This is a genomic window from Companilactobacillus halodurans, assembly GCF_009600995.1.
Lineage (GTDB): Bacteria > Bacillota > Bacilli > Lactobacillales > Lactobacillaceae > Companilactobacillus > Companilactobacillus halodurans.
In genome coordinates this window covers 1-42851 of the sequence record NZ_VDFO01000027.1, presented here as the reverse complement: position 1 = coordinate 42851, position 42851 = coordinate 1, and the positions used below count along the sequence as shown (strand labels likewise).

The 42851-nt window shown below is 35.6% G+C and carries 37 protein-coding genes and 2 pseudogenes; 26 read left to right on the top strand and 13 right to left on the bottom strand.

Features of this window, described 5'->3' with window-relative positions; all coding sequences use genetic code 11:
• Positions 1–194 precede the first annotated feature (194 nt).
• Positions 195–914, bottom strand: coding sequence for a CPBP family glutamic-type intramembrane protease (locus FHL05_RS12600; protein WP_153384956.1), 720 nt, complete (start codon positions 912–914; stop codon positions 195–197).
• Positions 915–950: 36 nt separating this feature from the next.
• Positions 951–1562, bottom strand: a complete 612-nt coding sequence (locus tag FHL05_RS08020; protein ID WP_153522428.1) for a hypothetical protein — start codon at positions 1560–1562, stop codon at positions 951–953.
• A 431-nt stretch (positions 1563–1993) separates the two neighbouring features.
• On the opposite strand from FHL05_RS08020, the gene walK reads away from it, so the two are divergent.
• The 7 genes from walK (at position 1994) to FHL05_RS07985 (ending at position 11023) form a co-directional block, all read left to right on the top strand.
• Positions 1994–3889: a cell wall metabolism sensor histidine kinase WalK gene (gene walK / locus FHL05_RS08015; protein WP_153522426.1), complete on the top strand. Its 1896-nt coding sequence runs from the start codon at positions 1994–1996 to the stop codon at positions 3887–3889.
• Positions 3879–5195, top strand: coding sequence for a YycH family regulatory protein (locus FHL05_RS08010; protein WP_153384959.1), 1317 nt, complete (start codon positions 3879–3881; stop codon positions 5193–5195). Before walK ends, FHL05_RS08010 begins: the two co-directional genes overlap by 11 nt.
• A complete protein-coding gene (locus tag FHL05_RS08005) occupies positions 5196–6011 on the top strand; it encodes a two-component system regulatory protein YycI (protein ID WP_153522424.1) in 816 nt (271 codons plus the stop codon).
• Positions 5992–6807 carry an MBL fold metallo-hydrolase gene (locus FHL05_RS08000; RefSeq protein ID WP_337692524.1) on the top strand — a complete coding sequence of 272 codons (816 nt, stop codon included), beginning with the start codon at positions 5992–5994 and terminating at the stop codon, positions 6805–6807. The genes FHL05_RS08005 and FHL05_RS08000 overlap by 20 nt, the downstream gene beginning before the upstream one ends.
• An 89-nt stretch (positions 6808–6896) precedes the next feature.
• Entirely contained in the window at positions 6897–8288 is a 1392-nt protein-coding gene (locus FHL05_RS07995; protein ID WP_153384962.1) for a S1C family serine protease, read from the top strand.
• A gap of 395 nt (positions 8289–8683) precedes the next feature.
• Positions 8684–9163, top strand: coding sequence for a 23S rRNA (pseudouridine(1915)-N(3))-methyltransferase RlmH (gene rlmH / locus FHL05_RS07990; RefSeq protein ID WP_153384963.1), 480 nt, complete (start codon positions 8684–8686; stop codon positions 9161–9163).
• A gap of 522 nt (positions 9164–9685) precedes the next feature.
• Positions 9686–11023 (top strand): SLAP domain-containing protein, encoded by a 1338-nt coding sequence (locus FHL05_RS07985; RefSeq protein ID WP_153522422.1) that lies wholly within the window; start codon positions 9686–9688, stop codon positions 11021–11023.
• 17 nt (positions 11024–11040) lie between these two features.
• Here FHL05_RS07985 and FHL05_RS07980 read toward each other — a convergent pair whose 3' ends face one another.
• Positions 11041–12027, bottom strand: coding sequence for an AraC family transcriptional regulator (locus FHL05_RS07980; protein ID WP_153384965.1), 987 nt, complete (start codon positions 12025–12027; stop codon positions 11041–11043).
• Positions 12028–12169: 142 nt separating this feature from the next.
• Between FHL05_RS07980 and FHL05_RS07975 the strand changes: the two genes are divergently transcribed.
• The 8 genes and pseudogenes from FHL05_RS07975 (at position 12170) to FHL05_RS07940 (ending at position 21258) form a co-directional block, all read left to right on the top strand.
• Positions 12170–13357 carry an MFS transporter gene (locus tag FHL05_RS07975; RefSeq protein WP_238706882.1) on the top strand — a complete coding sequence of 396 codons (1188 nt, stop codon included), beginning with the start codon at positions 12170–12172 and terminating at the stop codon, positions 13355–13357.
• Between the two features lie 2 nt (positions 13358–13359).
• Positions 13360–14946 (top strand): annotated as a pseudogene (locus tag FHL05_RS07970) (alpha-L-rhamnosidase-related protein).
• An 11-nt stretch (positions 14947–14957) separates the two neighbouring features.
• The gene (locus FHL05_RS07965; protein ID WP_153384966.1) at positions 14958–15881 is read left to right on the top strand and encodes an ROK family protein; all 924 of its coding nucleotides are present in this window, start codon (positions 14958–14960) and stop codon (positions 15879–15881) included.
• 310 nt (positions 15882–16191) lie between these two features.
• Entirely contained in the window at positions 16192–16848 is a 657-nt protein-coding gene (locus tag FHL05_RS07960; RefSeq protein WP_153384967.1) for a YczE/YyaS/YitT family protein, read from the top strand.
• Between the two features lie 230 nt (positions 16849–17078).
• On the top strand, positions 17079–18104 hold the full coding sequence (gene argC, locus FHL05_RS07955; protein WP_153522420.1) for an N-acetyl-gamma-glutamyl-phosphate reductase: 1026 nt from the start codon (positions 17079–17081) through the stop codon (positions 18102–18104).
• A gap of 16 nt (positions 18105–18120) precedes the next feature.
• On the top strand, positions 18121–19341 hold the full coding sequence (argJ, locus tag FHL05_RS07950) for a bifunctional glutamate N-acetyltransferase/amino-acid acetyltransferase ArgJ (protein ID WP_153384969.1): 1221 nt from the start codon (positions 18121–18123) through the stop codon (positions 19339–19341).
• A gap of 31 nt (positions 19342–19372) precedes the next feature.
• A complete protein-coding gene (argB, locus tag FHL05_RS07945) occupies positions 19373–20110 on the top strand; it encodes an acetylglutamate kinase (RefSeq protein WP_153384970.1) in 738 nt (245 codons plus the stop codon).
• A gap of 20 nt (positions 20111–20130) precedes the next feature.
• A complete protein-coding gene (locus tag FHL05_RS07940) occupies positions 20131–21258 on the top strand; it encodes an acetylornithine transaminase (protein WP_153384971.1) in 1128 nt (375 codons plus the stop codon).
• 36 nt (positions 21259–21294) lie between these two features.
• Here FHL05_RS07940 and FHL05_RS07935 read toward each other — a convergent pair whose 3' ends face one another.
• The 3 genes from FHL05_RS07935 to FHL05_RS07925 all read right to left on the bottom strand — a co-directional run bounded on the left by FHL05_RS07935 (position 21295) and on the right by FHL05_RS07925 (position 23823).
• On the bottom strand, positions 21295–22206 hold the full coding sequence (locus FHL05_RS07935; protein WP_153522418.1) for a PLP-dependent cysteine synthase family protein: 912 nt from the start codon (positions 22204–22206) through the stop codon (positions 21295–21297).
• Between the two features lie 243 nt (positions 22207–22449).
• Entirely contained in the window at positions 22450–23388 is a 939-nt protein-coding gene (locus tag FHL05_RS07930) for a nucleoside hydrolase (protein ID WP_153386130.1), read from the bottom strand.
• 12 nt (positions 23389–23400) lie between these two features.
• Positions 23401–23823: a MarR family winged helix-turn-helix transcriptional regulator gene (locus FHL05_RS07925; protein ID WP_153386132.1), complete on the bottom strand. Its 423-nt coding sequence runs from the start codon at positions 23821–23823 to the stop codon at positions 23401–23403.
• Positions 23824–24042: 219 nt separating this feature from the next.
• Between FHL05_RS07925 and FHL05_RS07920 the strand changes: the two genes are divergently transcribed.
• The 11 genes from FHL05_RS07920 to FHL05_RS12730 all read left to right on the top strand — a co-directional run bounded on the left by FHL05_RS07920 (position 24043) and on the right by FHL05_RS12730 (position 33369).
• A complete protein-coding gene (locus tag FHL05_RS07920; protein ID WP_153386133.1) occupies positions 24043–24687 on the top strand; it encodes an SDR family oxidoreductase in 645 nt (214 codons plus the stop codon).
• A 71-nt stretch (positions 24688–24758) separates the two neighbouring features.
• Positions 24759–25688, top strand: coding sequence for a DUF7916 family protein (locus FHL05_RS07915; RefSeq protein ID WP_153386136.1), 930 nt, complete (start codon positions 24759–24761; stop codon positions 25686–25688).
• A 277-nt stretch (positions 25689–25965) separates the two neighbouring features.
• Entirely contained in the window at positions 25966–27048 is a 1083-nt protein-coding gene (locus FHL05_RS07910) for an ABC transporter substrate-binding protein (RefSeq protein WP_153522416.1), read from the top strand.
• A gap of 87 nt (positions 27049–27135) precedes the next feature.
• Positions 27136–27891: an ABC transporter permease gene (locus FHL05_RS07905; protein WP_238706881.1), complete on the top strand. Its 756-nt coding sequence runs from the start codon at positions 27136–27138 to the stop codon at positions 27889–27891.
• Positions 27892–27899: 8 nt separating this feature from the next.
• Positions 27900–28676, top strand: coding sequence for an ABC transporter permease (locus FHL05_RS07900; protein ID WP_153386141.1), 777 nt, complete (start codon positions 27900–27902; stop codon positions 28674–28676).
• Positions 28677–28680: 4 nt separating this feature from the next.
• A complete protein-coding gene (locus tag FHL05_RS07895) occupies positions 28681–29688 on the top strand; it encodes an ABC transporter ATP-binding protein (protein WP_153386143.1) in 1008 nt (335 codons plus the stop codon).
• Positions 29688–30152, top strand: a complete 465-nt coding sequence (hisJ, locus tag FHL05_RS12595; protein WP_238334008.1) for a histidinol-phosphatase HisJ — start codon at positions 29688–29690, stop codon at positions 30150–30152. The genes FHL05_RS07895 and hisJ overlap by 1 nt, the downstream gene beginning before the upstream one ends.
• Entirely contained in the window at positions 30121–30534 is a 414-nt protein-coding gene (locus FHL05_RS12590; protein WP_238334009.1) for a PHP domain-containing protein, read from the top strand. The genes hisJ and FHL05_RS12590 overlap by 32 nt, the downstream gene beginning before the upstream one ends.
• 49 nt (positions 30535–30583) lie before the next feature.
• A complete protein-coding gene (locus tag FHL05_RS07885; protein ID WP_272950463.1) occupies positions 30584–31396 on the top strand; it encodes a metallophosphoesterase family protein in 813 nt (270 codons plus the stop codon).
• Positions 31397–31564: 168 nt separating this feature from the next.
• Positions 31565–33034, top strand: a complete 1470-nt coding sequence (locus FHL05_RS07880) for an MFS transporter (RefSeq protein WP_153386145.1) — start codon at positions 31565–31567, stop codon at positions 33032–33034.
• Between the two features lie 200 nt (positions 33035–33234).
• Entirely contained in the window at positions 33235–33369 is a 135-nt protein-coding gene (locus FHL05_RS12730) for a hypothetical protein (protein ID WP_272950462.1), read from the top strand.
• 61 nt (positions 33370–33430) lie between these two features.
• Here the strand turns inward: FHL05_RS12730 and FHL05_RS07875 are convergent.
• From FHL05_RS07875 to FHL05_RS12585, 7 genes and pseudogenes are all read right to left on the bottom strand, one after another.
• A pseudogene (locus FHL05_RS07875) lies at positions 33431–34806 on the bottom strand (MDR family MFS transporter).
• Positions 34807–35212: 406 nt separating this feature from the next.
• Positions 35213–35617, bottom strand: a complete 405-nt coding sequence (locus tag FHL05_RS07870; protein WP_153386147.1) for a YxeA family protein — start codon at positions 35615–35617, stop codon at positions 35213–35215.
• Positions 35618–35854: 237 nt separating this feature from the next.
• Positions 35855–36979, bottom strand: a complete 1125-nt coding sequence (locus FHL05_RS07865; protein ID WP_153386149.1) for a 5-methyltetrahydropteroyltriglutamate--homocysteine S-methyltransferase — start codon at positions 36977–36979, stop codon at positions 35855–35857.
• A gap of 558 nt (positions 36980–37537) precedes the next feature.
• On the bottom strand, positions 37538–39958 hold the full coding sequence (locus FHL05_RS07860) for a hypothetical protein (RefSeq protein ID WP_153386151.1): 2421 nt from the start codon (positions 39956–39958) through the stop codon (positions 37538–37540).
• 247 nt (positions 39959–40205) lie between these two features.
• A complete protein-coding gene (locus tag FHL05_RS07855) occupies positions 40206–41213 on the bottom strand; it encodes a D-2-hydroxyacid dehydrogenase (protein WP_153522414.1) in 1008 nt (335 codons plus the stop codon).
• A 114-nt stretch (positions 41214–41327) separates the two neighbouring features.
• On the bottom strand, positions 41328–42320 hold the full coding sequence (locus FHL05_RS07850; protein WP_153522412.1) for a ketopantoate reductase family protein: 993 nt from the start codon (positions 42318–42320) through the stop codon (positions 41328–41330).
• A gap of 250 nt (positions 42321–42570) precedes the next feature.
• Positions 42571–42851 (bottom strand): hypothetical protein (locus FHL05_RS12585; RefSeq protein WP_238706880.1); only part of this gene is annotated, 281 nt, incomplete at its 5' end.

Sequence of the window (42851 nt, the reverse complement as noted above, 5' to 3'; positions counted from 1 at the left end):
ACATCTAAAGGGCATGAATGGTGTCCTTTTTTGGTGTTCTTAAATGGTTATTACTAATAAATGGTATACAAAAATAAAGTTGATGGCAAAATACCTATCAACTTTATTTATCGTACAGCCAAAAAAGAATACCAAACCAAAAAGGACTTAACTTGGAGATTTTAAAATTCAAATTAAGTCCTTTTTTCATACGATTATTTCTTTATCAAAATTGGGACCAAAATCACAAAACTAATAAACAAGTAAAAAGCAGAAGGCAACAAAACACTAACCAAAGAAACATTAGTATCCTGTGGCATCCCCTTAGTTATCACAATCAAAAAATCCAATCCAAAATGGCAAAGCATCGGATACAATAGATTCCTAGTTCGCAAAAAAATACTAGCCAAAACAAATCCAGTGGCCGTCGTAGCTATAACTTGTGCAAAAGTCATAATAAAATTTTGTGAGTATAAATTAATAAAATGGTCTAAACCAAATAAAATACTAGAAAAAGCAATTGGCAATAAAATACGGAGATAATTATTTTTTGAATTTTGAAAAATCCTAAGCAATGAAATGAGTACAATGCCTCGCATAAGATATTCTTCAGTTGTACAAGCAATAAGCCCGATTATAAAAGCATCTAAAAAATTTTGAATATTTGTAAGGCCAAGTATAGCTAATATCAAAAAGATAAGGAAGACACATTTTCTCTCATTAATACTCAACTTAATGGAAAAGGGAATTCGCTTTTTAGTAAATTTATTATTTAAAAAAAATAATAAACCTAAAAATAAAACTTTATCGATAACTAAAGTAGGCAAACTGCTGGAAATATTAAAAAGATTCAAAATATTAATAAAAGTAATTTCAAAGGCTAGTTGTATCAGTAATACGTAAAGAAGATTTTTTACTAGGGCCCTAGTTTTCACTGAACATTCATCCTCAATGATTTTGTTTTATAATTTTTAATCTTTACTAGCAGGATTTTTATTAATAATATCCTCATATACATCTTTAAACAACTGTATACATTTTATCTCTCCACTTGAATTATTTTTAATCTTTTGGCCATATATCATATCATTATCGACGGTATAAAAACTATTTCTAGTATTAATGTAGGCTGAAAAATTTTTATCTTTATAAATTTTCTTTTCTTTTGCAGCTTCTCTTACAACGTCTTTAGACACTTTTGGAATAAAATGTGCTAACAAAATGGCAAGATTGCGAGTTTTATCAGGGATGCTTTTACCAGGTATTTCAAAATTAAAGGATACTTTTTCAAAAGGTTTTTGACTTGGGTATGTTACTATAGCTTTTTTTTCTCTTAAGATTTTTTCATAATTAATTTTTGACTTTATAACATTATTACTAAATGTATCTACATTATCGAATGAACCTATTTTGCTGGGTGAATCTGAATCCATTTGAGATCCTTTATGGTCTGGGATATCGTCTAAGTCGGATTCCTCATTGGAAATCAATTTTACTAATTTTTTTATATAACTTTCTATGAATTCATCACTACCCTCAAGTAAAAACGACTTTTCAGATAAATTTACTTCAATCTTACTCATTTTAAATAAACTTCTCCTTCATTTTTGGGTCCTTTCAAAACTTTGGTTAATGTTGCCATCATCTATATCAAAGTAAATTTGATTAGAATATTTTGGGAACGACTCCGAGCTTTTACACGAAACTATTTCAGGTATTGGAAATAGTTTCAAGTTGAGCCAGTATGTTCCAATGTTCACAAAACGTAGAAGACAACAATATGCTGCATTATCCTAATCTAAGGAAGAACCTTCTTCTTGATTGTATTTCTTTTCTTACTTAAGGACCATATTTTTTTCCATATGGCCCATGCTTTTTAACAATAGTTCCATATGGAAAACGAATAATTTATTTTTTAGATGTCGAAACGATTATTATAAAAGCAAGCCAGTTTTTTTGTTATCTTCATAGCTGTATAATGTAACTAAGTCTGTATCAATTAGGTGGAAAAATTTTGAAAAATAGGTTTGTCTTTCTACATTCGATTAATTTCAAAATCGGATTGTCATTTATTTTAATTCTTATTGTCACAATTGAAATCATTGGGGCTTATTTCGTACGTCAACTTGAGGATCAAAACATCTCTAGTTTTGAAAACTCAGTTGTTGTACCACCATATACACTCAATCAAATTTCTGAAAATTTAACTGATAACGATGAACACACGCGTGAAAATATTGGAAATACGATTCAAGATTATACGCGGGTAAGTACAGATATAACTGATGTACAAGTCGTTGATCGAAGTGGCATCATTGTTGGAGCTAAAGATTCAGATGGTTCTAATATAGTAGGAACGCAAACTCTTAAGGATAATATCAAGCAGAGTATCAAGACTGATAAAAGAATTACGCAGATTTATTATGAAAAAGATAGCGGAAGTTCCTATGAGTCGATTGTTCCAGTTAGTTCGCCTGATAACAGCACAGTTGTTGGGGCAATTTATGTCCGCGCCAGCATGGAATCAGTTTATACGGGCATCAATAATATTATTTTGATTTTCCTTACAGCATCCTTGGTAGCCGGTCTCTTGGGGGCTGTGATTGCAATTTTTATTTCACGAGCAATTACCAGACCGATTGATGAAATGAAGCAACAAGCTGTGAGAATGGCTGAGGGAGATTATTCTGGCCAAGTTCGTGTTTATTCACCCGATGAATTAGGACAATTGGCTATGGCCGTCAATGATTTATCGGTCAAAGTTGAAGAAGCGACGGAAAATTCGGAATCAGAACGACGAAGGCTAGACAGCGTTTTGACGCAAATGTCAGATGGGGTCATTGCGACGAATCGATTGGGTAATATCACCGTCATCAATGAAATGGCCCAAGAATTTTTGGAAAAAGACGAAGACGATGCAATTGGACAACCGCTAGTCGATGTCTTAGGCGTCCAAGATCAAACTAGTTTTGACGACCTTTTGGAAAATCCTGATCCAATGGTAATCGAAACGAATGATACCAATGATGATTACGACGAAGAATCTGATAATTCATTGATTCTAAACGCTGATTTCTCACTGATTCAACGTAACAGTGGTTTCATTAGTGGTATGGTCTGCGTCCTACACGATGTTACTGAACAACAAAAAATCGATAGTGAACGTCGTCAATTCGTTTCAAACGTTTCGCACGAATTGCGGACTCCTTTAACAAGTATCAGTAGTTATATTGATGCGTTGAATAATGGAGCTTGGAAAGATCAAAAGCTGGCACCACAATTCTTAGGTGTTACAGCTGAAGAAACTGACCGTATGATTCGTATGATCAAGGACCTTTTGAGTTTGTCACGAATGGATCAAGGTCGTTCTAAATTGGACAAGGAATTAGTTAACTTCAACGAATTCTTCTCCTATATTTTGGATCGATTTGATATGATGTTGAAAAAGGAAAAAGCTGATGCTAAAGAAGATAACAGTAAAATCGTTAAGAATTATCGTATCAAGCGAATCTTCACTAGCAAAGACTTGTGGGTCGAAATCGATACCGATAAGATGACGCAAGTTATGGATAACATCATCAATAATGCCATCAAGTATTCACCAGATGGCGGAGTTATCACTTGTCGGTTGTTGGAAACTAACAAGCACATTATTGTCAGCATTTCTGATGAAGGCTTGGGTATTCCTAGAAAGGATATCAAGAAAGTCTTTGAACGTTTCTATCGAGTTGATAAAGCACGTTCTAGAAAACAAGGCGGTACTGGCTTAGGTCTATCTATTTCTAAGGAAATCGTGGAGCAACATAAGGGTAGAATCTGGGTCAATAGTGCTGAAGGTAAGGGATCAACATTCTACATTTCCTTACCATTTGATCCTAACGAAACAGGAGGAGAATGGGATGAAGTTTAGTCGTTTAATCGTCCAACTACTATTGGTCGTAGCAGTCATTACCAGTGTTGTCCTATCCTTCTTCATTTGGACGAACACTGCTCGCTATCAACGAGGCCGGGATGTCGATGTGACATCTTCGACTGATTCAAATAAGAGCGAGATTCCTATGAACCAAGTTATCAGTCCAACTTCGGTAATTTGGCATGATAAAAATGATCAGCATTTGATTTATAACAGTAATGAAAATATTTCTTTAAGTATTCAAAAGGTAATGGAAGATTGGAAAATCAGTGAGCCTAAGTCTGTCTCTAAAAAAGACGGAGCTTATTATCAAAAGGTGATTCAAGCTAAAAATACGATTCAACTAGTTTATCCAACCGCTATTTCTATCAGTTCATTTGGATATTTATTGAATAATGATGGTTTAAAGAAGAGCAACAGTCATCAATTTAATCGGATTTTGATTAATTTGAAGAACAAAAAAATCAAGAATATTTACTTGGCTAATGATAATAATTATGCGGTTTATCAAGCTAAAGTTAAGAATTCTTCTTCCAATCCAATTTCTAAATTAGTTAAACAAGCTAATATCAATTTAAAGATTAGATTGAATATTATGAAGCATGGGATTTTTACTTTCTATTCCAATCCAATCAAGCTACAAAGCTATTCTTATGTGGTTACTGGAAAAAAGGATAGCGAGTATACTTCAGCCTTGTTTGATTCTAATACTGGTGGTTTGGTAACATCTGAGGATAACAACGTTTATACATATAATTATGGCGAATCGAAACGTTTAGTTTCTGATCATAATACTGAAGAATTGACTTTGGATGATTATACCGATACCTCGGTTCCTAAGTCACAATTAGCTTTCTTACAACGTGGTTATCAAAAAGTCGTCAACTTACAAAACCCAGTTTCTAACCTGCGTTTGTATCGAGCAGATTGGAAGAAAAAGAATCTTACGTTTAGAGAATATGTTGAAGGATTCCCAATCTTTAAGAAGAGTCAATTTGGTTCTGTTAGAATCAACTTTAGCCGTAAAGGCAGTACTGAAAAGTTCTTAAATAAAAACTTGGAAGTACCGGTCCCATCTAATCAAACAGCTACGAAGCTGAAGTCGACAACAGCTATTTTCAAAGGCCTTCAACGGGTTGGTTATTCACCAAATGATGTTCAAGACGTTGAGGTTGGATATCAATGGGAAGAAGAAACTGATAATGAGAAAGTCGTCGATTTGAAACCAACTTATTACATCAGAATCGGTAACCATTGGAAACCATACAATGAATGGACAAATGAATCTGCGGAGGAAGAATAAATGGATTTTAAAAGAATCGAAGTTATATTCTTGATAGTATTTTTCTCATTAGATGTCTTTTTATTCTTGTCTTTTCGCAATAGTCAACAATTAGTCAGCAGTTCTAGTACCAATACGTCGACCGTTTCAGAAATGAAAAAACGTAATATTAGTTTTGGCAGTCTGGATTCTAAGAATGGCTATGCTTATTATTTGGGTTCACAACCAGATGATTCTTTGGCTGAAAATTCTAATAAATTGACGGGTCAAAAAGTTGAATACGATGAAAGTGATCACAGTTTAACAAGTGGTTTGGAAGACCCAATTTCAATTACTTCAACTAATCGTGAAACCGTGATGAATAAATTCATTAAAAAAGAATCCAATGTTTTGTTTGGCAAGAGCTATAAATATGCCCCTCAATTGTCTACTAAGACGCGGATGGTTTACATCTATTCCGGAACTTTGGGCGATATTTATGACAAAACAGCACAGTTAACATTTACCATTAGCGACAATGAAGTGGTAGGTTATACACAGACGTATGTAAGATCACTGATAATTTTGCATGAAAGACAAGTTATCAAGAGTGAAAAAGAAGTCATTACGAGCCTTTATGCCAATTCCGAAATACCTAATAATTCAAAAATTTCCTATGCGAACTTAGCTTATACGAAATTACTCGTAGCTAAGGGAAGTACGATTTATATTCCGGTTTGGTTTGTCACAATTAAAAATAAAGACAGTAAAGTTAATACTACTAAGAAAGTTAATGCCTTTACTGGTAATATTATCAAGAGTTCAACAAATGGAGATAGTGATTATAGTGCCCAATGACGATAGTTTAAAAATTAGTGTTTTGGCCAGCAGCAGTTCTGGCAACGCTACTTATATTGAAACGCCTAAGCATCATGTACTAGTTGATGCTGGGTTATCTGGTAAGAAAATTAAAGAAGCAATGGAAAGCATCGGCAAAGACATCAATACCGTCGATTCTTTGTTCGTGACGCATGAACATACTGACCATATCAAAGGAGTTGGTGTTTTAGCTCGGAGATATGATTTGAATGTTTATGCCAATGAAAAAACTTGGCAAGCTATGATGCCAAAAATTGGTAAAGTTCCAGAAGACGAAATCAATATTTTCAATCACAACAAAGTTTTGAGTTTAGACGATCTTGATATTGAGAGTTTTGCGGTTTCTCATGATGCTGCTGATCCACAATTTTACAAGTTCTACCACAATGGCAAGCAATTTGTGATTTTAACGGATACTGGTTACGTGTCGGATCGAGTTCAAAAGACGATTGAAAATGCGGATGGGTATTTGATGGAATGCAATCATGACGTAGAAATGTTGCGTGATGGGATATACCCATGGCCTCTCAAACAAAGAATTCTCAGTGAAAAGGGGCACTTGTCCAATGAAGATGGCGCACACACTTTAATGGATGTCATCGGCAACAATACCAAGCAGATTTTCTTAGGACATTTGAGTCATGAGAACAATACTAAAACGGTGGCTCGCACAGAGGTTACTCAAGTCTTAGAGGATCACGATTTTGGCGTTGGCCATGATTTTAAAATCAATGATACTGACCCTGCGATTGCGGATCCTTTGATTGCTTTATAAATGTGAACAAATTAATCATAAGTCGTTCATAATTTTTTCATAATTCAACGGTATATTAGACTTAGTAAATATGGGGAAGTGAATGTTAGATGAATAATGACAATAATAATGATAAGTCCGAATCAAGAGTAGAAGAAAAGAAGCGCGGTTCGAATAACAACAATAATTCAAATAAGAATTCATTATGGAAAATTGGAATCGTCGCTTTCATTTCGGCAGCTTTAGGTGTCGTAATTGCTTTTGCAGGATTTACATATTTTGGCAATAACTCTTCTGATACAGCAAGCAGTGGTTCTGCTGGAACTACGCAAGTAGCTAATACAAAAGTGAATACCTCCAGTTCGATGTCAGGAGCTTATAAGAAGGTCAATGGAGCGGTTGTTTCCGTAATCAACCTTCAAAAACAAAAGGAACAGTCAAGTGGCGATGGCAGTTTATCGTCGATTTTTGGCGATTTGTTTGGTGATAGTGGTTCATCGGATAATTCACAATCACAAGACCAAACTGATGGCGATAGCAGTTCTGATTCTGATTCAAATTCAGGCTCTAGTTCAGATTCTTCTAGCTCATCAAGTAACAGCAATTTGCAAGAATACAGTGAAGGTTCAGGCGTTATTTACGCTAAACAAAATGGTAAAGGCTATATCGTAACTAATAACCACGTTGTTTCCGGTTCTGATTCTTTGGAAATCATTTTAGAGGATGGAACTAAAGTTAGTGCCAAATTAGTTGGTACTGATAGTACAACTGACTTAGCTGTTTTGGAAATTCCTGGCAGCAAGGTTCCTGCTACAGCATCATTTGGCAACTCTGATAATGTTTCACCTGGAGATCCAGTTATTGCTATTGGTTCGCCACTAGGTAGCGAATATGCCACAACAGTTACTCAAGGTATCATTTCAGCTACGAATAGAACCGTAACGACACAAGACCAAAATACAGGTCAAGCAACTGGTGAGGCAACCGTTCTTCAAACCGATGCCGCAATTAACCCTGGTAATTCTGGTGGTCCACTAGTTAATGCCGCTGGTCAAGTCATTGGTATCAATTCAATGAAATTAGCCTCGAGTACTGATGGCTCTTCAGTTGAAGGGATGGGCTTTGCTATTCCAAGTAGCGAAGTAGTCAAGATTATCAATCAGTTAGTTGAGAATGGTAAAGTTGAACGTCCATCGCTTGGTATTAGAGTCTTAGACCTTGATCAAATCACAGATGATTCGCAATCAAGCTTGAAACTACCAAGCAGCGTAACTAAGGGTGTTGTAGTTTACAGCACAACTTCAGGTTCAGTTGCTAAGGCCGCTGGCATGAAGAAATATGATGTTATCGTTAAGTTAGGCAACAAGAAGATTACTTCGGTAGCCGACTTGCACACAGCACTTTACTCGCATTCAGTTGGCGATACGGTCAATATTCAATATTATCGTAATGGTAAGCTGAATACCGCACAGGTACATTTAACAAAAGAAAGTTCTAACTAAACAAATAAATTAGGCGTGAAACCAGTTAATACTAGTTTCACGCCTTTTTTTGAACATTAATTTATGATTAAAAGATTTATTTCGACTTTTCAGAAAACTAATGAACAGAATTTATCCACATTTGTTCATAACCTGTGGATAAGTGGCCAAATAATTGACAAAACGCTGTATAAAAGTTTTCCACAGATTTACCCACAGCTGTTAATAAGTTTTTAATGTTAATCGAGAAATCATCTCTAAATCCTAATATATCAGTAATAATTACTGTTACACAAAATTGGACAAACGTTTTTTTTATTGTGCACAGTTGAAATGTCATGATAATTCGTAATTTTAAATAAATTTGGCAATTAAATAATAATTTCGTATCATATTGATTGAGGAGATTTTTACAAATGAATATAAAAGTTGTTACAGTAGGAAAATTAAAAGAGAAGTATTTTAAAGCCGGAATTGCCGAATATGCCAAGCGTTTGGGAGCCTTTTGCAAATTCCAAATCGTCGAATGCCCTGATGAAAAAGCCCCTGAAAGTTTGAGTGAAGCACAAGATGCTAAAGTTAAACAAATTGAGGGAGAACGAATATTAGGAAAAATCAAAGACAAGGAATATGTGATTTTACTAGATTTACGAGGCAAAGAATTAACATCGGAAGAGTTAGCTAAAAAAATCGATGACTTATCCACATATGGGACCTCAGACATTACCTTTGTTATTGGAGGATCATTAGGAGTAAGTCCAGAAGTGACGAAAAGAGCCGATTTCAGTATCTGTTTTGGAAAATTCACCTTACCGCATCAATTGATGAGATTAGTGCTGACAGAACAGATTTATCGGTCATTTATGATTATTAATCATAGGACATATCATAAATAGAGAGTGGAGGCCGGGCGCCCAGCTTCCGGAGCTTAAGACAATTTCACCCATTGCTCGCGAACTATGCGAGTGATGAGTGAAATAGCCTTAGGTGCAGGAAGTTGCCCAGCCGCAACTCGTTTCCGCTATAAAGCAAAGAAGCGTGGTTTTAAGTTTGAATTTGAAAAAGCATCGAATCAATAATGAACCGTTATAAAGCAAAGAAGCGCAGTTTTTAATCTGAATTTAAAAAAGTGTGGATTAATAATTAACCGTTATAAACCAAATAAACTTAGCTTTTTAACTAGATTTCAAAATCGTAACCCAATAATTATCACAACAATCGAAAAAACATCAAATTTTACAATAATATGTCAATAACCAGAAAAATATTTAAAAATTAGCAAATTAATATTCATATTATTGAAAATTTAAACCTTAAGTTTCTTTTATTTTTTTCCAAAATAAGCCCCAAAAACAAAGATTTGTTTAAAATTAAATTTGGATAATGAAAAATTATTTTTAAATTAGGGATGGCTTAAAATGAGAAAAAATAAAATTTTAGTAGCTTCTGCAGTTGCTATTATGATGGCTCCCGCAGCTCTAAATGCATTGCCAACACAAAATGTTGATGCTTCAGCTGTCGGAACAGTTACCAAAGTTACACCGGTTTATGCTTCAACTGGTAAAGCAAATGGGACAACATTGCCAGCAGGTAGTCAATGGAAATTAGGACAACAAATTACTTTAAATGGCGTTGCCCACTATATGGTTGGAACTAACGAGTATATTCCAGCTTCAATGGTTTCAAATGTGACTGGTTCAGCTAACTCGGAAGATGACAGTCAAACAGTTGGTCGTTATGTCGCAGATAATCCAGATGCAGGAAAGACTGTCGTAGCTGATCAAGCGTTGGATATCGTTGATAATTACGGTAATTCAACTGGAAAAGCTGTACCAAGCGGCAGTCAATGGGTAATCGGCCAAGTATTGCATGTTAACAAACAGGTCTATTACCAAGTCGCTACTAACGAGTGGATTTCAGCTCAAGGAGTAACTGTAGTCAATCCAACTACTGACAATACTTCAGGAACTGATAGCACAAGTACTGCAAGTAAAGATGCCAATTATGGTAAAACTGGAACTGTGAAAAATGTCGCCAAAGTCTTTGATGACAAAGGGGTCGATACTGGAGTTGTTTTGCCAACTAACAGCCAATGGATCCTTGGCAATCACATGGAGTTAAACGGCATTGAATACTATCAGGTTGCAACTAATGAATGGGTCACAGCACCAGATATTTCGATTGCTGGAACAACATCGACTAATGATAATACAAGTTCAGGCAATGGTAGTTATATCGTAGCTTCAAAAGTTGCTGGACAAGTTGGGACTTTGAACTCGAATGCTGCTGTCGTTGATGGATCAGGGATTGATACTGGAGCAACTTTGCAAAAGGGTACTTCATGGAAGTTAGGTGGAAACCTCTTGTCATATGACAATCAGGCATTTTACCAAGTAGCAACTAATCAATACGTTTCAGTAGCCTACATGGATGTTCAAACTCCAAGTACAACTACGACTACTAACACAAATACGAATACTAATTCGTCAGTTCCAACACCTGGAAATGGTTTAGTAGGAACAACGAATAAGACTTTGAGAACTTATAACACATCAAAAAATTCATATGATATGACCTTGCCAGCTCAATCAACTTGGAAGATTTCTAAGTTAGTCGTTAACAAGTACGGCTCATATTGGGGTGAAGTAGCCACTAACCAATGGGTTTGGATTACTGATGTTACTTTGAATAGTGGTCTTAATTTGAAAGATAATTCATATTACGAACCTGAATTTGCTACAAGTATTAACAAATAAAAAAAGAGTGAAAATTATTAATTTTCACTCTTTTTTTTATTTATCATACGAATTTGTTTAGGAGTTTTTTTATAGTAATCTTTAAATTTGCTATAAAAATAAGTTCTGTTAGAGATACCAACTCTTTCAATAATTGTTCCTATAGGAAGTTCAGTATTGGTTAATAATTCATAGGCATTTTGCATTCTTTGTTCATTGAGTATGTCAGAAAAAGTTCGACCAGTTTTTTCTTTTATTAAATTGCTAATATAATTTTTACTATAATTTAATTGATTAGCAATTTTTTCTAAAGAGGTATTTGAATAATCATTTTCAATGGCGAACAAGATTGGAACGATTATTTCCTTACTTCCTGTAACTTCTTTTTCAAGTTGAGCATTTACAGCTCTTGCAAGTTCGAAGAATATAATTGGCACATAATGATTGATTATTTGATTTGAAAATCTTTTAGGAAAAAAGTATTCCTCCATTGTTCGTTCGAGAATATGAGGTAAATCTTCTCCAGAATTTTTTATTAACATAAAATTTTTATGACTATTGTCTTTATCACCATTAACTGCATTTAAAACAAAATTTAATGACGGTGAAAATTTGTGGCTCATGTTTGTTAAAAAGCTAAAATTAAGATCAGACCTTTTAAAGAGAAAATTGACTAAAATGTCATTTTCATTTAAAGGGTCTATTTTATGTTTGCTACCAGTATCTAATAAAATAATATCGTGTTTATGCAATATTATTTCATGACCGTTTACTACTTCGCGACATTTTCCGGAATACATATAATTCATTTCCAAAAATTGATGTGAGTGTAAAGGATATGGTGCAAAGCGATGATGCTTGGAAATATAGATTGAATTATTTTTAAAAAATAATTCATTATTTAAACGGTAATCGCCATGTAAAATTCTTTTTTCTATCTGTGGGAAATCCATTACAAAAGCATGATTCTTAAACTGTCTTTCCTCAATTTTATCTTTGTTTCTTAGTAATTGATCTAAATTCATAATTTACTTCACCTGTATATTTGATACTTTTTATGATTATATCTGACATTGTTATGTTAACGCTATCATTGTTTAATAGACTTGTAAACGGTAACAACAACTTGATTTAAGAATTTTAAAAAATATTAGGAGGCATTTTATTATGAAGAAAGGTTGGTTAATGAAGTTTTCACTACTTTCAATTTCTTTAGTGTTGACTTCGGCAGGTGCTATTTCTGGTAACATCCCGGCAATGGCTAAGACATTTTCTAATGAGTCTTTATCATCTGTAGAAATGTTAACAACGATTCCTGCTTTGATGGTAGTTATCTTCGTTTTACTTAGTAGTTTTATTGCAAAATGGATAGGTCAAAAACAGACAGTTATTTTAGGTTTAGTTATTGCATTGATTTCTGGATTGGTTCCAGTATTCAGTAATGATTTTACAGTTATTTTAGTTTCAAGAGCCACTCTAGGTGTAGGATTTGGATTATTTAATTCGTTAGCCGTAAGTATGATTAGTGATTACTTTACTGGCGATGAAAGGGCACAGTTGATTGGATTTCAAAGTGCTTTTCAAGGATTAGGTACGGCAATTATGACTTATGTAGCTGGTCAATTATTAAAAGTTGATTGGCACGTGACATTTTGGATTTATGCAATCATTTTGCCAATTCTAGCTCTATTTATTCTCTTTGTTCCAAGTCCTAAGGCAGATGTTGATAAGAAAAGTGGAAATTCAACTAAGAGCGTTAAACAATCCACAAATTTGCAAGTAATTGGTTATGTACTACTTTTGTTTGTAGTTCTAATCATCTACATGGGTGTTCAAGTTAAATTAGCTTTGTTGTTTACTTCAAATGGTTATGGTACAGCTACTGATGCTGCCAATATTATTAGTATTATGTCAATTGGTAGTATGTTAGCAGGATTTGCCTTTGGTACTATTTTCAAAGTTATTAGACGCTATACTATTCCTGTTGCAATGGTTTTAATGGCTGTCTCGTTCTTTATCTTGTCAGTTTCAAGCAGCGTAGTTCTTTCAGGAGTTGGTGGTGTTCTAACAGGAATTTCATTCTCATTAATAGTTCCATACCTATTCAATCAAGTATCTGTTGTATCTCCTAAGGGTTCAGCAACATTATCAACTTCATTATTACTTGTTGGTTCTAACTTAGGTTCATCATTTTCTCCATATGGATTAGCAATATTAGGAAACTTATCAGGTACTAATTCAGTAAATGGTGTGTTTATGGCCGGCGGCATTGTACTTGCAATTATGGCTGTAATTGGTCTGGTATTTGTTACTAGTCGAAATAAAAATCGTAAAAACGTTGTAAAAGAAGGTTAACTATGGCATTTACATTTCAAATAAATAATGGTGTTAAATTCAATCATAATAAAGAATTGTTAAAAAAGGCTGAAGAAAGTACACCTAAATTAAAGCATGAAAAAATTAATCCTGTAAAAATAGTAGATATCGTTTCTGATAAGAAGGCTATGAATGGTTATAAAGCTGTAGATAGCGAAAAGGACATTAAAAAGCTATCTGAATATTCATTCAAGAAGGGTGAAAAAATTGTTTTAGATTTTGGTAATCATGAAGTGGGACACTTTAATATTGATTTAAATTCGGTTGGATCACCAATGGATGCCCCATTGTATTTACACCTGACATTTGCAGAAACACCAGCAGAAATAGGCGTTGATTCAAGTACCTACGACGGATGGTTAAGTAGTTCATGGATTTCTGAAGAGTACGTTCACTTAGATGTATTACCAACCAAATTAAATATGCCTCGTCGATATTCATTTAGGTACGTTGAATTAGAGGTTATGGATACTTCACCCAAGTGGCAAGTAAGCTTTAGCAATCCATCATTAATCACTGAAAGTGCGGTTTCGGTTAAAGATGTACCAGAAGTTAAAATTGATGATCCTATGTTGAAAAAGATTGATCAAATAAGTATTAAAACACTTCAAGATTGTATGCAAGAAGTATTTGAAGATGGCCCAAAACGTGATCACCGTCTATGGTTAGGTGATTTGAGATTGCAAGCACTAGCCAATTATGCGACATTTAATAATCAGGATTTGGTCAAAAGATGTTTGTACTTATTTGGAGGAATGACTACTGAAGAAGGTAAGATTTCCGCTAATGTATTTACTAAGCCTAATCCTGTACCAGATGATACTTTCATGTATGATTATAGTTTATTCTTTATTGCAGTTTTAAAAGATTATTTTGATAACTTTAAAGACCAAAGCGTTGTTAATGATTTATATCCAATAGCAAAAAAGGAAATTGATTTAGCTCTTAAAGAAGTTGGAAAAGATAACGTTCTAAAGATGAACGAGGATTGGCCTGTATTTGTTGATTAGTCTAATGATATTGATAAACAAGCATCAGGACAAGCAATTCTTATCTATGTATTGAAACAATTTGTATCGTTAGCAGAATTGGAAAAAGATGATGATGTTGATAAGTACAAGTTGGATATTGATAAATTAACAAAAGCCGCAATGGATAATTTCTTCGATAAAAATAAAGGGCTATTTGTTAGCGGACCTGATAAAGAAATTAATATTGCTAGTCAATCATGGATGGTAATTGCTCACGTCATGAACGATGATGAGAATTATGAATTGATGACTAAATCAGTTAAAACACTATTCCCTGTTACTGGAATTGCTACGCCATATATGTATCACCATATAGCTTTAGCTTTATTTGAATCTGGACATAAAGATGACGGGATAAAGTTAATTAAAAATTATTGGGGCAAAATGGTAGATCTAGGAGCAGATACTTTCTGGGAAGCATTTGAACCAGAGGATCCAAACTTCTCACCATATGGAAGCCCAGTAATTAATAGTTATTGTCACGCATGGAGTTGCACTCCTACATACTTAATCAGAAAGTACTTAGTTAATAAGTAGGTTTTAGGGTAATGATAAAAAAATATTTGGTTTTTGATATTGGTGGAACAGCTATAAAATTTGGATTAATTGATCACAGCGGTAAGTTAATAGAAAAAAATTCTGTAAAAACGCCACAAAATTATTATGATTTTGTAAATTTAGTTCAATCAATACTTGATAGATATAATAATAAAATAAGAGGTATAGCTTTTAGTGTCCCAGGACGTATTGACCACGATAAGGACATGATTTTTGGAGGTGGCAGTTTACCATTTCTAGACAAAAAGAGTTTTAATAATATGTTTGAAGTTAGTGTGCCAATTAGTGTAGAAAATGATGGTAAATCTGCAGCTCTTTCAGAATTATGGTTAGGTAACTTGAAGAATATTAATAATGGTGCGTCAATTGTTTTAGGTACTGGTGTAGGCAGTGGCATTATTATGAATCATCATTTAGTTTATGGTGCAAATTATCAAGCTGGAGAGATTAGTTTCATGTTAAATGATAATGCCAATATAACCTATAATAGCCTTGAAGGTAGCTTAGGATCTGCAGTAAAAATGGTCAACGAAATTGCAGAGAAATTGAATTTACCAGATAAGAATGATGGCATTAAAGTATTTAATGAAATCAATAATGATAATAAATTAGCTCTAAGGGTTTTTAAAAGATATTGTCATAACATTGCCTTATTGATTCATAATATTCAAAGTGTTTTAGATTTAGATAGATATACAATTGGTGGAGGAATTTCTGCTCAAAAGATTGTCACCGAGACGATTAACAGTGAGTTTGATAATATAAGAAACAGTCTTCCAATTATAAAGACAACTTTAAAAAGACCTGAAATTGTTGAAAGCAAGTTTAAAAATGATGCTAATTTATATGGTGCACTTTATTATTGGTTGTTAAAGGCTGATAACGTCAATCAACTCCAAAAAGATATTATTTGAAAATATTTAAAATGATAATGGTGATTATAAATTACCATTATTTTTTTGCCCTGTATTAATAATTGTTCGTTAAGTGGTTAAATCAATAATTGCATTTATGCCACCATTTGCACTAACATGAACTACTAGTGGGAGTAAGTCCCAAATAAAATGGGTAACGATAAATCAATGATAAGTATTTCAATGCTCATGTAAAACAAGGAGAAACTGCAAAAACACTACCTGTTGCTACAAACACAAAAAATTCTGATTATAAATTAAGAATAGAAACGCCTATCTTCGCTACCTTTGAATAAATTAGGGGGTAAATGTGATAAAAAAGATAAATTTAGTAACTTTTTTCATGATGATAATCGGCATCAGTCTGGTTGGATTGGGCGTTTCGGTGTTACGGATAACAAATGTTGGAACTGATCCATTTTCAGCTATGAATATTGGCTTCAGTCAAATCAGTGGCTTGAGTTTTGGCGTGGCCCAGTTGATTGTTAATATCATTATTTTTATCGTTCAATTAAAATATAGCCGCGATACGATTGGCTTAGGCACCTTATTGAATCTGACATTGTTGGCCTTCATTTCTGATTTCTTTTTGAGTTTATTCCAGAATTTTGGCTGGTCTTCGTTAAATCTTATTCAAAGAGGCATTGGGTTAATCTTAGCCGTATTAATCATTTCTTTTGGGATGTCACTCTATATGACTAGTGGATTAGGCGTTGCTCCATACGATTCTTTGGGAATGTTTTTACCAAAGGTAACGAAGATTCCCTTTAGAGTCTGGAGAGTATTGACTGACGGGACTTGTGTCGTGATAGCATTCTTTTGCAAGAGTACGATTGGAATCGGTACTTTAGCCATCTTCTTGTTAACCGGACCAACGGTATCGATGATTAATAATAAATTTACCGTTAAATTTAAAGAGCATTTAGAAAATTTGAGTTTGAGTAGAAATCAAATTCATTCAAATTAAAATAATTAACTAAAAATAGGCACCGCAATCATTTCCTGATTGCGGTGCCTATTAAATTTTTTATAACTAAACCTTTATTCTTGAAAGAAAATACCGATAGTTTAAAATTAAAAATGTAAAAATTAAATTAGAAATAGCCTTGTTTTTTTTAATAATCAAGAGTATTCTAGCTATTAATTTCTATTAAAGACATAGAAATAAGGATTAGACATCAAGAAAGGATGATAAGTATGAATGTTGGTCTTGTCGGTGTTACTGGTTACAGCGGTAGCGTCTTGTACGAATTACTATTACGGCACCCAAACGTTGATTCAGTCAACTTGTATGGGCACTCCCAGAAAGTAGCACAATCTTTAGAATCGGTTTTACCGCAACTGCGACGAGGAGCTAATATTTTACCTTATGATTCTGCTGATATCATGAAAAATAACCAGATGGTCTTCTTCGATGTCTCAGCTGGAGTTACTACAGAATTGGCTAAACCATTTCTTGATGCCAATTTTCCGGTAATTGATTTAGCTGGCGACTATCGCTTGAAATCACGTGATGCTTATAAAAAATGGTATAAAAAAGAAGCTCCAGATGAAAAATACCTCAAGCAATCACATTATGGATTAGTTGATTTTACGAGTTCTAAGGGTGCAACCTATGTTTCAAATCCAGGCTGTTATGCAACAGCAACGATTTTAGCATTAGCACCATTGGTCATAAATCACCTAATCGATACGACCTCAATCGTCGTGGATGCCAAATCTGGTACATCCGGTGCTGGAAAGAGTTTGAGTGAATCAACTCATTTCAGCCAAACAAATGAAAATCTGCAACTGTATAAGGTAAATCATCATCAACATATTCCAGAAATTGTTGATCAATTAAAGGATTGGGACGAAGACGTACCTTACATTCAGTTCACTACAACTTTATTACCACTGACACGTGGAATAATGGCCAGTTGCTATACAAAGGCAAAATCTGGGATAACTGAAGAAGACGTCAAAAACGCATTCGTCCAAACATACTCAGATCACACCTTTATAAATGCTACTGAAGGAGTTTTCCCAACTTTGAAACAAGTGATTGGAACTAACTTCTGTGACATAGGTTATCAATTGAACCCTGTTACCCACCAAATCGTAATAGTCAGTGTAATTGATAACCTCCTAAAAGGTGCAGCTGGGCAAGCAATTCAAAACTTTAATCAAATGTTTGAATTTAAACCAGATGCAGGGCTGGACTTGATTCCGGTTCTACCTTAAATAGGAGGATTTTTTTATGCAATCGATTTTAAAAAAAGAGCAAAAGTATCAGATTATACCATTCACTTGGCCTAAGGGTTACAAATCAGACGGAGTTCATGCCGGATTGCGTAAGAATCCTCAGAAAAAAGACATGGGATGGCTTTATTCAAAAGTCCCCGCTCAAGCTGCAGGTACCTATACCACTAATCAATTCCAAGCAGCACCAACCAAATTGACTAAACAAACTATCAATAAAAGTCACCAGTTGCAGGCGATGGTGATGAATACAGCTATTGCCAACTCAGTTACTGGAGAACAAGGCATGTTAGATGCTAAGAAAATGCAACAACTGACAGCTGATAAATTGGATATCACGCCTGACTTAGTCGGGGTCGCTTCAACAGGATTGATTGGAGAACCATTGCCAATGAAGACAATTGCAAAAGGTATTTCTCAGTTGGAATTATTAGATAACGATTATGTTACCTCAGCTATTTTGACAACTGACAAGCATCAAAAAACGATTGCTGCACAAGTTGAAATTGGTGGAAAAACTGTTACTATCAGTGGCTTTTGTAAAGGGTCAGGGATGATTCATCCTAAAATGGCTACGATGTTGGGATTCGTCGTAACAGATGCCAATATTCAAGATGGATTGTTGCAAGATATTTTGAGTCAACAAGTTGATTCGACCTTTAATCAAATCACGGTTGATGGCGATACTTCGACAAATGACATGGTGGTGACTTTAGCCAACGGATTGGCAGGAAATCCTGAATTAACGACACAAAGTCCTGAGTATGAAGATTTTATTTCAGCTTATAACGCCGTTTTAAGTGAGTTAGCTCAAGACATTGCTGCAGATGGCGAAGGATCGACCAAATTAGTTGAAGTAAACGTGGAAAACGCAGCAACTCATGATGATGCTCAAAAGGTAAGTAAAGCTATTGTTGGTTCTAATCTTGTCAAAGCAGCAATTTTTGGAGAGGATGCCAACTGGGGTCGAATCATTGCAGCCATCGGACAAACGAATGCTAAAGTCGACATTGAGCATACGAGTGTTTGGCTCAATGATTTGGAATTAGTCGACAATAGCAGCAGTGCTAATTTCGATGAAATTACTATGAAAGAATCACTAAAAGATAATAAAATCACTATTCTTGTGGATTTGAATTCGGGAACAGCCACGGGACAAGCTTGGGGCTGTGATCTCACATATAACTATGTAAGAATCAACGCCACATATAGAAGCTAAAAACAAACCAAAAAGTGTGGAGTGAAATGAAATGAAAGAAACAATCGTTGTAAAAATAGGCGGCAATGCCTTGAATCATTTACCAGAAACTTTTTTCCAACAATTAAAAACTTGGTGGCTTGAAGGAAAGCGAATCTTAATCGTCCATGGAGGCGGCCCCCAGATTTCTGCTTGGAGCAAGAGATTAAAATTGAGCGTTGAAAAAATCGATGGCATTCGGGTCACTAGTCAAGAAACTCTAGACGTTACTAAAGCTGTATTAATTGGCGTCGTTCAACCTAAATTGTGTCAAACGATTGCTGATTCAGGACTACCAGTCATTGGCCTAAATGCTAGCGACGACAATTTGTTGACAGGCGAATATTTGAATCAAGCAAAGTATGGTCAAGTGGGAAAAATCAGTGACATCAATGCTAATTATCTTGAAGGATTATTGCGTGACCAAATCGGGATTTTGGCTCCTTTAGCACAAACAGAAGATGGAAAGTGGCTAAATGTCAATGCCGATATGGCGGCAGCTAAAATTGCCATTCAGTTGCAAGCTGAAGCCTTAGTTCTTTTGACCGATGTACCAGGTGTTTTGCATTCAGGTAAGGTCGTATCGCAGTTAACAGAAAACAGTGCGAATGAATTAGTGGAAAATAACGTAATTAAATCGGGGATGATGCCTAAAATCAAGGCTTCATTTACCGCGATAAGAAATGGAGTCGGGAATACTTTCATTACTGACGATTTAGGTCGACCAGGAACGAAATTTCAAAATAATTAAAAAATTCTGGAGGCATAATCATGGAACATGTATTTCCAACTTACAGTCGTTTTCCGTTTGATTTAGTAGACGGTCACGATGTTTATTTAACAGATAATAATCAAAAGACTTATTTAGATTTCACCAGTGGCATCGGAGTTTGCAGCTTCGGGTATAGTAATGAAATCATTCAAAAAAAAGTTGCTGACCAATTGCAAAAAGTTTGGCACATTTCTAATCTTTATGAGAGCAAAATTCAAGATGAAGTAGCAGGAATGCTTTGTAACGACGACCAGCTAGCTTTCTTTTGTAACTCAGGGACTGAAGCTAATGAGGCTGCCTTTAAATTGGCTCGTAAATATACTGGCAAAACTAAAGTCTTAGCATTTAATAATGGTTTTCACGGTCGTACTTATGGATCAATGTCATTAACTGGCAATCCTGATATTCAAAAGGGTTTTGAACCTTTGGTTCCAGATGTCGAATTTGCCGATTACAATGATGACAAAGCACTCGATTTAATTGATGACCAATTAGCAGCTGTGATTTTAGAGGTCATTCAAGGTGAAGGCGGCGTTTATGTTGCTGATAAAGCTTGGCTCCAAAAAATTCAACAAGCTTGCCAAGAAAATGATGTTTTATTGATTATCGATGAAGTCCAAACTGGTATCGGTCGTACGGGCACTAAATTTGCCTTTGAACAATTTGATTTAGAGCCTGACATCATCACTTCTGCTAAGGCCTTAGGAAATGGGACCCCAATTGGTGCGATGATTGGCAAAAAGAAATTTGCTAAAGCTTTTGGTCCCGGCAGTCACGGAACAACTTTTGGCGGCAATAAATTATCAATGGCTGCAGCTAGTGGCGTCCTGGAACAATTAACGCCAAAATTTTTAGAACAAGTTCAAACTAAATCAGCTAGTCTGTGGGATAAATTAAATGAAGAAATCAAACCACTACAAGCTGTTAAAGATATTACCGGTTTAGGATTTATGATTGGAATTCACCTAGATGAATCAATCAATGTTAATGATGTAATCAATCAATTGCATGATAAAGGTTTATTGACTTTATCAGCTAAACACAACACCTTGCGTTTGTTGCCACCACTCATCATGAATGAAGCTAACCTATTCAAAGGCGTTGAGTTAATCAAATCAGTCTTATAAAAGTGCTCCACAATCGAAAAAGGTTGTGGAGTTTTTTTAGTCATAAATGTGTTTACTTAAGTAACGTTCGCTAGAGTCAGGGAAAACAGTCACGATATTTGAATTTTCTGGTAAGTCTTTTGCCACTTGTAAAGCTGCTGCTAGAGCGGCACCACTAGAACTGCCGGCAAAGACGCCTTCGTTTTTGGCCAACCATTTAACATAGTAAAAAGCATCATCGTCGCTAATTGTTTTGACATCGTCAACAGTAATTGATTTGAAAAATGGTGGGATGAATTCGACCCCGATACCTTCAGTCCGATGGGCATGTTCTTTGCCGCCGTTTAAAATTGAACCTTCAGGTTCTACAGTGATAGCTTTCATATTTGGGAAAGCTTCTTGCAAAGCTTGCGTGACGCCAACAAAAGTCCCACCACTACCAGATCCTGCTACAAAGGCGTCGATTTTTTGATTAGCTAAATCAGAAATGATTTCTGGTCCCAAAGTTTTGTAATAGGCTTCAGGATTAGCTGGATTTTCAAACTGCAAAGGAACGTAAGAATTGTCGATTTTACTAGCGAGTTCTTTCGCTTTTTTAATGGCACCAACGATACCGTCTTCAGAAGTAGTGTGGATGATTTTTGCTCCTAAAGCAGTCATTAAGATTTGTTTTTCCTGACTGAAACGTTCTGGAACTACTAATTGAACGGGCAAATGGTATTTTTGAGCAACTAAAGCAACGCCAATGCCAGTATTGCCAGCGGTTGGTTCAATGATAGTCGTGTGTTCTTTGATTAAGCCTTTTTTGATGCCATCTTCAATCAAATTGACGCCTAAACGGTCCTTGATTGAGCCGCCGGGGTTAAACATTTCCAACTTGGCATAAATGTTAACGTTATTTGGAGTTTCTAGATTCAATTTTAATAAAGGTGTTTTTCCAATCGTTTGATAAATGTTTTTTACTAGCATATTCTCTTCTCCATTTCTAAATTAGATACAAAAAAGGTGCAGACTCTATTAAGAGAATCTGCACCTTACACGATATTCTGATTTAGTTTTTACCTCGAAATCAAGGCAGACAAACCAGTGGACCGCATAAGATGCGTTCCACAACAACAACTGTTTAATTGAATTGAAATTGTGTTTGTCATAGTTGATTCCTCCGTAATTTATGTTTTGAGATTAGATTAATTTTAATGATTTGTCAAATAATTATTTGTCATAACTTTGAATTGAATCAAAGATGAACTTCACAAATGCTTCACGGTCAACGTCTTCAAGTACTTTGATATTATTTTTCTTTTCTGAGTCGACACGACGATCAGGATAAGTCATACCACGATATTGATCATTAGTTAATGAAACATCGATGGAATAGTTTGTGCTCTTGGTGAATAATTCTGGAGCAATCAAACTGATAACAGCGCAGGCATCGTGGATAGGAATTTTAGTCATTCCGATTGAGCTTTCGTGGCCGGCATAAATATCAAGGATTGAACTAGCCATAACGCCGACATGGCCAAGATCTTTAATCTTAGAAATTTCATCCATTGTCAAGTAGGCCTTGTTTTCAGTTAAATTCAAACCTGAAAGCGTGATGGGAACGCCAGAGTTAAAGACGATATCCATTGCTTCGGGGTCAACGTAAGCATTGAACTCAGCAGCTAAAGTGATATTCCCTTGAAGAGTTGAACCACCCATGATGTAGATGTGTTCGATGTTTTCTTTGACTTCAGGGAATGTCTTCAATAACAAAGCGACGTTTGTTAGTGGTGCTGTAGCGACTAGATTGATTTTTTCATCGCTTTGAGAAATCTTTTCGTACATGTATGTAACGGCGTTATGACTTTCGATTGGATAGTCAGCGCTATTTTCTGGGAAGTCGAAACCGTCCATACCAGTTTTTCCATGGACGTGACTAGCTGTTTGTATTTGTTTGACTAGTGGGGTTGCTTGGCCAGATGCCAATTGTGCGTGGGAACCTAAAAATGTTAAGAGTTTTTGAGCATTCTTAGTAACATAGTCCAATTTCACGTTACCACCGACGGTCGTTACACCAATCAAGTCAGCTTTTTCGGGATGTGCAAGTAAAACTGTCAATGCAATCGCATCATCAATACCAGGATCACAATCCATAATTACTTTAGTCATTAAATCCTTACCTCACTTTTTTAATTTTTGGGGAATTTTTTTCAGAGCGTGAACAAAGCTGTGTCGTTCCAAAGTACCTAAGGTCGAAAGAATTTTCTGATTGTTCTCATCCATAAAATTTTCGATTGCAGTCTGCATTTCCTTAGCTTTGTCAGACAAAGTTATTTGTTTTAAACGTGAGTCGTTTTTTTGATAACGGCGCAAAATCAAACCATTTTTTTCCATAGTCTTTAAAATATTGGTCGCTGTCGGACGCCTGATATTGAATTCTTTTTCAATATCTTTTTGATAAGAATTCTCTTGTTTAGAGTTAGCTAAGTAGTAAATGATTTGAACTTGATTGCCAGTCAATCCATACTTGCTAGCAAATTTATTGATGTCGCGAGAAATCTCATTTGACGCCACTTTAATCAAACGGGCTACGTCACTCGTCATAAAAACCTCCTTGGAGCACATTGATACAAAGTAATTATAACATTATGTCTTGATGGAATAAGTCCTGGCGTGAATACTAAAAGTCAATTTAACCCTGTTCGATTTTTATCTTTTTATCAGCGTTATAATTATCACGGAGTTAGTGAGGAGAATTCTTTGTATAAAAGCTAAAACTCACTTATATTTGACTATATAAACTACACACAGGGGGAAAAATAAATGGCTAAAGTTTTAATTTTAGGAGCTAATGGAAAAATTGCTCGTCTAGCTGAACATATTTTTGTAGATACGACCGATTCTGATTTACGTTTGTATCTTAGAGAAGCTGGCCGTCTAAGAGATTTTGCGGATTCGCACACTTTAGTTGAAGCTGTTGAAGGCGATGCTACTGATGTTCAAACATTGATTGAAGCAATGAAAGATGTTGATGTTGTTTATGCTAATTTGGCTGGCAGCAATATCGAAGCTCAAGCTCATGCTGTTGTTGAAGCAATGCATGCTGAAAATAAGACTCGTTTGATTTGGATTTCAACATTGGGTATTTATGATGAAGTACCCGGTAAATTTGGCGAATGGAACAAGAAGACTTTAGGCGACTACATTACAAATTACGCAGCTGCCGCTAAGGTAATTGAGGATTCGGATCTTGATTACACCATTATTCGTCCAGCTTGGTTAACTGATAAGCCAGAAGTTGACTACGAAGTAACTAAGAAAGGCGAACAATTCAAGGGAACTGAAGTTTCAAGAAGGTCAGTTGCTCAAGTCGTCGTTGATATTACACAAGATCCTGATAAATATAAGAAAGAATCAATTGGTCTTAACAAGCCTAATACTGATGGCGACAAACCAGCTTGGTATTAATTTTTGATAGTTTGAAAAAGGATGTTTACAAATAGTATGCATCCTTTTTCCTATATAAAGGAGAAAATAAAATGGTTAAACGATTGATCAGCGCTAATACCAGTGAGATGCTAAAAATGAATGGCTCACAGTTGAAACAAAGCATCAAAGCTAGTGAGGGTCGAGTAGTCTTAAGTGAAAATGTGGCTTTACATGAACCACTCGATGGCATTACGACTTCTGAAATTGCGGCTAGTTTTGGGGCAGATTTAATATTGCTAAATGCCTTAGACGTTTTAAATCCAATAATCTTAGGTCTTTATCCAGATGAGAATAATTTGCAAACAGCTAAAGCTCACCATGATGGTCAAAGCATCAAACGACTCCAAAAATTAGTTGGTCGTCCAATTGGTGTCAACTTAGAACCAGTTGATCCAGATGCCAAAATGGCAGAAGACAAAACCGTTATTCCAGAAGGTCGCATGGCAAGCAAAAGGACTTTACAAGAGGCTGAGAACTTAGGCTTTAATTTTGTCGTTTTGACTGGTAATCCTGGGACTGGCGTGACGAATCAACAGATTGCTAAAAATATCAAGGTTGCTAAAGAAGTATTTTCTGGATTAATAATTGCTGGTAAAATGCATGGGGCCGGCGTTGATGAAGCTGTCGTCAGTGAAGATTCAGTACATGAATTTTTAGAAGCCGGTGCTGATGTCATTTTAGTTCCAGCAGTCGGAACAGTGCCCGGTTTTAGTGATAATGAATTGCAAAAAATCGTTCAATTAGCTCATAAAAAAGGTGCTTTAGTGATGAGTACGATTGGAACTAGTCAAGAAGGTTCAGGCAAAGAATTCATACAAAACGTGGCAATTAGGAATAAAATTGCCGGAGTTGATATTCAACATATCGGTGACGCCGCTTGGGGAATTCAATCTCCATTTGAGAATATCTATGCTTTAAGCAAAACTATTCGTGGTGAACGGCATGCGATTGCCCGGATGGCCAGGTCAATAAATCGATAAAAAAAGACATCCACTTTCTGAAAAGTGGGTGTTTTTTTATTTTGCGATTAATTTAGTAATAAAAATAAAAAAATATAGTTCATTTTTAAAAAAGCAAGCGAAAATGGCAGAAGTTACCAAAATGACACAAACTTTACTTAATGCTTCTGGATATTTGTCGAAGAAGAAATATAAATTTTTCTATTAATTAAATAAATTCAAAATGTAGATGTTAAATTAATCAAAATCTGTATACAAAAAATACATAACCCTCTGGTAAATTCTTTTTCACGGAGGAATGAAAATGAAAAACAAAGTAATTTTATCAAGTCTTTTACTATTGGTTGCAACTTCTTTGGTAGGTTGCTCAAATACTAAACAAGCTGCTGTTTCTGACGATTGGGCAACGATTGAAAAGCAAGCTAAAAAAGAGGGTAAGTTGGCATCCGTTGGTATGCCTGACACTTGGGCTAACTGGATTGGCACTTGGAAAGATATTAAGAGTAAGTATGGTGTCAAACAAACTGATACTGATATGAACAGTGCTGAAGAAATTCAAAAGTTCAAAACAGAAGGTAAAAAAGGGACAGCTGATATTGGTGACGTAGGGATGAACGTGACACCAACAGCTAAATCAAAAGGTGTTCTAGCTAAGTATAAAGGTAAGTATTGGAAGGATATTCCAGGATGGGCTAAAGATAACGATGGTTATTGGTCAACTGGATATACAGGAACAATTGCTTTTATTACCGACAAGAAAAATGTTAAAGTAGGCGATGCACCAAAATCATGGGCTGACATCAAGAGTGGAAAATATAAAGTTTCCGTAGGTGATCCAACTGGTGGTGCTCAAAGTCAATACGCTATTTTGGCTGTTGCTTCAACTATGGGTGGTAATGAAAAGAATATTAAACCAGGTTTGAAATACTTTGCTGATTTGAACAAGCAAGGCCGTCTATCAACAGTTGAAGCTAACGTTCAAAACTTGAAAAAAGGTGAAGTAGACGTTGCTATCATGTGGGACTTCAATGCCTTGAACTATCGTCACTTAATCGATGAAAAGAGATACGAAGTAACTATTCCTAGTGAAGGTAGCGTTATGAGTGGCTACTCACAAATCATCAATAAAAATGCTCCACATCCTTACGCTGCTAGATTAGCTCGTGACTACATCCTTTCAGATGAAGGTCAAACTAACTTAGCCAAAGGATACGCAAGACCAATTCGTGAAAATGTTAAATTGCCAAAAGAAGTTGAAAACAACTTGTTGCCAGATAGTGCCTACAAACATATCTATCACGTAAAAGACAACAATGTTTGGAATAAGACAACTTTAAAAATTGGACAATTGTGGCAAACTGACGTTCAAAGCAAGAGGTAATCATTGATGAAATTAAGTTTAAAAAACAGATTTTTATTACTGTTTGTTTTACTAATTTGCATAGTGTTAATTTTTCCAATCGGAGTCATGATCCTATCTAGTTTTAGTTCTCAGGATGGTTCATTTGGGGTAATGAATTATCAAGAATTGTTTACTAACCCTTACTATAAAAAAGCAATCTCAAATAGTTTGCTTTTATCAATGACGGCCGCTTTAGTAAGTGAAATTGTCGCCGTTATTGGTGCGTGGTCGTTAACAAAAATTTCTGATTCAGCTAAAGAATCTTTAGTAACAGTTTTGAATCTAGCTTCCAGTTTTGCTGGTGTACCCTTGGCTTTCTCTTTGATTATTTTGTTGGGGAATTCAGGTGTCATCAATGCTATTTCTAAAGCGATGCACTTTAGTTTGACCGGTTCGCTTAATTTGTATTCGTGGGTCGGCTTGATTATTGCCTATTCGTTTTTTGAAATACCTTTGGGGATGTTGTTCTTGTATCCAATTTTTGAAGAATTAGATAACGGTTGGAAAGAGGCATCAGAAACCTTAGGAGCTAGCAACTGGTTCTTCATTAAAAAGGTTATTTATCCAATTCTTTTGCCAGGATTAATCGAAACGCTTTTGATTCTTTTTGCGAATGCGATGGGAACTTATGAAACAGCTTTTGCTTTAACGGGAAATAAGATAACTTTGATTTCAACGATTATCGGATCATTAATCGGTGGCGAATTAGATTCAAACGTTCCTTTAGCTTGTGCTTTATCAGTCGTCTTTGGATTAACGATGGTCATCTTAGTGATTTTAGGTAATCTTGTAGTAAAAAAACGGACCTCTACGGAAAGGTGAATTAAGAAATGATGAAAAAAGCTCTTCCTAGAGTAATCTTAGGAATAATATTCGTTTATCTGTTATTGCCAATACTTGCAACATTAGTTTACTCGTTGTCGACTTCTTGGGTAGATACATTGTTACCTGAAGGTCTGACATTAAAATGGTACGTTCAATTGGTCGGCAATACAGAATTCTTAATGGTAATCTTTCGTTCATTAGTTTTGTCGGTAATAACGACAATAGTCGGTTTAGCTATTTTTGTGCCGATGACCTTTTATTTGAGCGTCTACAATCAGAAGTTAAAATCAAAAATGAGATTTGTTACGATGCTTCCATTTATCATTCCGGGAATCATCTTGGTAACCGGGTTGATTCAACTATACGGCGAATTGCCAGTTCCTAAAATCGTGATTTTGATTTTGGTATTGTCCGTTATGAGTTTGCCTTTGGTTTATCAATGTTTATCAAATGTCTTTATTTCAAAAGATTTCAAGTCGATGTTTGAGCAGTCGCAACTTTTGGGATACGGTCCTGTGAAATCATTTATCAATGTTGTTTTGCCTAATATCAAGACAGGCTTGATAATTGCTACTTTATTATTATTTGCTACCGGATTTGGAGATTTCGTTTTGACAAATCTCTTCTTAGGTGGAAATTACGTAACATTAAAAATTTATATGTATCGACTTATGCAAGTCAACGGTAATGCTGGAAGCGTCTTGACAATCATCTACTTCATTATGTTAAGCGTTCTTTCATTGATTTTGATTAAAACGACACGTAAGTCTAAGAAGGGTTAAATTCATGAGTGAATTTTTAAAAATTGAAAAACTTCAAGTAAAATTTGGAAAAGACACTGTTATCGACGATTTAAATTTGACGATTCCAGAGAATGCTATCACGGTCTTTTTGGGACCCAGTGGTAGTGGTAAGACGACAGTTCTGCGGTCAATTTCAGGATTGAACCAGAACGCAACTGGAAAAATTTTGCTAGATGGTCAAGATATTTCACAATTACCCGTTAATAAAAGAAATATCGGCGTTATCTTCCAATCGTATGCTTTGTTCCCCAATATGACGGTTTTTGATAATGTTGCTTATGGTTTGCGCGCTAAAAAAGTTGCCAAAAAAGAAATCATTCAACGGGTTAAAGAGATGCTGTCTTTAGTTGACTTGGATAAAAAGGCTAATAGTTATCCTGATGACTTATCTGGTGGTCAAAAGCAACGTGTTGCCATCGCTCGTTCGATGATTATGAAGCCAAAATTGTTGCTTTTAGATGAACCTTTAAGTGCCTTAGATGCAAAAATAAGAGTGGAATTACGTAATCAAATTCGCAAGTATCAACAAAAACTGGGGATTACGATGATTTTTGTCACGCACGATCAATCTGAAGCAATGGCAATTGCCGATAACGTGGTGGTGATTTCTGACGGTAAAATCCAACAACAAGGTTCACCAGATGAAATTTACAAGAAGCCAAGCAATGAATTTATGGCAACCTTTATCGGTGAGCACAATTTATTCTCCAAAGAACAATTAGAACAATTGGGGATGAAGGATTTAGCTACAGATAAAAAATATTTGATTAGACCAGAAGCAATTCAATTGTCTGACGATGCAAGCGATAATCTTAAATGCCAAGGTGAAATCGTTGAAGTAGTCAATTTGGGTAATCGAGTGCAGTATGTTTTTTCAGTGAACGACATTGAATTAAAAATCGAAGCGCTCAATCAAAATAAACCATTTGAAAAAGGTATGAAAACAACTGTTTATATCAATAAGCAAGATATTTATCAGGTGGAACCATAATGTTTGATAAAGACTTGCCAACTGATTTGAAAACTTGGAACGGACACACTCATACGGAATTTTGCCCTCACGGATCAAGAGAAGACACGGAGCTGTTTATCCAACAAGCCATTCAAAGTGGTTTTAAAACTTATACCATCACCGAACATTTTCCCATGCCAAAGGAATTTTATGAAAATGTTGCAGGTTCAAAACATGCCATTGAAACTGCAGCAATGCAATTTTCAGAATTGCCAGCGTATTTTGAAAAGATGAATTATTTAAAAGCTAAATATGCCGATAAAATCAAGATTTTAATTGGTTTTGAAGTAGATTATTTTGAGGAATTTCGTGATTGGACCGAATCGATGCTAGCAAAATACGCCGATGAAATTGATGATGCTATTTTGTCTGTTCATTTTCTGCCCACTGATCATGGTTTAAGAGCCGTTGATGATAGTTTTGGGTGTCTTATACGAATATGAAACACCTGTTAAATTGGCTAACGCTTATTTAAAAATGGTTTTGCAAGCTATCAAGTGGGAAAGTGCTTATAAGCCAAAACGCTATGGTCATATCACGCTTTATCGTAAATGGATTAAGAAACTTCCTGAAAATACTGTCTGGGAAGATGATGTAACTAAGTCACTGATTGATGAAATTTTAAATCTAATATCTTCTAAAAATGAGCTGTTAGATTGCAATATGTCTGGAATCAATCGCAAGACGCAACAAGAACCTTCGCCATACATGGAAATTATTAAAATTGCCAAATCAAAAAATATCCGTTTAGTTTATGGAGCTGATGTTCATGAATCAATCAACGTTGCACAAGGATACCAAGAATTTTTAGAAATAGGGGATTAACCACATGCACTTGTATACTAGTAAAGACAAGGCTTTTAAAATTTGCTAGCTGACTGATATTCATTTAGGCGAATATCCACTGACAGAAAATGATTTAAAGACTCTTGCTGGAATCAAAAAAGTTTTGAGCGAGAATACATTTGATTTAATCATGATTACTGGCGACTTGATCTGGGGCAAAGAAAATGAAGCTCCTCGTGATAGTCTCAAAGAACTGTATGATTTGTTGAATACATTTGATGTTCCGGTCGCAATCACTTATGGAAATCATGATACCGAAGGGATGTATAACCGCAAGTATCTACGTGATTTTGAAAGTCATTTGAAGCATCTAGCTGTTCGCGATAATAGATATATCGTTAATGACCGCGAGAATTATACTTTGAATATTTTCGACGAAGAAACCGATAAATTAGTTAACGTCTTGTACGTTTGGGATAGTGGCGACTATTTTAAAGACCCAAAAGTTAGTCAATATGCAGCAATCGGTCGTCATCAAATTGATTGGTATATTGAAACTTCAAAAAAATATTCGAATAGAACTTTTGACGTTGGCTTCATGCATATTCCATTGCCAGAGTATAAAGAAGTTGATAAAGAACAAGTTTCAGGTAGTTATGATGAGAAAGTTTGCTCTGCAGATATTAATTCAGGCTTATTTTATGAAATTGTTAATTTTGGAAAAATAAAAGCCTTGTTTGCAGGACATGATCACGATAACAACTTCTCGGGTACTTGGAATAACGTATCTCTAAATTATGGTAACGTTACAGGTTATAATACATACGGGCATCTAGAACGAGGAGTGCTACAAATCGACTTGTATAACGATAAAATTGAACGTAAAATTATCAATTTTTAGTACAATATGTAACGACAATAAAATAGGAAAAGACTGAAATCTATTCACTGATTTCAGTCTTTTTTGTGTAATCTACTTGAAAAATATAAAAATATTTCTGAAAAAGCCTTACGAATTAATTTTTTTTCTGGTATATTAATTCACTGTTGCAACAAAACGGAGGTAATTATGAGTAAAGCTCAACAAATTAATACAAAACCTCTTCATCCAACGTTATCATTATTGGGTGTTCTGATCGGTGGATTTGTTGGAATGTTCAGTGAAACTTCATTGAATATTGCACTCCCATCTATTATGAAAGCATTTAATATTGAAACAGGCACTGCACAATGGTTAGTTACAGGTTATATGCTTGTAATTGCGATTGTTCTACCACTTTCAAGTTTATTGACTAAACACTTTACAACTCGTGGGTTGGTAAGATTTGGTCTCTTGGATTTCATCGTTGGTTCACTTATTTCAGCTATTGCGATGAACTTCCCAATTCTCTTGGTCGGACGTATGATTCAAGGTATTGCCACAGGTATTATCTTGCCATTAATGTTCTCGATTGCTATGAGAATTTTCCCACCTAACAAACTTGGTGGAGCCTTAGGTATGGCCGCTTTAGTTATTATGTTTGCACCAGCCATTGGACCTACAATTTCTGGTATTATCCTGGGTGTCCTTTCATGGAGATTCATTTTCGCATCATTTATTGTGTTCCTAGTTATCGGCTGGGCTATCATGGAAAAGAATTTGACTAATGTCTTTGAAGTAACAAAGCCAAAAGTTGATTGGTTAGCAATTATCCTTTCAACTATCAGTTTTGGTTTGATTGTCTTTGGTATTAGTTTCTTAAGTAAGAATATGACGATTGCGTTAATTTCCCTAGTTGTGGGATTGGTCTTCTTAGTTGTTTACATCAGACAACAGCTTCATGCAGAAGTTCCAACTTTGGACTTTACAGTTCTAAAGAAACCTGAATTCGTTACTGGTTCTGTTCTAGTAATGATCAACTTCGGTATTACCTTATCGGCCATGTACTTATTGCCAATGTACCTACAAAATGGTCTTGGCGTAGCTGTTGCTCTAACTGGTATCATCATGTTGCCAGGTGGAGTTATCAATGCGGTCGTATCATTTGGTGCCGGTCGTGCATACGATAAAATCGGTGCTAAATTAATGTCACGTTTAGGATTTTTGATTTCAATTATTGGTTCTGCAATGTTTATCTTCAGTAGTTCAAATAGTTCTATTGGTTACATCATTGCCGCTCACATTGTGTTGATGATTGGTGTTCCACTTGCTATGTCACCTTCACAAACATATGGTTTAAATTCATTAAATGCATTCCAGTCAGCTGATGGATCAGCTATCATCAATACTTTCCAACAAGTTATTGGTGCCGTCGCAACTGGTATTGCTACAATTCTTTTGAGTACCGGCCAAGCTAATTACTTTGCTAATGGTGGAAATTCTGCCAAATTGGCATTTACCAATGGCGCTCACTACGGATTTGTGTTTACATTAATATTAGCTGTTTTCGGATTCATATTAGCATTCCGCGTGCATAATAAGAGCAAAGAAACAGTTAGTGCAAAAGAAACAGAAACTGCATCTTCAAAAGCTAAAGATGAAAGTACTGTAACTGAATAAACTAATCGCGTAGTTCTTCAGTTAGAAAGCAATTGATACGAAAAAAAAGCTAATCAAGATGATAATTGATTGGCTTTTTTTATTAGAAAAAGTTATGTTGAAGAACTTAAAATATAGGTTGAAAAATCATTTTGATTCCTTTACAATAATAGGGTTAATAAAATAAGTTAAATTGCATAACGGGAAGGAGGGTTTTTTAGATGTCACAAAATACACATAAAGGTATGACTGGCCACCGCCGTCCTGTAAACCAAAAAAATGGTGCCACAAAGCGTGCCAACACACAAGCTGTTCTTGATTTCTTGAAGAGCCGTGAAACTAAAGAATCTAAGTAATTTTAGATAAATATAAACGAAGAGCCAGCAGATTTTTCTGCTGGCTCTTTTTTTGAATTTATTAATCAACTAAATCAGAACGGTGCAACTTGAAAGTTAGGATAAAAGCAATAATCAAAAATCCTAAGCAGGCTAAAAATCCGGCTTGAATACCGATAGCTTGATTAGCCGTACTGCCAGTTGCAATTTTATCAGCTAAAGTGATAACGGCGATAATAATTGCTGTTCCAAAAGATGCTGCGATTTGTCTGAGAGTATTGAAAGTAGCTACGCCATCAGAAATATATTTCTTAGGTAAGTCGCTTAAAGCTTGGGTCTGAATAGGAATCAAAATTAAGACTAGTCCTAATTGACGAACTGTCTGACCTAATGTCAGCATTAAAACTGAAGCATTAACATCGATGACAGCTTGTAAAAAGGTACCGAAGCAATCAATTAACACACCAGTAACAACGATTCGTTTGATGGGATACTTATCGAAGAATCTGCCACTGACAGGTGACATGAATCCTGTCAAAACAGCTCCAGGTAAGAGAGCTAATCCTGATACTAATGGACTTTTGTGGAGAATGTTCTGAATCATCAATGGCAAAAGGATTGTGTTACCATACATCGTTAAAACAATTAACATATTGATAACAGTTGCAAAGGTAAATTGTGAATGCTTAAAAATTTCGAAATTAATAATCGGATTAGCTGTTCTGTTTTCCATAACAGCAAAAATGGCGATTAAAATTAATCCAATAGCTGTGTAGCCTAAAACGTTGAAGGTAAAGAGGTTAGCTTGACCGATATTGGAGAATCCAGTTAGCAAGAAGAGCAAGCCAAAACTGATCGTAATCAGACTAGGCGTATCGAATTTGGGATTTTCGTTGGTTTCGACTTGTGGCAAGAAGAAAATCGACAATAAGACGACGGCAATGATAAAAGGCAAAATCATAATGAAAAGATATTGCCAAGGGAAGTACTGTAAGATGGCTCCTGAAAGCGTTGGGCCAATAATGGGTGAGAAGTTAAAGGGGCCAATCCAATAATTCCCATAATGGCTCCTTGCTTGTTTCTTGGCGTATACTGCATGGCCAAGACGTTGACTAGAGGCATCATCATACCAGTTCCGATAGCTTGAATCATTCGTCCGATAATAACGAGCATAAATGAATTGGCGACTGCTCCTAAAATAGTTCCGATTAGAAAGACTGAACTAAAGGCAATGAAGAGGTGTCTAAAGGAGAATTTCTTGATAAAGTAGGCACTTGTTGGAATCATAATGGCATTTACCAAGGTGTATCCATTTGTCAGCCACTGAACTGTTGACGAGTTGACGTTGAATACGCGCATGAAAGTTGGTAAAGCAGTGTTCATTAAAGTTGAGCACAAAACGCCGAAAAAGGTTCCGAAGACCATGATATAAAGTGATTTTTTGATTTGTTTCGACATATATGGTGCTCCTAAATATATTTGTTATATGGTATTAACTTATTTATTTTAGTTATTTAACTTGGTTCGGTCAAATTTAGTTGGGATATACGTATAGAAATAGGCGACTTTAATCTTCGTTGGATTAAGGTCGCCTAGGATTGGTGGATATTATAATTGTTGTTGTGAAGGAAACGTTTTTTTGCGGAATAGTGGAAACGAGTTACACAGGGGCAACTTCCTACACCTAAGTCTATTTCCCATCTCGTCTGCTTCGCAGCCAAGCTGTGAAATTGTCTTAGGCTCCGGAAGCTGAGCGCCCCTGTTCCACTCTCTGATTAAAACGAGTTCCGGTGGAGCAACTCATTGCGGTTAAGCCTATTTCACAAATCACTCGCAAAGTGCGCGAGCAATCCGTAAAATTGTCTTAGTCTTCGTGAGCTGAGCGTCCCATCTGCACTCTCTTAAATATATTACTTGGAATGTCTTTTTTAAAAACTTCTTTATAGGTATAAACATAACTACCTTTAGTATCAATCTTCAAATAATGGCCGGATTTCAATTTTCCCATTCCTGTGAATGAAATGGGAGCTTCTTTTCCTTTTTTATCATAGCTTTTAAGGTTATAGGTGTAGTTTCCATAACCGTCCTTGTCTTTAGCGTTTTTATTGTCGATTCTAACGTATCTTGATTCTCGTTTTGCTAAAATATTGAATTTGTTGAATATTTGAGCTACTTCACTGGTATTGTTTTTAGCGTACAAACAACCTCCTAAATAACCTAATCCCAATAAAAAAATCCCCAAAAGAAAAACCCTTAAATAACTTCTCATTTGGATTACCTCCTGACAAGTATTTTAAGAGTTTTCTTGATATTTCTACATTTGTTCTACTTACATTATTCTTACAGATTTGTAAGCCGGCTTACCACCAATCGAAATTCAATGTGTAGTCTACAATTTTGTTGAATAATGCCGCGATAAGTTTCATCATGATCAGCGCCTCCAACTTTCTATAAACTTTATTTCTACTTATATTATAGTTCGTTTTGAAAGCGCTATCAATTATTATTAACCCCAAACTTCGTCTTGAATCGACTTAACTAATTTGAGTTTGTCCCATTCTTGTTTTTCAGTTAGGACATTGCCTTCTTCGGTAGATGCAAAGCCGCATTGAGTTGATAACCAAAGTCTATCCAGTGGCAAAAATTGGCTAGCTTCGTGAATTCGATCGATGATATCTTGACGATTTTCGAGTTCACCTGACTTAGTCGTAATCAAGCCCAAAACAACTTTTTTATCACCAGAGACTTTGGCTAGTGGTTCAAAATTACCAGCACGTTTGGAATCGTATTCTAGGAAGTATGTTTCGACGTTTTCTTTGGCGAATAATGTGTCAGCGACTGGACCATAGCCTCCAGAAAAGGCGAAATCAGAATGATAGTTGCCCCGACAGACGTGAGTATTGATAGTTAAATCCGCCGGAATATTTTCGATAGCTTTGTTGTTGAGCTCCAAGAGAAGATCTTGGATACCAGAGTTTGCATAGGCTTTGCCATCAGGTGTAGCTAAGAAGTTATCGTCTAGGAAAAGTCCCCAAGAGCAGTCATCAAGTTGAATTACACGTGCTCCTTCGTCGTAAAGGGCAATAATCGTATCGTGATAGGCTTGTTCAATATCTTTATATAAATCGTCTAGATTAGGATAGAATTCTTTGATTTTTTCATCATTAGTGCCACGAATCAATTCGATATAGAGCTGTGAAGGGGCAGGGATAGTTTGCTTTGGTTCAATATCCAATTGATCAGTTAATGACTTTAAGTAAGCGAAGTGTCTTAAAAATGGATGGTTAGGATTGAATTTGATTTTTCCGGAAAGGATTGCGGTGTCGTCACGAGTTTCTTCATGAGCAAAGTGGTAGCCTTCACCATAATGAATGTGGTCGACGCCTTCAAGTCCCCAGAAGAAGTCGAGGTGCCAATATGAACGACGGAACTCGCCATCGGTTGCGTAATCTAGTCCAACGTCAACTTCTTTGTTAACGAGATCTTTGATAGCTTCGTCTTCAACTTCTGTTAATTCTTCTTGGGTGATGTTTTTAGCTGCGTAGTCTTTACGAGCTTGCTTTAATACGTCTGGTCTTAGGAAGCTTCCTACATGTTGAAAGCCGATTTTGTTTGCTGTTTTTACTGTCATATCTATAATTCCTCCTGATTTTGGTTATTTAATCTGGATTGGTTTTTGGGAGAGTGGGATGGGATTTTTATGTGGTAGGTGGGGTTAAGGAGTGAAAGGGGCAAAGGGCATGGGAACTGATTTTATAAAATATGATTCACGGGCGTCATTTAGACGCCCCCGTTTGCGTTCTCTAAGTGGTGAAACCACTAAGAGAACGCAAAAATCGTCCCTACATATACAGAATAATTCTGCAATGTAGGGACGATCACCGTGGTACCACCCTAATTTATACTTTGCTCTCACAAAATACCTCAACGACACTAATATGTCCGGGATGATATCGCATCCTTGCGTACCTTTGGCTTGCACCTAGGTAAGACTCCAAGCTCATCTTCAATCAACGTTGGTTCTGCCTTTTCACTATCTGACAGTCACTTTTCAAACTACTAATTGATTTACTCTTCTTTTCTACGTCTAATTAGATTAAATACTCTTTAATTATTGATTGGTGCTAATTTACACCCTGATTTTTATTTTGTCAAACTCAATTTTTGATTTTTTATAATGATTGCACCGTTATAACACTGGATAATCACCCAATGTCCAAGTGATTGTTCCCTGGTATTGACCGGCTTCATTTTGATTTGTTTGCTTTAAAAGAATGCCAGAATCATTACTCCAATTTCCTGATATATTGGTTGTTTTTTCAGTATCGCTTGAGGTGGAATCTTCGTAAATATCAATAGGGGAATTTAAGAGGTTTTGCGTAGTTTGATTATTCTTAAAAACGAGATTGCCTTTAAAATCTGTCTTGTTGTCCGCTAATAAAGTTGCGGTGGCGGTTAGTTGCCAGGGCTCTCTTAAACTTATAACGGATAAATTAAAATTATTATTTTGACGTTTGATTAATTTTTTTGAATTGGACTGAACAATGGTTTGAAAATCAATGTTCGGCGATACGGAGAGTTTCAACAGATGGTTTTGTAAAACGTTGACAGTATAGGGAATGGTGTTTGAAGTTATTCCGTCTTTGTCTTTAGCCGTCACATAAATGGTTTGTGTCGTATTCATTTGAAAAATATTCCAAAAGAGATTGCTATCCTTTGCATCAATGACCTGCTTTAATGGAATTGGAGTATTAGAAGTACTCGTTTCAGATTGAGCAGTAGCATCATATGTGAAATCGTAGTTATTTATTTTAATATCATAATGAATTGGGTCATCTTTTAGGAAATTGTGATCCTCATCATAGGATAAATCGGTGGGTAAATCTAATTTGGTGTTTTCTTCTTGATAGAGCAGGTCAATTGGATTTTGTTGCTTGAGGTTTAATTTCCATGTCCGAATGAACATGATAGTAAACGGTGGCGTAGCAGTCGAGGTGATATCGTTGGTTCCTTCAAACTTGGCAGGTTTAGACGTGATATGGTAATCAGTCAAAGTTTTGTTATCTACTTTGCCATGAATAACGATTTTGGCGTTGGTATCAATGGGTTTGGTTAATTTGTGAGTCAAAACACCGTCTTTTATATCGCTGTCTGCTAAATCTTCAACTGTGCCGTTTCCATAAGTGATGGTGCCAATATTTCCAGCAATGGGCGTAAAGTGTGGCGGCAAGGTTATTGTAGCGGTGATTCCTTGCCAGCTGATATTACCAATATCGTATTTTAAGTTGTAATTCAAATCGACATTATCGCCATCATTAACGAAATAATCAGTTGAATCGTTAGTAATCGTTTTATCGAGTGTTTGATCGTAAATTGTGGAATCTGCTGTAGCGTTTAACAAAGCGGGAATTGATTCGAGGACGACTAATTTGCTGGGAACGCCACTTGTAGCTGTATTGGCACCAGTAAAACCCCAACGAATTTTTGATTGTCCGGCAGGTAAATTAAAAATTGCTGGATTTAGTTGGATATTCTTATCTATCCGTTTAGAAAGTTTTCCGCCACCACCTTCAGGAACGGTGGTACCATCAATGTCTTTATCATTAAAGGCATAATGAAGCTTTGAATCTTCAGGAGTCCAAGTTAAAGTGACATGATGCCAATAAGTTGTATTTCCCTGAGAGTCAGTACCATTTATCAAATAAGCTGGAGTATTTTCAGTGTGAAATAGGGAAGTTGCTTTTTCAAAATTTTGATAATCATTATTTTCACTAGTGATTCGATTTGTAAAAGCATAGGATTCAGATGTTCCTGGGAATGTTAAAGAGATATGACCAAACCCGCTATCTCCAGCACCTAAACTTGTATTAGCTGGGAAACCTGCTGGAGCTTTTATTGTTAAATCAGTAGTGTCGAAAGCATCTAAAGAATAATCATAATTAAGATAGACTCCTGATTTATATCGTATAGGAGCACTGTCTTTTGTATTCGATGAGTTAGTGTGGCTGTCAAATTCAAGCGCAACACTGTTAGAAACAGCGGTATTAACTAAATATTGAGAGGTAGGATAAGTAACGGAATTAGTTAGGAGACCCTTTACAAAAGTTGTTTTATCGTAACCATCAACTCCCAGTCCTTCACGACCAGCTCCCATAGCGTAGGCACCACGTGGATCATTTTGAAGAACAAGTGCAATGCCTTCGCCCTCTTTATTTTTATCCATATTATAAGGACCAAAGTATAACCAAGCAGAAATAATCTGCTTTTTTGAAATATCAAAAGCATTTCCTGTATCTGGATCAGACCAAATTGCTCCAGTATCACTAGGTTCACTGGCTAAAGATAAAATAGTATTTTGAGTAGAACTACCAGTTTTGCTTCTTATGTGAGCATTATTTTCAGTGAATGGATCACGATAATTGCTGCCATTCATTTTAGGATTCACAATGTCGGAAAAGTAATTTTTAATGTCGAGTCCATTGGGGGCAGAATCAATGGCGCTTTGTTCATCAGTATCATCTGCTAAAACAAAATTATAACTATCGCAAAATTTAAGCAAAATTAAAGAGAGTAAACAACTAGTTAAAACGATGAGTAATTTTATTTTCATAGTTAATAACTACCTCCCTTATAGTTATTTAAAATGAAAGCCATTACATAAATTAATGGTTCTTTGACGATTTAATTATAGCTTGATTACATATTAAAAAAGCCTATATCGAAAATTAAAATATTGTTTTTTGATATATTATTCTATACTCATTGTATATATGCCTGATAACTATATTTATAAAAAGAACAAAAAAGCGGTCGCACTAATTCTTTTAAGAACTAGTACGACCGTTAAATTTTTATTGTTAGTTTTCACTGATATCAACTGGGTATTTAGGAGCTTTACCGGTCAGCATCTTTACATTGTCATTCAAAGAATCAAAGACCATATTATGAACAGCAGTCGTAGTATAGAAGGCTGTATGAGGAGTCATAATGACGTTGTCACGATTGAGCAAAGCTTGGAATTGAGGATCTTTAACGTCAGAAATCTTATCAAATTTCTTTTGGAAGACGTCATTTTCACTTTCCAAAACATCCAAGCCAGCACCGCCAACTTTGCCACTGTCTAAGGCTTTGATCAAAGCATCAGTATCAACTAAGCCACCACGGGCAGCATTGATAAAGATAACGCCATCCTTCATTTTTGCAAAAGCGGCTTCGTCAATCATATGAATATCTCTTTTTGCTAGCGGAGTGTGCAAAGTGATGATATTGGCTTGTTTCAAGACTTCATCGAGACTGTCGACATAAATTCCCAAGTTTTCTAGATAAGGGTTAGGTTTAATATCATAAGCAACGACTTTAGCGCCAAAAGCCATCATAAGTCTAGCAACGACTGACCCAATATGACCAGTACCTACGATACCGACTGTTTTACCATTGATTTCTTCACCAATCGTAGGGAACCAGCGGAAGTCGGCATTAGCGAATTTCTTATCAAATTCTGGGACACGTCTGAGCAATCTCAGAATCAAACTAGTTGTGTGTTCAGCAATCGCATTGGGTGAATAAACAGGGACACTTGTCAATGAAAATCCTAAGTCACGGAGATCCTTAAAGTCGAAGCCGTCCAAACCAACGTTACGAACAGAGATTTTACTTACGCCAAAATCATGCAACTTTTGCAAGGCTGTTCGTGTATAGGGTTGCGTTTGCAAGAGTACAACGCCGTTATAGCCCTTAGACAAATCGACTGTCTCGTCGGTAAATATTTGGTCTGTGTAGTCAGTTTCAATATCCGGATTAAGGGCATTCCACTGTTTTAAGTATTCTGCCTCATCTGGTCGAATTCCGTATAGAAAAATTTTCATTTCAATCCCTCTTTCTGATTTATTAAAAATTATTCATCAAATTAGTTATTTTTAATAATTTGATTGTTATTTAGTTTAACTCAATCAAAAAGAAAAGAAAGGGAAAATTTGAATTTATTTTACCATTTCTGTTGCAAGGACAGATTTTTCTAAGGCGTCAACATCGAAATCACGCGAGAATTCTGCCAGGTGAACTAAATTACGCAAGAAGTCGTGTGTTTTAGCTTCGTAATGGTATTTTAATCCTAATTGATAGATATAGCCGTTAATATAGTCGACTTCAGTTTTACGACCCTTTGACATATCTTGGTACATCGAAGGGTAGTGCAAAGGATTGGAAACGCTGCTGACATATTCAACTGATTTCATTTCCTCTTCACGAGTATTCAACAAAGTGATGCCAGCTCTTTCACAGACGTCAAAGGCTTCATTGATCAATTGTTGACTCAATTTTTTAGCGACTGGTGATTGGATGAATTCGCCCATTTGGATTTCAAACATCGTACACAAAGTATTAACGACTGAATTGAAAATAACTTTGGCCATCAAAGTGCCCAAGAAGTTAGTTGTCAAAACAGGATTCAAGCCGGATTTTTTGAAATCATCAAAAATTTTATGCGTCATTTCATCAGGTTTTTCAGTTTCGTTAGCCATATTCATACTACCGGCACCTTTTGCTCCAATGAAATCAACATCCCCAGGACCATTCAAAACAGTACCAATCAAAGCGGTAGCTCCGATGACTCTAGTTTTATCAAAATATTGATTGAGTTTTTCAATATGTCCCATACCATTCATTGGTGAAACGACATATTGATGATTTTTAAAGGCATGTGCTGTTCGTTTCAAAGCATCGGCCAATTGCATTTGCTTAGTAAAGACAATCCACACGTCAGGATCACCGTTGTATTCTTCGGGGGTATAAATGTTGACGGGCACCAAATGCTTATTCACGTGATCACGGGAAACAAAGACGCCATTTTGTTCGTTAATTTTGTCAATTTGTGGTTGCCAAATCTCGACAAAGTCGACATCAAAGCCTGCTTCCTGCAAAAGAACACCATATCGTAAACCCATTGCACCTGCACCTAATACTGCGTATTTCATAAATACCGCCTCCAAAATTTTTTGTAACTGCATTATTAGACGATAATTAGAAAAAGTCAACTAAAAATTAATCAAATTTAATGACATAAAGTAATCTTTTTTCACGCCCTTAAATAGTATATTTAATTACATAAATTATTTTTAAAAACTTTTATATCAGTGATTTTGCGATTGAAAAAATCGCTTTACTAAAAAATAAAAAGTTATTGACAATTGATTGATCTGATAGTATTCTGAACTCAATTTAATTTTATTCTAATTTTTGAAATGAAAAGGGGTCATCACAATGCTTAACAATTTGATTATTATTGTCGTCGTCATTATTTTGTATATCAACTTGGACTTTGTGATACCCGTGAGAGATTGATAAAGGGATCAAAAAGGGCTGCCAAGTTGATTTATTCGGTTCTAAACTTTCTGGTGTTGATGAATAAATCAACGCCAGTTTTTTATTCTCTTTTAGATAAAAAAAGAACATCACTGTTCTCGTGTTAAGATTTAAGCAACCAAACCAAATCAAACAGGAGTGAA

What these genes read in the sequence shown, in the direction of transcription:
- FHL05_RS08020 (WP_153522428.1), bottom strand. Translation starts at nt 1,562, where the DNA reads ATGAGTAAGATTGAAGTAAATTTATCTGAAAAGTCGTTTTTACTTGAG.
- FHL05_RS08010 (WP_153384959.1), top strand. Translation starts at nt 3,879, where the DNA reads ATGAAGTTTAGTCGTTTAATCGTCCAACTACTATTGGTCGTAGCAGTC.
- FHL05_RS08005 (WP_153522424.1), top strand. Translation starts at nt 5,196, where the DNA reads ATGGATTTTAAAAGAATCGAAGTTATATTCTTGATAGTATTTTTCTCA.
- FHL05_RS07995 (WP_153384962.1), top strand. Translation starts at nt 6,897, where the DNA reads ATGAATAATGACAATAATAATGATAAGTCCGAATCAAGAGTAGAAGAA.
- rlmH (WP_153384963.1), top strand. Translation starts at nt 8,684, where the DNA reads ATGAATATAAAAGTTGTTACAGTAGGAAAATTAAAAGAGAAGTATTTT.
- FHL05_RS07985 (WP_153522422.1), top strand. Translation starts at nt 9,686, where the DNA reads ATGAGAAAAAATAAAATTTTAGTAGCTTCTGCAGTTGCTATTATGATG.
- FHL05_RS07980 (WP_153384965.1), bottom strand. Translation starts at nt 12,027, where the DNA reads ATGAATTTAGATCAATTACTAAGAAACAAAGATAAAATTGAGGAAAGA.
- FHL05_RS07975 (WP_238706882.1), top strand. Translation starts at nt 12,170, where the DNA reads ATGAAGAAAGGTTGGTTAATGAAGTTTTCACTACTTTCAATTTCTTTA.
- FHL05_RS07965 (WP_153384966.1), top strand. Translation starts at nt 14,958, where the DNA reads ATGATAAAAAAATATTTGGTTTTTGATATTGGTGGAACAGCTATAAAA.
- argC (WP_153522420.1), top strand. Translation starts at nt 17,079, where the DNA reads ATGAATGTTGGTCTTGTCGGTGTTACTGGTTACAGCGGTAGCGTCTTG.
- argJ (WP_153384969.1), top strand. Translation starts at nt 18,121, where the DNA reads ATGCAATCGATTTTAAAAAAAGAGCAAAAGTATCAGATTATACCATTC.
- argB (WP_153384970.1), top strand. Translation starts at nt 19,373, where the DNA reads ATGAAAGAAACAATCGTTGTAAAAATAGGCGGCAATGCCTTGAATCAT.
- FHL05_RS07940 (WP_153384971.1), top strand. Translation starts at nt 20,131, where the DNA reads ATGGAACATGTATTTCCAACTTACAGTCGTTTTCCGTTTGATTTAGTA.
- FHL05_RS07935 (WP_153522418.1), bottom strand. Translation starts at nt 22,206, where the DNA reads ATGCTAGTAAAAAACATTTATCAAACGATTGGAAAAACACCTTTATTA.
- FHL05_RS07930 (WP_153386130.1), bottom strand. Translation starts at nt 23,388, where the DNA reads ATGACTAAAGTAATTATGGATTGTGATCCTGGTATTGATGATGCGATT.
- FHL05_RS07925 (WP_153386132.1), bottom strand. Translation starts at nt 23,823, where the DNA reads ATGACGAGTGACGTAGCCCGTTTGATTAAAGTGGCGTCAAATGAGATT.
- FHL05_RS07920 (WP_153386133.1), top strand. Translation starts at nt 24,043, where the DNA reads ATGGCTAAAGTTTTAATTTTAGGAGCTAATGGAAAAATTGCTCGTCTA.
- FHL05_RS07915 (WP_153386136.1), top strand. Translation starts at nt 24,759, where the DNA reads ATGGTTAAACGATTGATCAGCGCTAATACCAGTGAGATGCTAAAAATG.
- FHL05_RS07910 (WP_153522416.1), top strand. Translation starts at nt 25,966, where the DNA reads ATGAAAATGAAAAACAAAGTAATTTTATCAAGTCTTTTACTATTGGTT.
- FHL05_RS07905 (WP_238706881.1), top strand. Translation starts at nt 27,136, where the DNA reads ATGATCCTATCTAGTTTTAGTTCTCAGGATGGTTCATTTGGGGTAATG.
- FHL05_RS07900 (WP_153386141.1), top strand. Translation starts at nt 27,900, where the DNA reads ATGATGAAAAAAGCTCTTCCTAGAGTAATCTTAGGAATAATATTCGTT.
- FHL05_RS07895 (WP_153386143.1), top strand. Translation starts at nt 28,681, where the DNA reads ATGAGTGAATTTTTAAAAATTGAAAAACTTCAAGTAAAATTTGGAAAA.
- hisJ (WP_238334008.1), top strand. Translation starts at nt 29,688, where the DNA reads ATGTTTGATAAAGACTTGCCAACTGATTTGAAAACTTGGAACGGACAC.
- FHL05_RS12590 (WP_238334009.1), top strand. Translation starts at nt 30,121, where the DNA reads ATGATAGTTTTGGGTGTCTTATACGAATATGAAACACCTGTTAAATTG.
- FHL05_RS07880 (WP_153386145.1), top strand. Translation starts at nt 31,565, where the DNA reads ATGAGTAAAGCTCAACAAATTAATACAAAACCTCTTCATCCAACGTTA.
- FHL05_RS12730 (WP_272950462.1), top strand. Translation starts at nt 33,235, where the DNA reads ATGTCACAAAATACACATAAAGGTATGACTGGCCACCGCCGTCCTGTA.
- FHL05_RS07870 (WP_153386147.1), bottom strand. Translation starts at nt 35,617, where the DNA reads ATGAGAAGTTATTTAAGGGTTTTTCTTTTGGGGATTTTTTTATTGGGA.
- FHL05_RS07865 (WP_153386149.1), bottom strand. Translation starts at nt 36,979, where the DNA reads ATGACAGTAAAAACAGCAAACAAAATCGGCTTTCAACATGTAGGAAGC.
- FHL05_RS07860 (WP_153386151.1), bottom strand. Translation starts at nt 39,958, where the DNA reads ATGAAAATAAAATTACTCATCGTTTTAACTAGTTGTTTACTCTCTTTA.
- FHL05_RS07855 (WP_153522414.1), bottom strand. Translation starts at nt 41,213, where the DNA reads ATGAAAATTTTTCTATACGGAATTCGACCAGATGAGGCAGAATACTTA.
- FHL05_RS07850 (WP_153522412.1), bottom strand. Translation starts at nt 42,320, where the DNA reads ATGAAATACGCAGTATTAGGTGCAGGTGCAATGGGTTTACGATATGGT.